This window comes from Marinoscillum furvescens DSM 4134 (assembly GCF_003386095.1).
Classification (GTDB): Bacteria; Bacteroidota; Bacteroidia; order Cytophagales; family Cyclobacteriaceae; genus Marinoscillum; species Marinoscillum furvescens.
In genome coordinates this window covers 137,269-194,939 of sequence record NZ_QREG01000010.1, presented here as the reverse complement: position 1 = coordinate 194,939, position 57,671 = coordinate 137,269, and the positions used below count along the sequence as shown (strand labels likewise).

28 protein-coding genes are annotated in these 57,671 nt (G+C 48.7%); 9 read left to right on the top strand and 19 right to left on the bottom strand.

The window, feature by feature from the left end:
* Window positions 1-402 precede the first annotated feature (402 nt).
* From C7460_RS12195 to C7460_RS12180, 4 genes are all read left to right on the top strand, one after another.
* Window positions 403-1,629 carry a GTP-binding protein gene (locus C7460_RS12195; protein WP_115868383.1) on the top strand — a complete coding sequence of 409 codons (1,227 nt, stop codon included), beginning with the start codon at window positions 403-405 and terminating at the stop codon, window positions 1,627-1,629.
* A gap of 91 nt (window positions 1,630-1,720) precedes the next feature.
* Window positions 1,721-2,101 (top strand): hypothetical protein, encoded by a 381-nt coding sequence (locus C7460_RS12190; RefSeq protein WP_115868382.1) that lies wholly within the window; start codon window positions 1,721-1,723, stop codon window positions 2,099-2,101.
* A gap of 233 nt (window positions 2,102-2,334) precedes the next feature.
* Entirely contained in the window at window positions 2,335-4,641 is a 2,307-nt protein-coding gene (locus C7460_RS12185; protein ID WP_170147993.1) for a TonB-dependent receptor, read from the top strand.
* Window positions 4,641-5,891, top strand: coding sequence for a PepSY-associated TM helix domain-containing protein (locus C7460_RS12180; RefSeq protein ID WP_115868380.1), 1,251 nt, complete (start codon window positions 4,641-4,643; stop codon window positions 5,889-5,891). The genes C7460_RS12185 and C7460_RS12180 overlap by 1 nt, the downstream gene beginning before the upstream one ends.
* An 863-nt stretch (window positions 5,892-6,754) precedes the next feature.
* Here C7460_RS12180 and C7460_RS12175 read toward each other — a convergent pair.
* From C7460_RS12175 to C7460_RS12165, 3 genes are all read right to left on the bottom strand, one after another.
* Entirely contained in the window at window positions 6,755-8,539 is a 1,785-nt protein-coding gene (locus C7460_RS12175) for a DUF5060 domain-containing protein (RefSeq protein WP_115868379.1), read from the bottom strand.
* Window positions 8,540-8,812: 273 nt separating this feature from the next.
* Window positions 8,813-10,144 carry a sugar porter family MFS transporter gene (locus tag C7460_RS12170; protein WP_115868378.1) on the bottom strand — a complete coding sequence of 444 codons (1,332 nt, stop codon included), beginning with the start codon at window positions 10,142-10,144 and terminating at the stop codon, window positions 8,813-8,815.
* A gap of 2 nt (window positions 10,145-10,146) precedes the next feature.
* Window positions 10,147-11,418: a glycoside hydrolase family 88 protein gene (locus C7460_RS12165; RefSeq protein ID WP_245986335.1), complete on the bottom strand. Its 1,272-nt coding sequence runs from the start codon at window positions 11,416-11,418 to the stop codon at window positions 10,147-10,149.
* A gap of 197 nt (window positions 11,419-11,615) precedes the next feature.
* On the opposite strand from C7460_RS12165, the gene C7460_RS12160 reads away from it, so the two are divergent.
* Window positions 11,616-12,782 carry a LacI family DNA-binding transcriptional regulator gene (locus tag C7460_RS12160; protein ID WP_221409510.1) on the top strand — a complete coding sequence of 389 codons (1,167 nt, stop codon included), beginning with the start codon at window positions 11,616-11,618 and terminating at the stop codon, window positions 12,780-12,782.
* Between the two features lie 32 nt (window positions 12,783-12,814).
* Here the strand turns inward: C7460_RS12160 and C7460_RS12155 are convergent, their stop codons facing one another.
* The 4 genes from C7460_RS12155 to C7460_RS12140 all read right to left on the bottom strand — a co-directional run bounded on the left by C7460_RS12155 (window position 12,815) and on the right by C7460_RS12140 (window position 21,697).
* Window positions 12,815-15,166, bottom strand: a complete 2,352-nt coding sequence (locus C7460_RS12155) for an outer membrane beta-barrel protein (RefSeq protein WP_115868377.1) — start codon at window positions 15,164-15,166, stop codon at window positions 12,815-12,817.
* Window positions 15,167-15,239: 73 nt separating this feature from the next.
* Complete coding sequence (locus C7460_RS12150) at window positions 15,240-16,154, bottom strand: ROK family protein (RefSeq protein ID WP_115868376.1); 915 nt, start codon at window positions 16,152-16,154, stop codon at window positions 15,240-15,242.
* Between the two features lie 236 nt (window positions 16,155-16,390).
* A complete protein-coding gene (locus C7460_RS12145; RefSeq protein WP_221409509.1) occupies window positions 16,391-18,865 on the bottom strand; it encodes a galactose-binding domain-containing protein in 2,475 nt (824 codons plus the stop codon).
* A gap of 462 nt (window positions 18,866-19,327) precedes the next feature.
* Window positions 19,328-21,697, bottom strand: a complete 2,370-nt coding sequence (locus C7460_RS12140) for a PDZ domain-containing protein (protein WP_245986334.1) — start codon at window positions 21,695-21,697, stop codon at window positions 19,328-19,330.
* A 424-nt stretch (window positions 21,698-22,121) separates the two neighbouring features.
* On the opposite strand from C7460_RS12140, the gene C7460_RS12135 reads away from it, so the two are divergent.
* The 4 genes from C7460_RS12135 (at window position 22,122) to C7460_RS12125 (ending at window position 33,004) form a co-directional block, all read left to right on the top strand.
* Window positions 22,122-25,223 (top strand): hypothetical protein, encoded by a 3,102-nt coding sequence (locus C7460_RS12135; RefSeq protein WP_147302934.1) that lies wholly within the window; start codon window positions 22,122-22,124, stop codon window positions 25,221-25,223.
* A 30-nt stretch (window positions 25,224-25,253) separates the two neighbouring features.
* On the top strand, window positions 25,254-25,424 hold the full coding sequence (locus C7460_RS23770) for a PID-CTERM protein-sorting domain-containing protein (protein WP_170147992.1): 171 nt from the start codon (window positions 25,254-25,256) through the stop codon (window positions 25,422-25,424).
* Between the two features lie 220 nt (window positions 25,425-25,644).
* Window positions 25,645-28,755: a T9SS type A sorting domain-containing protein gene (locus tag C7460_RS12130; protein ID WP_221409508.1), complete on the top strand. Its 3,111-nt coding sequence runs from the start codon at window positions 25,645-25,647 to the stop codon at window positions 28,753-28,755.
* 235 nt (window positions 28,756-28,990) lie between these two features.
* Entirely contained in the window at window positions 28,991-33,004 is a 4,014-nt protein-coding gene (locus tag C7460_RS12125; RefSeq protein ID WP_115868372.1) for an FG-GAP-like repeat-containing protein, read from the top strand.
* A gap of 416 nt (window positions 33,005-33,420) precedes the next feature.
* On the opposite strand, the gene C7460_RS12120 is transcribed toward C7460_RS12125, so the two are convergent.
* The 12 genes from C7460_RS12120 to C7460_RS12065 all read right to left on the bottom strand — a co-directional run bounded on the left by C7460_RS12120 (window position 33,421) and on the right by C7460_RS12065 (window position 57,435).
* The gene (locus C7460_RS12120) at window positions 33,421-34,110 is read right to left on the bottom strand and encodes a DUF4998 domain-containing protein (RefSeq protein ID WP_170147991.1); all 690 of its coding nucleotides are present in this window, start codon (window positions 34,108-34,110) and stop codon (window positions 33,421-33,423) included.
* Window positions 34,111-34,137: 27 nt separating this feature from the next.
* Window positions 34,138-35,358, bottom strand: a complete 1,221-nt coding sequence (locus tag C7460_RS12115) for a DUF5000 domain-containing lipoprotein (RefSeq protein ID WP_170147990.1) — start codon at window positions 35,356-35,358, stop codon at window positions 34,138-34,140.
* A gap of 20 nt (window positions 35,359-35,378) precedes the next feature.
* On the bottom strand, window positions 35,379-37,307 hold the full coding sequence (locus C7460_RS12110; RefSeq protein WP_115868369.1) for a RagB/SusD family nutrient uptake outer membrane protein: 1,929 nt from the start codon (window positions 37,305-37,307) through the stop codon (window positions 35,379-35,381).
* 9 nt (window positions 37,308-37,316) lie between these two features.
* Window positions 37,317-40,529, bottom strand: a complete 3,213-nt coding sequence (locus C7460_RS12105; RefSeq protein WP_245986331.1) for a SusC/RagA family TonB-linked outer membrane protein — start codon at window positions 40,527-40,529, stop codon at window positions 37,317-37,319.
* 1,020 nt (window positions 40,530-41,549) lie between these two features.
* A complete protein-coding gene (locus tag C7460_RS12100; protein WP_115868367.1) occupies window positions 41,550-42,914 on the bottom strand; it encodes an alpha-L-fucosidase in 1,365 nt (454 codons plus the stop codon).
* A gap of 336 nt (window positions 42,915-43,250) precedes the next feature.
* Entirely contained in the window at window positions 43,251-45,710 is a 2,460-nt protein-coding gene (locus tag C7460_RS12095) for a COG1470 family protein (RefSeq protein ID WP_115868366.1), read from the bottom strand.
* 19 nt (window positions 45,711-45,729) lie between these two features.
* Window positions 45,730-47,325 (bottom strand): sialate O-acetylesterase, encoded by a 1,596-nt coding sequence (locus tag C7460_RS12090; protein WP_115868365.1) that lies wholly within the window; start codon window positions 47,323-47,325, stop codon window positions 45,730-45,732.
* 142 nt (window positions 47,326-47,467) lie between these two features.
* The gene (gene lepB / locus C7460_RS12085; protein ID WP_115868364.1) at window positions 47,468-48,607 is read right to left on the bottom strand and encodes a signal peptidase I; all 1,140 of its coding nucleotides are present in this window, start codon (window positions 48,605-48,607) and stop codon (window positions 47,468-47,470) included.
* On the bottom strand, window positions 48,594-51,653 hold the full coding sequence (locus C7460_RS12080; RefSeq protein WP_115868363.1) for an efflux RND transporter permease subunit: 3,060 nt from the start codon (window positions 51,651-51,653) through the stop codon (window positions 48,594-48,596). Before C7460_RS12080 ends, lepB begins: the two co-directional genes overlap by 14 nt.
* On the bottom strand, window positions 51,646-53,133 hold the full coding sequence (locus tag C7460_RS12075; protein WP_115868362.1) for a TolC family protein: 1,488 nt from the start codon (window positions 53,131-53,133) through the stop codon (window positions 51,646-51,648). The genes C7460_RS12080 and C7460_RS12075 overlap by 8 nt, the downstream gene beginning before the upstream one ends.
* Window positions 53,134-53,136: 3 nt before the next feature.
* A complete protein-coding gene (locus tag C7460_RS12070; RefSeq protein ID WP_115868361.1) occupies window positions 53,137-54,240 on the bottom strand; it encodes an efflux RND transporter periplasmic adaptor subunit in 1,104 nt (367 codons plus the stop codon).
* 15 nt (window positions 54,241-54,255) lie between these two features.
* Window positions 54,256-57,435 carry an efflux RND transporter permease subunit gene (locus tag C7460_RS12065; protein WP_115868360.1) on the bottom strand — a complete coding sequence of 1,060 codons (3,180 nt, stop codon included), beginning with the start codon at window positions 57,433-57,435 and terminating at the stop codon, window positions 54,256-54,258.
* Window positions 57,436-57,671 lie beyond the last annotated feature (236 nt).

Here is a 57,671-nt window from a genome sequence, read left to right as displayed (position 1 = left end):
CCAGTTCGATGCTGCACAAGGTTTTGTCTAATGCTTCGACGGGCTCACCATGACAAAACCGACGGGCTCACTATGACAAAACCGCCATTTCACCATGACAAAACTTTCGAACTCACCATAACAAAACCCACCACCTCCCAAAAACCCTGGAGGTTTTCAAAACCTCCAGGGTTTCTTCACATCCCACTCTTTTTCTCAAATAGTACCTGCTACAGGCCCCTGTAAGACACCTCCTACACCAATACCCTGGCTTTTTCATTCATCAGGCAATCTTTTCCGCAACTTTATTGCATTTACACGAAATGAATAATTTAATTTGCAACATAATTGCATTTAAAGGAAGTACCCAAAGGCACAGGAGACCATAGTAGCCTCTTTAATACCCAAACGACTACATACAGGATGATTGATTTTTTAAAAAGAAAGAAAAAACTACCCGTCACCGTACTGAGTGGCTTTCTTGGAGCAGGAAAAACCACCCTGCTCAACCATGTACTCAACAACCGACAAGGCCTCAAAGTAGCCGTGATTGTCAACGACATGAGCGAGATCAACATCGACGAAAAGCTCATCGCAAACGGGGCCCAGCTCTCCCGAACGGATGAAAAACTCGTGGAAATGAGCAACGGATGCATCTGCTGTACCCTCCGCGAAGACCTCATGATCGAAGTGGAAAAGCTAGCCAAGATGAACAAGTTTGACTACCTCCTCATTGAGAGTACCGGCATCTCGGAACCCATCCCTGTAGCTCAGACGTTTTCTTTTGCCACTGGCGACGAGCTGTACGACCTCACCCAAATCAGTCAGCTCGACACCATGGTCACAGTAGTAGATGCCTTCAACTTCTTTAAGGATTTTGGCAGTGCCGACTCTATACTGGACCGAAAAATGACCGATGACCCAGAAGACGAGCGCTCCATTGTAAACTTGCTCACCGATCAGGTGGAATTTGCCAATGTAATCCTGCTCAACAAAACGGACCTGGTAAGCCCGGAACAGCTCGGACTGCTAGAAAAAACCCTCCATAAGCTCAACCCGAAAGCCAAAATTCTGCGATCGCAGCACAGCCAGATAGACCCAAAAGAGATACTCAACACTGGTTTGTTTGACTATGACGAAGCAGAGCAGTCGGCTGGCTGGCAAAAGGAACTGGAGCTGGCACAAAAAGGTATCAGTCACAGCCCCGAAACGGAAGAATACGGCATCAGCTCATTTGTCTACCGCAACGCCCGGCCCTTTCACCCGGCCCGTTTTTTGGACTATGTCAGCAAATCCTTCCCCACCACCATCATTCGCAGCAAAGGCATCTTTTGGATCGCCTCACGTGAAGACAAAGCCATCCTGTGGAGCCAGGCAGGCGGTTCGCTCAAAGCAGAAGTGTATGGCCGCTGGTGGGCAAGTGTACCGCTAAAGCAGCGCGCCATGAGCCCCTCGTATCTGGAAAACCAACGGGAGATCCAAATGAAATGGGACTCGCAATGGGGCGACCGAATGAATGAACTCGTTTTCATCGGGCAGGACATGGATAAGGAGCGCATCACCAAAGAGCTGGACAGCTGCCTCGTTACAGACTATGAAGCCATCGGAATGCAGTCTGGCAACACCTTTCAGGATGATTGGCCCATATGACAGTTGCTCCCCAACTGCTCTACTTGAATGGTGGTAAAATATTCACCTCCTTTTGCTTTGATTTAAAACAGTTGCAACAGAGTTTTGCGGCATGACATGGATACGGTCATCGGTAATTGCACTTATAGCACTGTCCAACCTGGGCAGCGTACTGGTCACGCCACTCATCTATTTGGATTTTGAGCTGCGCCGTGACTACCTGGCCGAGGTGCTTTGTATCAACCGCGACCAGCCCATCACCGTCTGTAGAGCCCAGTGCTATCTGGACGATCAGCTATCCAGAGCTGCAGAGCAGCAAGAGCAGGAAGACCAATCCACACAGGAATTCCAGCAAATCCAGTTTTTTCAGTCGGATAGTCACCCCATTGATTTAAACACTACTTTCCGCTGGTCGGCACAAAAGCTCCACCCAGAATCTCACGCTACCCCCATTCACAGGGTGATAGGAATCTTCCGACCACCACAAGGCTAGCCCCGCACCTTCTGAGCATCCATCACAACCGGTAGCGTGCATTCGCAGACCGGGACGGGATCGTCATGCCGTACACCGACTGCCGGGATCAGGGCTCTGCCTTTCCTCTAGTCGGCAATCGGCACCGGCTACTTTCGTCACATTTGGTGCTCACCCACTTCTTTTCCATTTCATACACCGGACAAATGCGCAGGTGCCAGCCACCTGCATGTCCCCATATTTTGTACATACACATGAAAAACATACAGCAAGGAATCATTGCCTTATTGGCGCTATGCTATTCTCTAGGGGCATACGCCCAAAATACATTCACAGGATCCATCACCGACAAAAGCACAGGTGAACCGCTCATTGGAGCAGAAATTCTCATAGTAAACACCACTCAGGGCACAATTACCAACACCCTGGGCGCTTTTTCTCTTTCCTCTGCAGAGGAAAACCCTACCCTACAAATCAGCTATGTGGGCTACAAGCCGCTACAGCTTACAGCTAAAGAGCTCCTTACCTCCCCGGCTATTGGGCTGGAGCCCGCCACCAATGCTCTGGAGCAGGTGGTCGTGTCCGCCAACCGTGAGCGCGAGCTGCGTTCAGAGGTGCCTGCAGCCATTTCTACACTTTCACTCACCACCATAGAGGAAACCGCGCCCAACACCCTGGATCAGGTGCTCAACAAAGTACCTGGAGTCTTTGTGGCCGACCTGGCCAACGAGCAGCACATGACAGCCATCAGGCAGCCTATTTCCTCCAAGGGACTATTCCTCTACCTCGAAGATGGCCTCCCCACGCGTCCTACGGGCGTATTCAATCACAATGCCATGAATGAGCTGAATCAGGCAGCTATCAGCAGCATAGAAGTCATCCGCGGACCGGCATCCTCCACTTACGGTGCAGAAGCCATCGGAGGTGTCATCAACGTGATTACCAAAAAACCAACACTGGCCCCCACTGCACAGGCAGCTATTCGCACCAACTCCAACGGACTGTACCGCGCGGATGCCTCTGCCAGTACCACACAGGGTAACACCGGTTTTCTGGTAGCAGGATACAGCGCCATACGGCGAAATGGGTATTTTGAGCATAGCGACATGAACAAGTACGGCGCTACCCTCAAAGTGACGCAGGTACTGTCGCCAAAAACTGACCTCAATGCCTCACTCACCTATGCCTACCTCCTCACCGATATGACCGGGAGCCTCGACAGTGCAGCCTTTTACGGAGGAGATGTCACCAGCCAGCAGACGTTTACCAACCGCGAGGTGAGTGCCCTGCGTGCGCAGGCTACGCTCCATCACGACTGGACACCAAATGCCAATACTACTGCGCGTATCTTTGGCAGAGTCAACCGCCTGGGGCAAATCCCCTCCTACCGCATCCGCACAGATCGCACCACAGGGTCTTCTTCAGGCACCATCAACGAGCGCTCCTTCGAAAGCATAGGCACCCTGCTACAGCATGCACAAAAGCTACCACAGCTCAATGCGCAGCTCATCGCCGGCTTATCAATAGACCATAGCCCTACGGACTATTTCGAAGAGTACATCTCCGTAGACCGGGACGAAAACGGCACCTACACCAGCTACGAGCAGCCAGACTCATTGCTCACCAACAACAGCATCGTCCTCACCAACCTGGGAAGCTATGCCACACTCAAGCTCTCTCCCCTGGAAAAGCTGCAGCTCTCAGCATCCCTGCGCTATGACCGGTTCCAATACCTGCATACCAACCACCTGGAACCATCAGCATTTTCAGGATCACCAGATGCCCGCAGTACTTTTCAGGCCATCACTCCCAAAATAGGCGTTACACTTACCCTCTCGCCCAGCAAGGGCATGTATGCCAACTATGCACAGGGCTTTGTGCCTCCGCAAGTGGGCGAGCTTTACAATGGGGTAAAAGTCCCTACTTTGGACCCATCCATCTATCATAGCTATGAGGTAGGCGGCTGGTATGCCGCACAGCTCTCTGACCAACTTAGAGCAAACCTCAGCCTCTCGCTCTACCAGATGAGCGCTACCAACCAAATCATCTCCGTACAGCTAGATGATGGCACCTATCAAAATCGAAATGCCGGCGAGACCTCCAGCCGTGGTATCGAATATCAGCTCCAGGCATCGCATAAGGCAGGGGTATCATTTCGCTGGAGTGGCGCTTTTGCACGCCATGAGTTTGTCACATTCGTGGAAAATGGCAACGACTACAGTGGCAACGAAATGCCTCATGGAGCCAATGTGCAGTACAATTGGGAGGTGAGTTACAAACCTTCATTCGTACCTAATCTCGGTGTGTCATTAGAAAACCAACACCTGGGCCCCTACTGGATGAATAGCGACAACACCCGCCAGTATGATGGTTTTAGTTTGTGGAATGTGCGGGCACGCTATCAGCTTGGAGGCTTTCAGCTTTCGGCTGCCATACTCAACCTCTCCGACGAACTTTGGTCTCCACGCGCCAGTGCTTCCAGCTGGGGCACCACCTACACACTGGGAATCCCCCGTACCTGGCAGCTTAGTATCGGTTACCAATTTAAAAGCACCAACTAATGCGAACGAAATCAGCCCACAACTGGATCTGGAAATGGCACCTCATCGGAGGTGTCTTTTGCCTGCCCTTTATTCTATTGCTCTCCATCACTGGTATCATCTACCTGTTTAAGGACACCTACGAAGCAGAAGACCTGCGTGCTCTGCGTCAGGTCCAAAAAGGCGAGCAGCGTCTCAGTTATGATGAACAATACCGTATAGCATCAGAAAAATGGGAAAAGCCCATCAATAGCATCCTCTTACCAACCGGAGAAAATGAAGCCATAGCTTTTGTATCCGGGCGCTTTGGCGCCAAGTCTACCTGGTATCTGGACCCCTATACCGGCAAAGCAAAGGGTGTTTGGTCGGCTACCAGCTCTGACATGTACCAGGTACGCAAGCTCCATGGCGAACTCCTTGCTGGCAAACCCGGCACTTTGCTCATAGAGCTGGTGGGAAGCTGGCTGGTAGTGCTTATCATCACAGGGATATACCTGTTTTTACCGCTCAGGCGCAAAGACCTGATCAAACTGGTACGCATCCGATTTGCAGCCCCCAGGGCAGTGTTTTTCAGAGACCTGCACATGGTAAGCGGCTTTTGGTTTTCGGTAGTACTACTGCTCATACTGGCTGGCGGCCTCCCCTGGACCGACGTATGGGGTGGTGGCTTCAAATGGGTACAAGACCAAACACGTACAGGCTTTCCCATGGAGTGGTCTGGACGCGGTATCCAATCCACCCCGTCTGACACACCACTATCACTTGATGAGGTAATAACCCTCGCCGAGAGCTATCAGCTCCCCGGAGAAGTAGCCATCTCCATTCCAAAAGGCCCCACAGGTGTTTACAGCATCCACAACACCCACTACGCCAACCTTTCGGATCAGGTAGCCATTCATCTGGACCAGTACACGGGACAGGAGCTGGATAGACTGCAGTGGAGCGATGTAGGTATGCTGATGCGTGCCCGCATGTGGGCCATGGCCTTCCATCAGGGGCAGTTTGGTAGTTGGAACTGGACACTGGTACTTATCACCGCTCTATTTCTGGTGATCATCAGCAGCTCTGGATTACTTGCATTTGCATTTCGGCACAAGCGCAACAACTATGGGATCCCCGAGCGGCATTCCTATCAGGTAAAACCTACCTATTTGATAAGCCTTGCCGCGCTTTGTATGCTGCTACCCATGTTTGGAGCTAGTGTAGTGTGTATTGCCTTAGGCGAATTTATTCGCCACCGGAAGCGTAAACTCCAGCTACAGGCCACTTAGAGCAAATATTCGTAGACATTTATGGACTTGTAATTTACATGGAGAAAAGCTTCGTTTCATAGCCGCAGGTGACAACCCCTGCAGCGGCAAAGAAAAGCCACGTTTCATGCCTGCAGGTGACAACACCTGCAGTGGCAAAGGCGGACCTGCCGTTGGCATGGTCGAGTCATCTTGAGCTGGGGAGGCACCCTGAGCCTGCCTGCCTGCCGAAGGCATGGTCGAAGGATAAGACTCGACTGCAAGTCAAAACCTCACAAAAGGATAAGACTCGACGGGTAAGCCCCCAACTCAATAGTGCAAAATGTTTTGTCTGATAGTTCGAGACTGGCCGTCCGCGACTGGGCGTCCCCCAAGCTAACTATGACAAAACCAACGGGCCTGCCGTAGACATGGTCGAGTCGCCAGGAACTGGTGGTCACGCTGAGTCGGGTCATCTTGAGCCTGCCTGCCGTAGGCATGGTCGAAAGATAGAACCGACTCATCATACCACATCCCAAATGGTTTTGCCTAATGTTTCGAGACTGGCCGTCCGCGACCAGCCGTCCGCGACTAGCCGTCCACGACTAGCCGCCCGCCAACTCAACATGACAAAACCGGGGGCCTGCCACGCTGTAGGCGGGTTTACCTTGCCGCAGGTGGGTTTACCTCGCCGCAGGCGGGACTGTCACGCTGTAGGCTGGCTGAACCCACCAACTCACAAAAAAACCCTGGAGGTTCTCTAAACCTCCAGGGTTTCTACATGCCAGATGAAGTTAACTACATTTAAAACAAAGTGCTTCTGATAGCCGCAGGTGACAACACCTGCAGCGGCATATACACTTCAAAGCCGCAGGTCACAACACCACAACACAATCACATGTCCTTTATCGCTTGATCAATGCAGCCCAGTCGTCATCGCCCTTTTTAGGCGCCTCAAGGGTTACTTTTCCTGCGGTTAGCTTTTTAGGCTTTTTCAAATATTCACCGGTTCGGGGGTTAAACCACTGAATGGTAAAATCTCCTTCAGTCTGCATGTCCAGTACGGTACTTCCACCTGTTCGCAGGTACACCACATACACCTCGCCTGGTTGAGCAAAGCAATAATCTTTTGTACTCAGTAGCTCGTCATGGTTCTCCATCTGCCAAAAGGGCAATGCATTGAAAAAGTCAAGGGCAATCTTGCACTGATCCCAAAACAGGTCACGCGAGCGCCAGTCCTGACAGGTGAGGTCACTGTGGTCATGCTTGTAGCCAAAATACCACTCAAGCCCCCACGCACCAGCCGTAAGGGCTCCCCAGAGTGCATTTTGTCGGGCCAGGTTGTGCTCAGGGTCATCTTTATCGGGCACCAGTGAGTGCTGTGCATCGCCTGGCTCGTCCACAGCCACAGCCCACTGTTTCCCTGCTTCCTTAGAGGCCTTGAGCCATTTCAGCGTGTGAGGATGCACGAGATCAAAATTTTTGTGGTGAGTCTGCAGTGATGCACCTGTATATTTTGATTCTGTCCCCAGCACATCATAAAAAGGGGCTCCATTGTGAATCACTACATGGTGGCGATAGGGGTCATGGTCATAAAAGTATTGAGCCATGGCCAGTTTTTGATACTTAAACTGTGGCGCTGTGCGATTATTTTTCACCCAGTCACCCACCTCTTCACACATGTTCCAGTTGAGGGCCAGGTGATGACCAAAACGTGCGATCAGCTCCCGGTAGTACAGCTTGCGGTGTGCACCAACACCGCCATTGTCCAGCAGTCCCTGATTTTCCACTTCCTGAGTTTTGAAATGCAAAAACAGCCCCAACTGCTGCGCATGATCCATCACAATCTCCCACTGATCCAGCTTAGACACATCATAGCGGTCATAAGTATCATAGTCTGTGAAAGGGAATACATTCTGATCATCGCCTTTGATATTGAGCGTAAGAAACGACACAGCATTCATGCCTTCAGATGCCAGGTAATTGAGTGCTCCGATTAGTGCTTTTCCTTTGCCATCCTGCCAGGTAGGGTCTCCACCACGATAGTCCCGCAGGTGTGCTTCATAGGTCTTTACCAGCTGATCTTTGTGGCCATCATCGTGAAATGTGCCATCAAAATCTGCATACGCAAACAGGTTTTCTGGTGCATCTGCACCACTTTTCAGGAAATACTCACCACTTTCGGTAAAGCGTAAATACCGCTCACCTACATACTGAAGCCTTCCTTTGGCTCTAAAATCCCTTCCGGATTTGTCGCTAGCGCCTATTTGGAAGCTTCCGGTAGCACCGTCCATGTATTCGCCGCTTACCCCGGTATCCTTTCGGTCGCTTACCGCTACATAATTGCCTTTACGAAACTGAACCACATAAGTCCATGCGCCTTCTTCGTCAGGTGCAAAATGTACCTTCCATTTATTCCCAGAAGTAGCAGAGGAATTGCCAGCATCGCCATCTGCAGCAAAATATCCCGGAACGAGGTATTCTTTACCTGTGGCGGCATGCTTAAATGTGACATTGAGTCGATAGTTCATAAAAGGGTTAAACTCGTCGGACTCGGAAGCTTCAGGCCCTTCAAAGGTTAGGGTTACTTTGTGCCATTTTTTGAGTTCACCCGATAGTTGTTGAGCATGAACCAACGGAGATAGCACTGCCAATATCAATAGGCAGCACCAATGGTTGAGATTTTTCATCAAGATTGGAATTCTTAAGTTATGAAATAAAAAAAACGAATGACACACCTATGTACCAGATGTGCGAAGGGGGGACGGCTAATATAGCCGATCATACCGTCAATTAATAATGAATTGGCATTTTAACGTGCTACAAATACAAATCTACAGTCACGTCTTACCGCACCCATACCATTTATCTCAAACTCACTTGCACATGCATCAGCAATTGTCTCAACAAAAAAGGCCACCAATTGGTGGCCTTTTCACATTTCTGCTTGACATATTCTGGGATTATCCCATCAATTCTTTTTCCAGGTCTTCCAGCGATCGACCTTTGGTCTCGGGCATCATAAAATGCACAAACACCAGCTGGAGGCACATCAGCCCACCAAAGATGGCAAAGGCCACCCAGGGCTCCAGGCTATTGATCAGCAATGATCCTGTAAGGGTGATCAGCGCCGCAAATACCCAGTGCGTACCACTACCCCATGCCTGACCATAGGCCCGCACCTGATTGGGGAATATCTCAGAAATAAATATCCAAATAACTGCCCCCTGCCCTATGGCATGTGAGGCGATAAACATCAAGATAAATACAAGCTTAAACTCTGCCGCTGCGCCTGTATAGAAGCCATAGGCCACCATGAGCAAACTCACAATGTAACCAAACGACCCAATGTACATGAGCTGTTTTCTACCGGCCTTGTCGATCAGCGCCATACCCAGGAGTGTGAAGATCAGGTTGATCAGCCCGATAACTATGGAGCTAAACAGAGAGCCTGAAGTACCAAAACCTGCTTTTTCGAGAATTTCTGGTGCGTAATACAGGATAAAGTTGATCCCACTGGCCTGGTTGAAGAAGGCAATCAAAAAAGCCAAAAGCAATGGCTTGGAATACTTTGCCGTAAAAAGCGATGCCTTTTTGGCGGAAGCCTCCTCTGGCGACACAGTACCTGCTGCTACCATCTCCTGAGCGGCGGCAGCATTGCTGGTGAGCCGTGTAGCGGCGGCCAGGGCCGCTTCATGATCTCTTCTGTGGCGTAGCAGCCATCGTGGACTTTGCGGCACACGCATCACCAAAACGGTGTAAACCAACGCTGGCAAAGCTTCTATCCCCAGCATGTAACGCCAGTCGGCCTCACCCCCCACTCCTTCGAGCAGGTAGTTGGACACATAGGCGATCAAAATTCCAAATACGATATTGAACTGGTACAAGATTCCCAACCGTCCACGGTTATGAGCTGCGGAGATTTCAGAGATATAAGTAGGTGCCGCTATAGACGAAACTCCTACTCCTAAACCACCGATAAAGCGAAACAGAGAAAACGAGTAAGGGTCTGGTGCCAATGCCGAACCCAGTGCTGACACGAAGTAAAACACCCCGATCCATACCAGCGTAGTTTTGCGACCAAGCTTATTGGTAGGAATACCGGCCAGCAGTGCTCCTACTACTGTACCCCACAGCGCCATGGACATGATAAACGTACCGTGAAACCAGTCAGAGGTTTGCCAAAGTTCTTTAATGGGGAGATTGGCGCCGGAGATGACTACCGTATCAAACCCAAACAAAAACCCAGAGAGTGCTGCAGCTATTGAAGCCAGCACAGATTTATTTGAACTCATAGCTATGATTCTGATTCGTTTAATGCCAGTACAGACGTGATAGCTTCTTCGTTGTTGTAGTAAGCTTTCAGTCTTAGCAGCGCCTCAATATAGTAATAGTCCGCATATATAATGGAATAGTCAATCTCACTGCGGTTGGGCTTATGCCCTGTAGAGTGCAACAAAAACGCCGAATTGCGCTCACGACTCTGGTAAGCAGCTGTAGAGAGCTCTTCCAGCATAGCCTGCGCACTGGTAATGTACCTGCGGCTAAGCTCAGGATCTTTGGTATGGCCAGCCAGCTCTATCAGCGCAGAAGCTACCACAGCCGCTGCAGAGGCATCACGAGGTTCATCCGGAATATTGGGCGCATTGAAGTCCCAGTATGTGATCATGTCTTCTGGCAAGCGATCGAGGTACACGTTGGTTACCTTCTGCGCAAAGTCGAGGTACTTCTCGTCACCGGTCTCACGATAGACCATAGTATAGCCATAGATGGCCCACGCCTGTCCGCGAGCCCACATGCTTTCGTCGCTATAGCCCTGGTGGGTCACTCCTTTGATCTTTTCACCCGTGAGGGTATCATATACGACCACATGGTATGAAGTATAGTCGTCACGAAAATGGTTAGCCATTGTCTTATCGGCATGGCTTACCGCCAGGTCGTAGAGGCCTTTGTTATCCCCGTTTTTAGCAGCCCAGAAAAGCATTTCGAGGTTGATCATGTTATCCATGATGGTGTTGTGCTGTGGCCATTCCATATTGGGCACTGGTCGTGGCCAGGATAGGATGGTACCCACATTCGGATTGTAAAGTGTCTCCAGCGTGTCTGAAGTCATCAGCACCACTTTTTTGTAATCCTCATTGCCCGTGAGGCGGTAGCCGTGCCCAAAGCTGTTGTGTACTTGGAAACCCAGGTCGTGATCATTGGCAGGGCTCACCGAAAGAGGTCTGAGGTATTCGCTAAACTGCTGAGCGCGGGCTTTCCACTCTGGCTCCTGCGTATGCTCATATACGTACCACAGTACTCCCGGCCAAAAGCCGCTGGTCCAATCCTGATACTCCACAAAACGCCACTTGGTGCTATTTGGAGCAATATTGCGTGGTATGGATTTGCCATCATCTGGTGTGAGGGCTATGGTGCGCTCAGCTTGTGCTGCACAGTAATCGAGCTGGTCGTCTATATTGAAAACCTCTTTTTGCTTGAGTTGGCAAGAGGCTACAGCCAATGCAAAAAACAGGACACTCATACTCGGTCCAAATTGCTCAAGTCTGGCGCGGAAAATTCCTTTCATTTGGTTGTTCATTGTCATTTTAGATCGTCGAATTCTTAGATATAAAACAAAGGGTGTTGTCCGAATAGGCCAGGCATTGTGCCCGTGGCACCCGCTTTGTTTCACAACTCAATGATCGTAAGAACACCTCCGCACAACTATCAACTATGATTCAAAGCAGATAACAAAATGACCAAAAGTGCTTCAGACAGACTTCTATGCTAGTTTTAAGTGCAAATTACCTGGCAATGGTAGGCAGTACATCTAATGGTGAATCTAAGCAAACGCTTTTAAAAATGATCGTACATTTACCAGGCTATCCAAAAAATGAACAGGTTCTAATGAAGAAAAAAGGCGAGATAACTATTTATGATATTGCGAGCCACCTGAAGGTATCTCCTTCTACCGTATCTAGAGCGCTAAAGGATCACCCGAGTATTGGCAAAAAAACAAAAAAAGCCATTCAAAACTATGCTGCAAAATACGGATATCAACCCAACACCATAGCTGCTAGTCTTCGCAATAACAAAACCAACACCATAGGTATAATTATCTCCTGGATCAACAGGCCCTTCATTGCATCATTAATAAGCGGGATAGAACAAGCGGCTAACGATGCGGGTTATAATGTCATCATCACCCAGTCTCAGGACAGCTACGAGAAGGAAGTGGCCAACGCACAGGCACTTTTCGCAGGGCGTGTGGAAGGCGTAGTAATTTCGCTAGCTATGGAAACCGAAAAGTTTGATCACTTTGAGCAGTTTATCAACAAGGACATCCCGCTGGTTTTTGTAGACCGTGTAACTGACCAACTCAACTCAGACCTGGTCGCCATTGACAATTTTGATGCAGGTTTCAAAGCCACAGAACACCTGATCACTCAGGGTTGCAAACGCATCGCGCATCTAGGAGGCTCTCAGATACGCAACGTGTACAGCGAGCGGCAAAAAGGCTACATAGCAGCACTCTCCAAACACAACCTCCCCCTCGACGAAAGCCTCATTCTACACAGTTCATTAAGCGCAGAAGATGGACATCACTGTGCCGAACAACTTTTCGGTTTGAATGAGCGCCCAGACGGGGTATTTAGCGCAAATGATACAGCTGCGGTCTCGCTCATTCAATCGGCCAAAAGTAAAGGGATCAAGATTCCTGAAGAACTTGCCGTCATTGGCTTCAACAATGACCCTATATCTTCAATTATTGAACCTCAGCTCTCCACTATTTATCATCCGGCCACAGATATGGGGGTAATTGCCGCTACCCAGGTCTTGAAACACAGAAAAAATAAGGAAATAGTGAAATCAGAATCCATCGTCCTCAATACCGAACTAATGGTACGTGCATCGTCAGACCGCTCCATTCATAAGCAATTAGTCGGATAAGCTGCCTCTTCCTAACCTGACAAGAACACTACTCAAGAAGACTTAACAAACTTATAAGCAATGGTCAAATAGTATCTGGAAGTATTTCTTGTATATATGCTCTCAGAAACAAATGTTTCAGACTGATCCACATCAACTGAGCGTTTCCATGTGTGAAAAACATCTGCCATACGAAGGTTAAGGTTCACAGACTTATCAAAAAGCTGGTGACGTAAGTACACATCTGCGAAATAGTATCCTTCCATGGAACCCTGTGCCGTGAGCACATCTGAGAAACAATTGAATTGCACTTTAGCCGAAGTGCCTTTGGGCAAGGTATATTCCACACTGGTTTTGCTAGTGAGGCTTGTAGCTCTACGGCGTATTTCTTCCTGATCTGCGTTATAGGTGGTATACCCTGCATTGTAAACATTCAAGCTATTCTGAACCTTAAGCTTCTTGACCAGCTTCAGTTGGGTAATAGACTCCAACCCTACAGCGCCCATAGAAGGCACATTAGCAAAGGTGTTGTTGATCACCTCCTGATCATCTTCAAACCGGTGCCTTACAGTGGCATTGGATACATTTCGGTAATAAATGCTATTGCTGGCAAAGACTTTGTTGTCTTTCCATGATTTATCGTACTCGAGCTCCACAGTTTGGATCACCTCAGGCTCTAGAAGTGGATTTCCATAACTCATGAAACTGGGACTATAAATCGTGCGAAAGGGATTAAGAAAACGATAATTCGGCGCTTTGTTTTTATGCGTATAGCTCAAAGCCACTCCAGAAGTTTCGCTTAGCCGGTAGGATAACTGTAAACTAGGCTGAAGACTCCAGTAATTATTGGTGGTCAGGCTATCCACACCATCTGCTTCAGGTCTTATGGAGGTATAAGTCAGCCGTCCTCCTACGGTAAACGTAAAGGTTTCGTGAGCTGGATGCTGACCATTGAGCAAAACATAGCCGCCATACTCCTCATCCAGATAGTGATAGCGGTTGCTACGTATACTATCCAGCTCCCAGCTGTCTTTCAGCCGGTAGTATTGGTAGTGGCGACTGGTAATTCGCCTTTTGGCAAAAGCTCCATAGTCCAACTGAAAACTGCCTGGCAATGTGTGCTCATAATCACCAAGTAACTCCAACTGCCAATCTGGAATCAAATCATCCTGAATGCTGTCGGTTCTCGCTATTCGCTGAAAGCCCTGCTCACCCACAAACAAACTATCTACAAAAGCAAACGCATATTTCCTGCTGCTATACCCCGCCTTGGCTGTAATTTTGAGAGCGTTTTCTCCTATAGGCTTACGAAATACCAGGCTGCTCCTATTCCAGGCACGGCTATCCTGCCCCTGGCGGTCACGAAGCGTAACCCTTTCGTCGGTATCAGCCCTCGTTCTGGATATGGCATACTCCCGGTCATTTCTGTAGTCAGCAAAGCCCAACGCCATACTTCCCTGAACCAACGCCCCACCATCAAATTTTTGACTAAGCGACAACCGATAATTATGAGCTATTTCGTTGATGTTTCCTGTGTATAGCTGGCGGGTATGGATTGGGTTATCGTAGTATGCTGTACGCAGGCTTGTTTGGCGGTCAAGCCGCTCGTCCCAGCGCATATTGCCATACATCCCTATTTTGAGTTTATTTTGACTGAAGTTTGCTCCCGCTGCCAGCTTTTTGTAATGGTCCCCGCCGAGCGTTGCAGCGATATTTCCATTTATTCCAATCGTGCTATTCTTTTTGAGTATAATATTGATCACACTCTCTCCATTGCGTGCATCATACTTGGCAGAGGGATTGCTGATTACCTCTATGGAGGCAATCTGACTGGCAGGTATTTGCTCTAAAATATTCTCAACATCGGTAGCTACACCATCTATCAGAATTGCCACCTTTCTTCCTCTGTAGGTGACTTCATCATCCATGCCCACGGCAGTAGAAGGTATGTTTTGCATGAGATCCATAGCGCTGCTCGCCTCCAACCCCGTAGTATTGCTCAGGTTATAGGTTGTCATGCCTGGCTTCACCTCTACATTCACCTTTTTAGCCTCTACCACTACCTCTTGCATCTGCTGGGTGTTGGGCTGGAGCCTAATAGCACTTAACAAGGTATCTGTCTGCAGCAGAAACGGCGCTGTATAGGTCTTTCGATAACCAATGTACGAAACATGAATAAGGTAGTACCCCTGTGCTAACTGAGCCTGAAACCGCCCATCCACCGCTGCCACCACGCCCGATACAAAAGAGGAGTCTGTGGCTTGTAAAAACACCACATTTGCAAATGGTACCGCCTCTTCATTTTCGTTTTCTATTGCCCCACTAATTTGGTACTGCGACTGACCAATGGCCGAAAACGCTCCTATGAGTGCTAAAAGTGTACAGGATTTGGTGAAAAATTGCATGAGTCAGGATTTGCTGGCCTTCGCACAAAAACCCCACCAGAGTCTTGCGCAAAGGTTTGTTCATTTCTCAAAACTACAAAAATGCTGCACCAAAAACGCCAGCGCTATCCCCTAGCTTCGGTTTCACTACAGCCCCTTCAAAAGTGCCGTCAAACACATTCGGTGCAATGGCCTCTACTCCTTTCGTATAAAGCTCTGAAATGTTCCCTACGCCTCCTCCGATCACTATTACATCCGGATCGAGGATATTCACCACCACGCTGATGGCCATCCCAAAGCCGGCAATCAAACGATCGAGGGTAGCTACAGCCACTGCGTCTTTTCCTTCGCGCGCAAGCGTTACTATTTCCTTTAGCGGCTTTTGCTGTCCCGACTGCTGCGCATAGTACCACTCCAGAGAAGGACCAGAAAGCACACTTTCATTATCTCCTTTTTTACCACAAAAACAGTCACGACCTTCAAAGCCCGGCAGGTAATTGTGTCCCCACTCACCACCGATGGCATGTCGGCCGTTGATAAGCTGGCCGTTTACTACCACACCTCCTCCTACTCCTGTGCCGAGTATTACGCCAAACACCACCTTGGCGTCTGGAAAATCTTGCTTTACAGCACCCATGGTGGCTTCAGCCAGTGCAAAGCAATTGGCATCATTGGCCATGCGTACTTCAATGCCCAAAAGCTTCTCCAGATCAGCTTTCATAGGCTTTCCGTTGAGAGCGGTAGCGTTACAGTTTTTCATCAAGCCTGTAGAAGGCATACAGATTCCTGGCGTCCCTATCCCTATTCGTTGAGGGCTTTCTCCTGTTTCGTTTTGCAGTACATTGACGAGCTTTTGCACCTGTCCCAGTACGTGCTCGTAGCCCTGATTAGCTTCGGTGGGCACCCGATGGCGACACAATACTTCTGGATTTTCCGCACTTGCCAATACTACACCTTCTATTTTTGTTCCGCCCAGGTCTATACCCCACAGCTTGTCACTTCCGTTCATTCTCTTTTTGAAAAAGTTTACGATTTAGACTCCCGACAGCACAGTCGGTTTTGAGGGCGCAATATCGTAATTTTTTACATTGAGGTGCTTTGAATTTCGTCTCGAATACTTTCAATTAATGCTCTTTTTCTAAAAAGGCATAAAAAAGCAGACCCCAATCCATAAGCTTCGGATCAGGGTCTGCATTTCTTCATTCCCAGTCAGGGAAGTGCTTTACAGAACACTTGATTTTTAAGTTATTTCACAACTACTTTCATCATTTGGGTCTTTGTAGCTGCTCCGCTCAGTTTTAGCATGTAAAGACCGCCAGTGAGGCCACTTACATCTATTTTCTGCTGATCGGCCGTCAGCACTCCGTGGCGCAGCTGCTGGCCACCCAACGAAAAGATAGCATAATGCTTAAACTGCTGCTCAGGCGCATCGATATAGAGCACGTCAGTAGCAGGGTTCGGGTATACGCTCAGTGCCACTTTTGGCTGAGTGTCCGCCTTGCGGGCACCAGAAGTACAGCTAGAGGCTGCCACATTGGGGCCTGTCACCTCCATATAGTCAATATTGGCCAGACCACTGGAAGTCACCCCTTCCAATCTTACCGTTTTCACGCCGGCAGCCAGGTTTACGGTCACGGCTGCAGTATTGGCCCATGAAGTCCATGCTCCTGTCAGGTCAAAGGCAATATTGCTCGCCACTGTGGAACTGTTTACAATGAGGTCCGCCGGACGGTCAGAAGTACTGGCATAGCGCCAAACCAAGGTATAGTCACCTGCATCACCGTCTATCTCATAGTCGATACCAGTCCCAAGACTATTGGTAGTATTGGCAAAGCCTGTTCCGGTATGTCCGGCATGGTTGCTGTCGATGGTGCCCTCTACTCCGCAAAAGCCGGTTTCATTTTCCTGAACAGTGATGGTGTTGACACTTTCAAAAACCTGCACTTCAGCAAGAGAAAGCGGGTTGGTATCGTCTAGCTGTACACGTACTACATCACCAATAGCTCCTCCCGCATCTACTGTAATGGAAGGATCCGGATAAGAGGTGTAAGACTGTGAGAAGGTAGTGCTGCCGCCATTGATCACCGATACAGTGAAGTTGGTAAGCCTGGCCTTGCAGCAGCCATCCGTACGGTTAAAAATATTGATATCGCCAATGCTATAGACCGTATCCAGTGCTACTTCCCACCACGGATTGGCCTCATTGTTGGTATGCGTTACAGAATTTCCAGACCATTTCCCGTTGGTGTCTCCATCGATGGCACGGTTGGCCACCCCACCATATCCTGTAGAGGACTGTGAAGCCATTCCGAATAAAGCAATATTGCTATTGCACGCAGTAGACTGTGACAGGGTATTGGAGGTGCCATTGTCAGTAATAGTACCGCACGACTGACCGCTAATGTTTGAACTACCTGATGTCAGTAATACAGGAAATCCAGTAAAATTATTCAGCGTTACATTATCCGGTGTATGGTTGTTTTGCGAGGCATTGGCTCCGTTTAGGAAACGGATACCGGGCAGATCTCCGCCAAACATCACCTGAATGCCTTGATTGGGATTTGGGTCAGAACTACGAAGTGTAATGTTATGGTTGTATCCTCCAATATAAGCCAGCACCCCAGAGCCATTGTAGTAAGGCGCACTTGGTGGCAAAACAGTAATGTCAGCATTCACACCATTGTTGGAGTCATAAGCATCTTTATACACCCATCCGTAAGCGGCATCTGCGCTACAGTTGACCAGATCACCATTAGATCCCAGGCTAAAGCCTGTCTCACAACCGATGGCTGAGCAGCCTTCTACATATTTGGTGCCTGAGGCATGCGCCAGCACCACGCCTGTACGCATATTTTTAATGGTACAGTTGAGCACTGTAGGGTTGGAAGTACCTCGCTGATACTCCACTCCATCGATTCGGGTAGTTCCGGCGTTGTATGCTCTAATACCGCCTTCACCCAGGCTAAGCATATATCCCGGGGGCAGTCGATAGCCCCACACTGTTTGGAAATCAATGTCATAAGCCGGGCCAGATGTCTCCGCGAGCATGTCGTCAGTAGAGCGCATCTCTCCTTCTATGTAGCAGCCCTCGATGATCGGATTACTAGCTGCCTGCATAAACAAACAGTGTCCGTAAGAGCGCTGAATAAAGGTAGAGTTTTTCAGATGATTGGACTCCCCTCTAATGAGACAGCCACTGTGCTTGTAATGCTTGATGGTCCAGCTGCCACCTTTGCCAAAAGCATCTCCATAACCATAGGGATAAGACCCTTTTACAGTGACATGAAAGCCTTCAATACGATTGCCTGAGCCATCCATCACGATGTTTTGAGCGCGCTTGGTAGGGCGATCGTCTACAGATCCCAAATCTACCAACGTGAGGTTTTTCAGCACATTGTTGTTACCAAGGATTTGGATCTCATTGACATCATAATTGCCCAGAGAAGAAAACACCGAGGTTTCCACATTGATGGTAACACCTGTGAAATCGTAGGTGCTATTGTTACCTTTAAAAAGGAAGAGCACCTTATTGGTCTTACCGTTCATAATCACCGTATCCGGATAATCTCCATTCAATGCTTCAGCTCCAGTGACGGTATACGTACCCGGGCTCAGTATTACGTGTACATTGTCATCATCGAGATAAGGTTTAAGATCATCCAGTGAATACACTGTAGTTTGCGCAGAAAGTGCATAGGCACTTAGCAAAGAAAAAGTCATCAGACAAAGGCGCTGAGCCAACTGTCTTGAGCACTTGAATAGGTAGCTGTGTTTTAACATATCAATTGGTTTAGGTTGTACATTTCATGGCCTTTATAGACCACTCACCGGAGCTGGTAATCCTCCGATTCTTTTATCAAGATGAACAACTCTTCCCTAAACCGAAATCACACACTTCCCAAAACCTATAAATTATTACCCATTAATATTTTGATACTTTTCACAGGTGCTAAAACAGCTAAATTACTGATTTAGCAAATATTTTGACTCTAATTAAAATATTACCAATAAATAGTAGAACGTCCCATTTTCTGAATTTGGCACCTCCACTGTGTGTTTTGGTGCACAAAAAAAGAGGTTACCTTCACACGAAAGCAACCTCTAAACAACTAATCTAAGAACTACTATTGAATCGACTTAACTAAATACATTGCCTAACCATATCATGTGTTCTTTTAATACTTATTTCAAACGAATCTGAAGTTCTTCAGGACTTTGATTTCGCATCACCACGACTTGCATCTCCCCTTGTTCCTGATATTTTTTGGTTTGCGTCAAAAAGTCTAAGGTGTTCTTTATCTTTTCTCCTCCTGCGGACAGGATCACATCTCCTTTGCGCAAGCCATTGCCCTGCACTGCCGGACTGGGCTTCCAAATTCTCAATACGATTACACCCTCTGCTGTAGGCAGGCCATAGGCAGATTGTTCTTGCTCAGATTCCACACTTTTGAGCTGATTGCGCAACCATGCCACCACTGGAGTGGCTTTACGGCTACTTTTAGCTTTACTCATGTCGGGCACTTCTGGTGTTTTAGCCATGGCCTTGAGCGCTGGTATCTGCACACCAAACTGATCCATCGGAAAGTTCTCAAAGCCTATTTCGAAGGCAGGTGACCCTTCCTTTACTGAAAAGTCAAGATTAGCAGGATCTTTAAACTTCGGGTCTCCATAGGTACTGTTGAGATCACGATCATAAATCTGCGATTTCATCAGAGCTTCTTTTGTTGGGAAGAGGTTGTGATCCAACTCCTTGCCCCAGCCCAGGAGCCTCACGTCCTGGTAAGCATCACCTACAATATTGTTAGTGAAGACATCCCGACTGTTGGCAAACCACACGTGCGGGTGGAGCGAGTTGTTTACCAGTATATTGTTTTCTACCACCCGTTCAAATCCTTCGCGTAGCTTGATACCACTATTCAAACACAGGTTGTTGTAAATGTGGTAATTAGAAGAGCCATCATCCAGGTCTATGTCCCATCCATGGTCACACCGGAATCGGTTGTTACGAATAGTCGTGGTATAAACGGCATCCAGCTTATACAGGTCTGGATGTGCAGTAGTGATGCTGTCCATTTTCTTACGATTTGGCAGCCAAAAGCGATCCCGCCCCCAGGAGTTGAAAGAACCATGATCGCTGGTTTCCAATACCGTATTGAATACATCATTGAACTCCAGCACGTGCCCTCCCCAGGTACCATCGCCTATATTAATACCTGCTCGGGGCACGTCATAGATGGAGTTATGGCTTATAGTGATGCCCTTCGCCATGGAGACTTGCACTCCAGCCGTTTGTTTTTCTACCCTACCTATCCGATAGATCAAGTTATTTTCTACCAGGCATTCTCGTGGATACAACTCATTTTTAGGTCCGGGCTGCATGTCCATATCTGCCAGGTCTACGTATTCTCTGTAATTGAACGAGGGTGACCGTACCGCCGAAGGATCTCCAATAAACGACACCGCACTGGCTCCACAATCATGAATGTGATTTCCTGAAATGGTCAGACCAGTATTATAGCTGCTAGCCATCAGCACATTGCCACCCAAATGCACAAATTCACTATCAGTAACCTTACAATCCTCGGTACCTTCAAAAAACAAAGCACTTCCTCTATAGATCATCCAGTCGCTACGCAGCAATGGTTCATAATCTTCCATGAGGGTACGTCGGGTGTGCTCAAACCGGATACCACTTATCGTCACATGGTGCACCGGGTTGTCTAAAGTACCTACTACTTGCACGAGGCTTTTAAGGCTGGACACCTCTACAGTGGCGTTTTTCAAAGACACCTCCTTTTGTGGCCAGAAATAGAGTTTGTTTTCTTTTCGGTCCAAATACCATTCACCAGGGCTATCTAGCTCTTCGAACACATTTTCAACCATGCGGTACTCCTCATGTGGACGAGAGCCTCTGTTGTTTTGATGGCCTCCTTCCAGTATAGCCTCCCCGCTGGCATCCACACCAGTCACTTGCCAGTGAAAACCGCCCCATCTACCGCCATGCAAAGCATGAAAAAACGCACCCTTTGGATCTTCCCAGGTAGCGATTCGCTCTTTGGATAAAGCATCGGCCGCATATCCCTGCCAGTATTTAGCAGACTCGTCATAGTTTGGATAGCGCGCCAGTATCTGAGGATGTCCGTTGATTACCAACTGATCAAAGCTGATGTCTTTGGGCACTTTAGCAACCATGATGTCTCCATCGTATTCAGACCATTTTAGTTTTAACAAGCGTGACCCTTTGATACGAACGCTTTCAGGCCCCTCACCTTTGAGGGTAAGATTGCTGAGCTCTGGAGTGATCTCTAATGGAGACTCCAGGTAATATGCCCCCTCTTTTATATGTATAACAACGTGTAAACCCGTGTCCTCTGATTTTAGCTTACGAGCCTCTTCCAGGGCATCCGGTATCGATTTGAATATGGATGATTTGGGGACACCTGATATTTTTTCACCATCCGCTACTACGTATAGTTGCACTTCTTCAGAATACCCGCCATAAGCCAAAAACGACAAACTCATGGCTAACCACAGTATAATCTTAGTGTTCATATTGCTCGTTTCTAAGTGTTAATTATTGCCTTTACCCAACCTATCTTCCCTCTTAATCTATCGTTTGATTTTACATGAGCAAGCTAGGCTCAAATTCAAATAACAAATTTTTATTATTACTCAAAAGGCATAAAACATGGTTCATTTACAACTACAGCTCTCCTAAAAAGAGCCCTTATTTCAAACAATGGTGACATATTGCTAGACCCTTGTCTTTTAGATGCCAAAAAGCCATTTTCCTGCAGGATTTGACACCTCTTCACCTCAGTAATGGACCATAACCTACAGGTAATGCACCATAAGTGATAGCCTTGAAGCCCCACTCAGACATAGCTTTGAAAAATCTGATGAAAATCTGAAGTCACAAACCAGCGTACTACCCGGTTTGCCAGTCACTCATCACCAAACTAAAACCTAATGATTTATGAAAAAACAGAGACTCCATGTGTTTAAAGCAGCAGTTTTCATCTGTATGCTAGGGCTGGGATTTTTTTCTCAGGCACAAACCAATTTCATTCATACCTTTTCATCGAACACCAATGGGCATTATACTAGCTCAGCCGCTGCAGGAGGAGAAGTTCGATTGAGAGACCCCTGGGGAGGGAGCAACTTCACACTCAATACCATGACAGATCGTTATTTCGCCGTAAAGTTCATCGGTGCTGCTCCCCTTGGCCCCAACGATCAGGACTACATAGATAATGGCGGTTCAGTAGACGGAGAAGTTCACACCGTTTGTGAAGTTTATTTTGCACCTCTACCTGCCCAGGCCACAGCTAAAAACTCGGTAGACTTAAAAATCGAGCATAAAACCTACGGGTATTATACTACGGCAGCAGGAAATGAGGTCTACTACGTAAAATTAGATACGCTAGACGATGGCAGCCCACAATTCGGAATAGAAGGCTGGCGCCAACTGATGGAAGCAGAATACGGAGACGTTACGTTGAGCAATTTTCAGTTTAAGTATAAAGGTGGAAGCCAGGCTGTAAACCTTGCAGTAGATTGGATGGGTTTTTTCGAAACCGTAGCTGATATAGAGGCTTATGCTGCTACTGCTGATGATGGCACAGGTGATAACGACGAAGTTATTGGCACTGATGCTAAGCTTTCTAACCTTACGATGGATGGCACCACTATCCCAGGGTTTTCTGAAAACGTATTCTCATACGACATTGTATTACCGGAAGGCACCACCACACCTCCGACCATTGCCGGTACCCTTTCAGACCAAAACGCTACGATAACAGCTACTACTCAAGCGAGTAATTTGCCAGGTACAGCCACCATTGAGGTAACTGCTGCTGACGGCAATACGACCCAAACACATACTGTGAATTTCACCGCTTATGATCGCACACACGATCAGCTGCTAATCACCTTCTCAGATGCAGACCAAAATGCGAAATTGGATTTGGAATCTGGTAGTTTTGAAACGATCGATGGTCACTTCATGGCAGCAGGCTATGAGGAAAGCACAGGAAACTTCCGCCAGGATTTTCAATATGGATTTATCGATGGAACTAACGAAACCCTGACGCTAAACCCAATTAGAGACAAATACCTTGCTGTTAAATTCATTGGAGCTTTGCAAGGTGGATTTACATTGGACCAAACTCCTTTTGATGTTTATGTTGACTTAAAGCATACAGCTGTTTCTTCAGACGTAAGTTTTGCAGGCTCAATAGACGCCAATGATTACCCACTTACAGACTACAACTATACTACAGCCAATGGCAATGTAGTCATTTACGTACCGATAGACTCCTTAGGAAACACCAGCTGGGCTGATTTTAGTCTAGATGCCCAAAATGGTGTGAATGGTGGAGATCCAGAGTCAAGTTATGATGTATGGGTAAACAGAATAGAATTCAAATTCCGCCACGCCTCTGAGGCATTCGATTGGAACATCGACTTTGTAGGCTTTTTCACCACTGTGGCCGACATAGAAGCCGCTGCTAATGGCATGGATGATGGCCATGGAGATTTTGATGAGGCGGTAACCTGGGACGGAGCCAACTGGTCAGCATCAGTAACTGAGGATGTACCAGCTACCCTCAATGCCAACTATACAGGTGCAGGGTTTACCTGTGCAGCTCTCAATGTAGGCACCAGCGACCTGTCGATCACATCAGGTACACTGGACGTAAAAGGTGACCTGGCCGGATCCGGAGCGGTGAACATTGCTTCTGGTGCATCACTACTTACTTACGAAGGCATGAATGTGGCCAATGTCACACTCAATAGAAATACCAACGGTTCTGCACTTGGTTACAGCTTTGTAGGCTCGCCTGTAGTGTCAGACCCTGCCATCACTGGCGCAAACCTTGGCTCAACTGTATACAGCTATGACGAAACGCAGGCGTACAGTGCTGAGGGCGGTGCACGATGGGCAAATGCGGCAGCTACTCAGCTACAGGCTGGGGTAGGCTATGCACAGGCTGGCCAGAGCAGCATTTCGCTTACTGGAACACCTAACAGTGGAAACGTAACCGTAGCAGGACTCACCTACTCTGCTGGTACTGCCAGTGAACAGGGTTGGAACTTACTCAGCAACCCCTATGCTGCAGCCATTAGCACGCAGGCTTTTATAGATGCCAATACCAACCTGGATGCGGCCATCTACCTATGGGATGACAAAAATGATGGTAGCCAGGGCACCAACAGTGATTACCTCACGGTAACCAACCTTGGAGCTGTAGCCGCTGGCCCGAACGGAGGTTCTTACAATGGCAACATCGGTGCCATGCAGGGCTTCTTTGTAAAAGTAGCTGCTCAGGGTACTGCTGATGTCACATTTACTGAAGCAATGCGCGTATCTGGCCATAATGATGACGCTAGCTTTTTCCGCAAAGCCGACGCGCATGAGCTAAACTTAAAACTGGCGCTCACTTCTGCAGATGGTAGTCTTTACAATGAAACGCTTATCGGATTGCGTGAAGACGCTACACTGGCCAATGACCGTGGCTATGATGCTGCTAAGCTTTTTGGAAACAGCGACATAGCGCTATACAGCCTCATGGACGATCAGCCTATGGCTATCCAGGGACTGCCAGTAGTGGAGGGCACCAGCACAGAGCTTGCTTTTAACCTGTCAGTAGATACTGAGCTTACCCTCAGTGTGGCAGCACTTACAGGCCTCACAGATGATTTTACCTTCACCCTTACCGACCTGCAAACAGGTAAAAACTACAACCTCAGCGAGGTGCAAAACATCACTTTCCAGGCCACTAAGGGCAACAACCAAAACCGATTTAGACTGACCTATGGTACTAAGTCTATTTTGGCAGCTGACAAAGCGCTACACACGGTTTTCAAAACACTGGAAGACCGCATTGAGCTTTCATTTGGCAAAGAAGTAAGCGTACAGGGCTATGTACTGTATGATCTTTCTGGAAGTGTGCTGTCGCAAAACGAACTCACACTGCAAACGAAGCAACTGATCATCCCGGTGCAAAATGAAGGTATCAAAATCCTGAAAGTATTCACTGCAGACGGGCAGATCACTCGCAAGTTTTTATTCTAAATCCAACGTCCATTTAACCTAAGTAATAAGATGAAAAAGATACATATCCTACTAACACTCGGTTTACTGATCAGCGCACTGGTGCCAGCTCTGGCACAGGGTGCGCCCCCAGCCACTCCTATAGATGGAGGGCTCTCGATCTTGCTCGCTGCAGGTGGTGCCTATGGCATCAAGAAGCTGCGCGACAGCCGAAAAGGCTAATTCATACGGTTTGTTTTTAATCAAAAGTCCCTAAGCCCCTGGCTTGGGGACTTTTCCCCTACTGCCCGGCATAAATGGGCATTAGTGACAAGCCTTAGCACCATGGTTGATAGTGCCAGCTAACACATGCCAGTACTTTTATCAACATCAAAATGGTCACTATTTCATAAACTAACCCTTTCTTTAAATGAGACACTCTTACTTAAACAAGAAAATGTTGATGCTTACATTACTTCTTTGTGTAAGCTTCGCTGGATGGTCCCAAATCACGGGGAACTTCTTCGTCAATTTTACCGATAGCATACATAATGCTGCTTCTAAAATTGCGGGAAAAACCCCCGAATTTACAAATGGGCATTTGTTATACACCACAGAAGCAGTGCGACATGATTACGAATATGGCTTCTCTGATGCTGCCGGTGACTCCAGCTTTATGCTCAATGCTAGCACAGATGTTTACTTTGCAGTAAAAGCTTTCGGGGCCTTTTCACCTAATATCGATCTAGATACAGCTGAGGGCGAACAACATGCCCTTCAATTTTATTTTAACAACATTTCAGCCTCACCTTCTGAATATGGTGGCAATAGTACAATCACTGAGGTTTCATTTAGCAATACGTTCAAGCTAAGCAAATTCAAAACTGATGCAGGGAATGAAGTCATCTATTTTAAGATCACTGATGGTGGAAATGAAGTATGGAACGAATGGGACTCTTTGGCACAAAATGGGACAGCCGTTGATTTATATGCACACCGCATTGAGCTTAAATTCATAGGAAACGAACCATTTGGATTGAACCTGGACTGGGTGGGCACTTTTTCATCGGTAGCTGAAATAGAAGCGATGGCCATTGGAAAAGATGACGGTGAAAATGATCCAGATGAAGATTTGGACTCAAATGCCAGACTATCTGAGCTAACCTATGATGGGGTATCGGTCCCAGATTTCAATGAGAATAAGTATAGTTATGACGTGCGTCTACCTGAAGGTACTTCTACTCCCCCCACAGTGGCAGCGGTAGCTTCAAATGCCAGTGCAACCATTAACATCACTCAATCAGGTAGTCTACCTGGAACTGCCGAAGTAGTGGTAACATCACCTAATCAGGCGATAACGCTTACCTATTTCGTTAACTTTTCTGTCAATGAAAAATCTCCTCAATTTTTCGATTCCTTTACAACAGGCGAAGGAGACCTGGCGAGAATCGAAAGAGGTAAAGGAACCTATGAAAATGGCCATTTCAACTGGACTGGAGCAGAGGATACAAGACATGATTTTGAGTATGGATTTGAGGATGGTTCTACCGAGTCATTCGTAATCAACCCTTATACCGACAATTACTTTGCGGTAAAGTTTGCTGGAGACTTTCCTACCACATTTGACATAGATACTGCTGGCGGTGGCCATGACATTCAGTTTTACATGGAATTTGCAGCTCCTGGAAATGCAGCTGGTGCTGGCAATGGAGCAAGTACGGATATGAAAACCGGAAAAACCGATGAGTTTATCATACACACGTTCATTACCGAAAAGGGCAACCGCGTAATGTACTGGAAAATAGTAGATACAGATGCTGCCGAGCCATGGGCTACCTGGAAGGCTCAAGCTACTGAAGGTGTAGGAAATGGAGACGAAATTTCCGCATATGATATTGCGAGTAATCGACTAGAATTTAAACTAGTAGCTGCAGAGGCATGGACCGGCATACACCTGGATTGGATCGGGACGTTTACCACTGAAGAAGACATTCAGCTTGCAGCTGTTACCCGAGACGATGGCAATGACGACCGTGATGACTACACACCGAATACACTTTCGGACTTGACAGTAGACGGAACAACCGTCGAAGGGTTTGATTCTACGGTAGTGAACTACGATTTGGTTCTACCATTTGGAACCACTACAATTCCAACAGTGGCGGGCACTGCCCTGGCATCTGAATCTACAGTAGAAATCAACCAGGCAACAGAACTTCCTGGTACAGCTACGGTTGTAGTATCCGGATACGATTTAGGCGCAGCGACTTCAAACACCTACTCGGTAAACTTTACTGTGGCAGCTCCTTCTGATGATGCTACCTTGGCCTCTATGACCATTGATGGGGCAGCTTATGCGGGATTTGATGCAGCGGTATTGGAGTATGACACCACATTGGCATTTGGCACTACTACAGTACCTACCATAGCTGCAAATGCGGCTCACGAGGGTGCTACTGTGGTAGTAACTGAGGCTCAGTCATTGCCAGGCACCACCACTGTGGAGGTTACGGCAGAAGACGGCCAAACCAAAAAAACGTATTCTGTGAATTTCAAAGTGGCTGAAAAAGCGTCAGACGATGCTACACTAGCTAGTTTGAGTATAGACGGTAACGCTTACCCGGGATTTGCGGCAGCTACCTTGACTTATGATACTACCCTTGCTTATGGTACCACAGTAGTACCTACCATTACAGCAGCGGCGAATCATGTAAAGGCATCCATAGAAGTAAACGCAGCTACAGAACTACCGGGATCTACTACTGTAGTAGTGACCGCACAAGATGGTAGCACACAGACGTATACCGTAAACTTTAAAATTGCAGATCCTTCTACTGATGCTACACTAGCAAGCCTTACTGTAGACGGTGAAGCTGTGGCGGGATTTGATGCTGCTACGCTCTCCTATGAAGTGACGCTGGCTTATGGCACTACTGTGGTACCTACGGTAGCAGCTACTGCCAACGACGCGAACGCTACTGTAGAAATCACTGCTGCTACCTCCCTACCGGGCGCTACTACAGTGGTGGTGACTGCTCAGGATGGAAGTACTGCGAGCACGTATACGGTAGACTTCAAGGTAGAAGCTCCTGCAACGGACGCTACGCTGGCTGACCTTACTGTGGATGGTACCACCATCACGGGATTTGATGCTGCCACGCTCTCTTATGAGCTGGAACTGGCTACTGGCACCACTACTGTACCTACTGTGGCTGCTACAGCTACTGACGCCAATGCTACTGTAGAAATCACTGCAGCTACTTCCCTGCCGGGAGCTACGACTATAGTAGTCACTGCTCAGGATGGAAGCACTACACAGACCTACGCTGTAAACTTCACACTTGAGCCACTAAGCACTCCTCATGTGGAACTGGCCGTATACCCTAACCCTACGGTGGGTATCGTCACGCTGACTGGCGTACAAAACGTAAACGAAGTGCGTATCATCAACCTCGGTGGACTGGAAATCACCAAGCCGGTGATCAACCAGCAAATCGATGTGACGGATCTGGAAGCTGGCGTGTACTTCATCAACATAGAAAATCTTGCAGCTATTCGCTTGGTGAAGCACTAAGAATACTAAGGCGGACAATTACCAGGTAATTGTCAAAATCGCTCCGGGTCCCAGGGACCTGGAGCTTTCTTTACAAAACTGACTAGCTGTGAAAGCTAAAATGTAAGTAGTTTGGTTAAGATCGCCCGGTATTCACATCGAATACCGGGCTTTTTTGCTTTAAATACCACATATTGCCCTACCCATGTAAGCTGGCGCCTATACCCCACTCAACCTCCGTACCAATACGATTAAGATGAAACATTTACTGGCTCTTACGTTCATCCTACACGGCATCACCTTGTTTAGCCAGGGATTCAGACCCATAGAGCGGCAAGCCGGGCTGGATCAGGTAAAAGACATCAATGGCATAGCTCTGGCTGACATAGACGGAGACTTTGACCTGGACTTATTTGCAGTAGTGAGGCAGGACATGGAGCAATCCGCACAGGGCATGGAAAGCCGCCTGTATCTCAACAACAATGACGGCACCTTTACAGACATTACCGAGGCATCGGGCATCTACAGCGCCTTTGACTATGGTGAGCTACCCTTTGGGCAATACCCGGGTATGAAAGGCGGCGCCTCCTGGGGTGACTTTAACAATGACGGGCTGCCCGACCTGCTGCTCACTAGCGTATACCATGTGCAGCTCTACCAAAACATGGGAAACCTTCAGTTTTTTGACATCACTGCACAAAGCAACCTGCCGGAAACCAACAACTGCTGGAATGTAGGGGCTACCTGGTTTGACTACAACAACGACGGTTTTTTGGACCTGTACATCTCCAAGTGGGGTGGCTGCGCCAGTAATATGCTCTACCGCAATAATCAGGACGGCACATTTACGGAAGTCACCAGAGCGGAAGGCCTACACGAGTCGCAGTATTATCCTGCAAACGAACAATCCAACTTTGATCCCTCCTGGATGAGCTACCCTCTGGATGCCAACGAGGACGGCCTCATGGACCTGATGGTGGCCAATGATTTTGGGCTGGTCAATCGGCTGTATATCAACACCGGCGAAGCGGGCTTTGTAGACAGGGCTGCTGAATATCAGGTGGCTGGCGACAATGACGACATGGGCATAGCCTATGGTGATCCAAACAACGATGGGCAGTTTGACATGTACATCAGCGACATCATCAGCAGTGCGTTTTACCTAAACAACGGGGATGGCACCTATACCGATGCTGCCGAGGCGCTGGATATATGGGAAACCGGATGGGCCTGGGGAACGGAGTTTTTTGATTTTGACCATGACGCGGATGAAGACCTCTTTGTAGTGAATGGCTTTGTATCTGCAGCAGAAAACTACCTGTACGAAAACCACCTGGATAGCGACACCCTGAGGTTTTCTAATGCTACTACCACCTGGGGCCTGGAAAGGGAAGGCAATGCCAATGGCCTGGCGGTGTTTGACTATGACAATGATGGCGACCAGGATGTGCTCATCAGCAACAGTGACGACATCATGCATTTTTATGAAAACACCCTACTGCAGGACTCTACCCCGGCTAACAAAGGCTGGCTGCAGCTCTGGCTGGAGGGCTCACAGTCTAACCGTAGTGCTATAGGCACACGGCTGGAGCTCACTACCGACCAGGGCGTACAGCACCGCTATTTTACCGGTGCGGATTTTATGGCCCAAAACTTAAAGCCAGTACACTTTGGGCTGGGTACAGCTACCCAAATCACCCAACTAAAAATCACCTGGCCGCTGGGAGGCGTTCAGGAACTATCGGGCCTGGAAATCAACCAATCCTATCTCCTCCGCGAAGGTGCTGCTCCTGAGCTACTCGATGTGGGCGCTAGCAAGGTGCTGGGCTGCCCAGACCCCAAATCATGCAACTACGACCCCAATGCCACAGGCTACAACAACACCTGCAGCTACCTGCCCTCTCACCCGATCAGCGGTAATCCTCAGCCGGCAAACCTGGCTACCGAATCTTATAGCTATCCCGAAGCATCGCTTACTGACTACCACTGGACGGTGACCGGAGGTACCATCATCGAAGGACAAAGCACGAGCCGCATTCGCGTAAAATGGGGCCTGGGAGCATCGGGGCTTGTGCAACTAACCGCAGCTGACCAAAACTGCCACAGTGAGGGGTCGCATTTGGCCATCAGCCTCCATGCCAGCACCAGTGACACCAGCCATAGTATAGCCAGGCTATGGAATGAAGTGCTGCTGGAAGCCATCCGCAGCGACTATGCCAGACCCACGGTGCATGCCCGCAACCTCTTTCACGCAAGTGTGGCCATGTATGACGCCTGGGCACTCTACCACCCCGAAAAAGCACAACCCTACCTGCTGGGCAATGTGGTAGGCAACTACCAAAGTACCTTTCCCAGCCAAAGGCCTGCAGCTAGTGAGGAAAACCTACGCCAAACCATGAGCTATGCGGTATATCGGCTGCTCAAACACCGCTTTGCCCACTCACCGGGAAGGCATGAGACCTATCGGCTCATGGACCAGCTGATGCAAAACCTCGGCTATGACCCGAACTATACAGCCACCAACCCTGATGATGGTCCTGCCGCACTGGGAAACTTCATTGCTCAGGAGCTCATCCAATACGGCCAAACGGATGGCGCCAGAGAAAGTACGGGGTATGACAATGCCTTTTATGAGCCTGCAAATGCTCCATTGGTGCCACACAACCCGGGCAATGCCAGCATGAGCGCCCCCAACCGATGGCAGCCACTGCAGCTTCGCACCTTTATAGACCAGGCTGGCAACCCTGTAGCTGGCAACACGCCGGAGTTTTTAAGCCCGGAATGGGGCACCGTGCAGGGCTTTGCTCTGGCAGACCATCAGGCGGCAGTGCATACCCGCAATGACGGTGAATACCGGGTGCACTTTGATCCGGGAGCACCTCCCCTGCTAGACACCATGCAGGAGACTGTATCCTCCGAGCTGTTTCAGTGGAACTTCGCCCTGGTAGCCCTATGGAGCTCACACCTGGACCCTACGGATGGGGTGCTGTGGGACATCTCACCTCGCAGTATGGGCAATATAGCGCTGGAAGACCTCCCTACGGCTTTTGATCAATACAATCAGTTTTACCAGTATACCGCTGGTGGAGACGTGAGCAAAGGCTACGCAAAAAACCCACACACCAACCTACCCTATGAAGAGCAGCTGGTCCCCAGGGGCGACTACACACGTGTACTGGCGGAGTTTTGGGCAGATGGCCCCGACTCTGAAACCCCTCCAGGCCACTGGTTTACACTACTCAACTACGTAAGTGACCATCCGGCGCTTGTAAAAAAACTACAAGGCAAGGGCCCTGAACTGGGAAACCTGGAGTGGGATGTGAAATCCTACTTTCTGCTGGGTGGAGCCATGCATGATGCCGCCATCACCGCATGGAGCATCAAGGGCTGGTACGACTATGTGCGCCCCATATCGGCGATCAGGTATATGGCAGCAAGAGGCCAAAGTACTGACCCCAGCCTACCCAGCTATGATGCTGGTGGCATACCGCTGGTGCCGGGCTTTATAGAGCTGGTAGGTACTGACGACCCACTGGCGGGTGAAGACCGGTCCCATGTGGGAAAAATCAAACTCAAAAGCTGGAAAGGCCACTCTGCCATCAAAGACACCCGCTATGATCAGGCTGGTGTGGGCTGGATCCTGGCCGAAAACTGGTGGCCCTACCAACGCCCCTCTTTCGTGACGCCACCATTTGCAGGCTATGTGTCTGGGCACTCTACCTTTTCGCGTGCTGCAGCAGAGATGCTCACCCTGATCACCGGAGACGCTTATTTCCCCGGAGGTATGGGAGAGTTTGTAGCACGAAAAAATGAATTTCTTGTCTTTGAAGAAGGCCCCAGCCAGAATGTGGTACTGCAGTGGGCTACCTACCGCGATGCTTCCGACCAGTGCAGCCTGTCGCGTATATGGGGAGGTATACACCCGCCTGTAGATGATATCCCCGGCCGCCTGATCGGCGAAAAAATCGGTGTTCAGGCGTTTGAGCATGGTACATCTTACTTTGTCCCTACTGTGCTGGGCGCCACATCTGGCGGTCAGGTGAGCCTATACCCCAACCCTGCATCAAGCGGTGAAACACTGACCCTCACCAACTGCACAGCAGCGGCCATCAGTGACCTCACGCTGGTAGACATGCAGGGCAAATGCTACCGACTACAGCAGGTGCAGCCTACTGGTGCAGGAGCATGGAGCGTAGCCTTGCCCAGACTCAGCCCTGGCCTATACCTGCTAAAGACCCGCCACCATACAGTGAAAGTACTGATCCAATAAGCCATGTGCATACCGCAGGCTGTCGGATAGCCCACACCCTGACGCCTACGCCGTAGCTGCGGTTTTTTGGCCGTAGCTGCCACTTTTCAGCCCGTAGCTGTGATTTTTACGTGGTAGCTGTCGTTTTTCAGCCCGTAGCTGCCGTTTATAGGTGGTAGCTGTCACTTGTGGGTCGGTAGCTGTGATTGCTGAGCCGTAGCTGTGACCTGCGGCCTGGTAGGTCTCATGGATAGCTGGTAGCTATCAATATCCGCCCGGTAGCGGTGCTATTGGGAGTGGTAGCTAGCCGGAGAGCACGTAGCTCTGTGGAGCAAGGCCTTGGAATGCCAAAGGGCAAAAGCGCCAGAAGGCAGCTGATAGGACAAAAAAAGGGCTACCTCCCGATAGCCCTTTCTGGTAAACTGCAATTTTATTAACTATTCAGGTATAGCGTGCTCATCTACTTCGCTAGGGAAGTCATAGTAAGCGCTTTCTGTAGGATGGTAGAAGCTCTGTACTTCGAGCGTACGTCCAGCCTGAAAATCACCTATTTTGGTTTCTGTTTCGTCATTAGGCACTACTACGGTCACAGTGCTGCCACTAGCATCCGGGTAAGTGATCTGAGAAGACACTATACCAGAAACAGGGTCAGCTGTAGCCCATTTCACACTCAATGAATCCGAAGCTATGCTTACAGAGTTTACCTTTCTGGCAAGCAGTACACTTTGATAGTTGGGGCCATAAGAGATGGCCGCCACTTCCTTAGACACTGACTTATTGCCGTCATCATCTAGCATGTATACAGCCAGCGAGTATTGCCCTTCAGGTATCGCAAACTTGTGATACGCGGTATCCACGCCATCATTTTTGCGGGTTATCTCAAACTTCGAAGAATCTGTACCATCTATCAGCACCATTCCTGCTGTGATTTTGGGGTCCGAATTGAACCGTATGCCCAACTCCAACTCTTCGTATCCATGAGATACCATCACAGAATCGGCTTTACCGATGTAAATCACCTCAGGTATGGTCGAAAACTCAGCGAACGTCTCGCTGGTAGTTTCGCAGGATATCAAGGCGGTTGCACATAAGGCAACCACCATTGATTTTATATTCTTGAATTTCATTTCAATCATGTTTAGTTCAGGTTTTGATTAATCGCTACCGCCCCAGGCATTGAGCTCCATTAAGTGGAAAAACTTACCACCTGACCAGCTTTCGAAACATACAAATCGTACATATCTCACTGGTGTACGGTCTACCACAGCCAGCTCATGGCCTGCAGCTGCAGCAGCTACATCCTCGGCAGAGTTGGTCCCTGGAGGCAGCCCTGAAGGCTTGATGGTCTTACCATCTGGCACCAGTAGTACCCAGCCATTGTTCTCCATAGAGGCACCATTGTCAGCAGGCAGCTCATCCACACCCCAGATTTCAAAGGATTTAGGGTTACCATGGTTGTAAGCCCATCTGGAGCCCTGACGCTGCCAAAACTTAAACCTACTGAGCACACGAGGCTTTTTGAGGTCTAGCGTAAACATATGGTAGGGCTCTACATATGGTGGCACGATATGGCCCGGCTCCGATTGTCCGGTGTGGTAGCCCTTGCCACCTACACTTGCGTCGTAGAGATAAAACAGCTCCCACGTAAAAGCAGCGATTTGATCACCTTCGAGCACAATATCCGCATAACTGGAAAGCGGTATTTGTTCCTCTTTTAGTGGTTTCACCATTGCCGTTTTTAGTTCGGTCACGTTGTCCCATCGGTCAATAATCTGCACACCTACTTCCATAGAGTCTGTAGACTCAAACGGTCTGAAGACATGGAAATCGAACTGATCATTGCTGATAAACACAGACTGATTGTAAGTCATGAGGCCAGACACAGAATCCCTCACATGCAGCTGGATTTCAGCGTTTAGGAGGTTGCTGTTGTCATAGTTCATACGCACTCCACCAAAGTCTCCCAACAGCTCGATGGTCTCAAAGAGTATATCGATAGGAGCAGTTTCGGGACTGATGTCTACCGTAACAGGCTCAGACATGTTGCCACTGCGATCCACAGCCTGCAGCTTCACTTCCTTAGAAGTCTCTGCTTCGCGCAGCCCTTCCACTATCACGTAGTTTTTGAAAATAGAAGACTTACGTACTTCTATTTCGCCAGAAGCAAGCTCATACTGCGCCTGTACATAGAGCAAGTCATCATCCTTAGGGATTTTGTACTCAATTTTCGCCCCTCCGGGTCGGTTGGTCACCACCGGATTACTAATGGGTGAAGGAGCCTCGCTATCCGACCGATTGATTCCTCTTGTGTCTTCCTCGGCACAAGAAGAAAAAACCAGCCCAACACATAATATTATATAGCTTAAGTTTTTCATTTTTTTCAGGTTTTTAATCATCACCAGCCTGGGCTTTGGATCAGGTTCGAATTCGTGATCAGATCGTGCTCAGAGATTGGCCATAGATAGTATCTATTCAAAAACTGGAAGTTTCCGGTGGTCACTACTTTGTAGTAGTCCTCCGTTTCTTCACCGAAGATGTTCCATCCTCTAATCGGAGTGTTTAGGTACTCAGAAGCCAGTTTCCATCTTCTCAAATCCCAGAAGCGCTGCCCTTCGAACACCAACTCAATCATGCGCTCACGCTGAATGATTTCTCTGAGTCCTTCGGCAGAGAGCGGCTTGCTGGGGTTGTTGGAGTGATTGGCCCATGACTGTACCACACCGTCTAGTCCTGCACGCTCGCGCACAGCATCTATCCACTCATAAGCGGCACCCGTTTGGCCAGACTCGTTGAGGGCCTCAGCATACATGAGGTAGAGATCAGCCAGACGCACCACAGGGAATGGGTATGGTCTGCTCGTGTATCCACGACCACCAGACACGGTCTGGAAGTTGGTATACCATACCAGCTTCTTAGGCCAGTAGCCTGTACGTGAGTAGCGCACCCCGCCAAAGTATCCGGCGAGTTCTTTGTTTTTGGCATTTACGACATAGGCATCTTCTGGATTGATAATACCATGGCCAAACCACTTGCCCTGGTCAAAACCAAGCGATGCATAGAATCTAGGCTCTCTAAACTGGTGCAGAATGGCAGTTTCTTCGCCGGTTTTTAGGTACAGGTCTGCATTGTCAGCCTCTGTAACTGCGCGCAGTGAAAACCTATTGGTATAGTCATAAGACGGGTCTTCTTCGATAGGTACTCCATTCTGAGAGTAAAACATCTCAGCTATACGCATGGTAGGAGCCCAGTTGCTACCTACACTTTCTATGTACTCTGAAGTAAGGTCTGGGTGGATCCGTGCCTGGCAGTTGCCCTGCATACCTCCACTCACCGTACGTCCTGAGGCACCCCAGATGAGCTCTTCGTTCCATCTGTCGGTCACACTACCACGAATGGACAACTCCAAAATGGTGGTATCTGACCAGGTGTCTAGTCCTTCCTTGAACGTGTAGAGCGAATGCCCTGCAGAGTGCGCCAGCATAATGGCTGAATCACAAGCGGCAGCCGCTTTAGACCACTTTTGTGGATCATAAGAAGTGTTGATAAGCTCACGACCTTCAGCATCTACAAATCCGCTGTAGTCAGAGTTTCCGTTGAACAACGGACTGGCAGCAAGCATCAGCACTCTGGCTTTGATAGCTGCTGCAGCTGGCGCTGTAGCTCTTCCCATCTCCTCAGGGTTGCTGATGGTCAGCGGCAGGTAAGGAATGGCTTCATCCAAAAGCTGTACGATGTAGTCAGTCACCACATCTACTGGCTCACGTGATACACGCACTGCATCTACTCCTTCACTCACCTCTATGTTTTCACGCACAATAGGAATGGGACCGTACATGCGCATGAGGTAAAAGTGGTAGTATGCCTTTAGAAATTTGGCCTCTGCTGTCCAGCGAATGCGCTCTCCCAGCGTCAGGTCAAATGGTAAATCCACATTTTCCAGGAAGATGTTACAGTTTCGAAGAGGGATGTACAGGTTAGATACCGAGTTGGCCTTGCTTTGATCTGTACTGCCCATATAAGCTAAAACCGGACGGGGATATCCCTGACCACCTCTTTGCATGGTATAATAACCTCTACCGAATGCCTGGTCGTCATTTACAGCGATCTCATCTCCAGCCAATAGTGCGGGGTTAACTTCACTTGCAAAGCTCGGTAAGTCGCCATACAGTGATGCCAGGAAGTTCTCCGCCTGATCCCGTGTTTTGAAGGCATCTTCTATCACGGCAATATTATCAGGTACTACGTCTACAAAATCAGCACAGGAAACGCTTGAAAACACAAGCATTGCCAGGCCAATAATCCGAATATTTATTTTCGTTTTCATAATGTCTCTTTAAAAATCTGCTAGCAATCCGATATTAAACACACGCTGAAGCGGGTAATTCAGTCCATTACCTCTCAACTCCGGATCCCACAAGTCAAAAGCACTCATAACCAACAGGTTGGTGCCAGACACATAGCCTCTCAAGCCTCTCAGACCTTTTGTGTCTTTCTTGTTTTTCAAGAAATCATAGCCGATTTCTACTTGCTTCAGTCTTAGGAAAGAAGCATCTCTCAGCCACCAGGTGCTCAGCTCGTTGTTGTTCAGTACAGGTCGGGTAGATAGTCTTGGCCAGGTAGCATATACATCGCCATTTTCTTCTGACCAGTGGCTGTCCGCAAACGCCTGGATCAGGCCATTCTCAATCAAAATACCGTTACTCCATCCGTTGCCATTGTTTTCTACATCTATGATGTCGTCATCATAGTAGGTAAGGAATGGACCGGTCTCCTCAGGGTTGATGAAGAAAGAAACACCGTCGAGTCCCTGGAAGAAAGCACTGAAGTCCCAACGCTTGTAGCCTACTGAGAAACCAAAGCCATAAGTCACCTTAGGCATGGTAGGGTTTCCGATAGGTGCTCTGTCCAGATCAGAGATCACACCATCACCATTGAGGTCTTTGTATTTGATATCACCTCCTCCATAGTCTATACCTGGTACTCTACCCATCTGAATCGGCGAGTTGAGGGCCTCTTCGTCATCTACAAACAAGCGCTCTGCGATGAGTCCGTGCTTCACATTTACATTTTTGCCCACATTGGATGTCCATGGTGCTCCAAGTGCTCCGTAGTTGGCTTCTTCGTAAACTTTGAATTGGTTGTCTGAGTATACAAATGTACCTCTACCGGTAATCCAAAATTCGTTGTTGAAGTAGTGGTTGACATCAATAGAGGCATCTATACCGTGTGCTGTCACCTCTCCTACGTTGGTTTTGAGATCAGCCTGCAGTCCAAGCGTAGATGGGATATCCGCACGCTCTTGCAGGATGCTGGTTCTCAGCTCGTGGAAGATGTCTGTTCTAAACTGAATCGCATCATCTGCAAAGTTTAGCTCCAAACCGATGTTAGCTTTTCTGGAACGTTCCCAGGTTACTAGTGGGTTTGCGTAGCGGCTGATAGATACACCAGGGATGAAGTTGTTGAGCTCCTGTCCAAACAGGTATCCTTGTCCACCGTGATTGAGGTTAACTTCTGATAAGTAGAAGAAACGATCGTTTCGGTTGTTACCGATTCTGTCGTTACCCACCCATCCAAAAGAAGCTCTCAGCTTCAATCGGCTGATGAAAGGATTGAGTCCACTTAGGAAAGGCTCGTCAGATGCCAACCAGCCCAGACCAAACGATGGGAAGAAACCGAATCGGTTGTTTCGTGCAAATCGCTCAGATCCATTGTAGCCAAAGTTAAACTCCGCAAAGTAGCGGTTGTCAAAATCGTAGTTGTATCTACCTGCCAGCGTCAGGTTTCTGCTAGGCAGTGAGTTCTGCACAGAGTTTGCGTTACCGTCCAGGTATTCACGAGCAGTAAACACGAGCAATCCAGACACATTGTGCTTTTCGGCAAACGTCTGGTAGTAGTTGAGCGCAGACTCCATGTAGAATACGGAGTTATTTTTTCGCTCACCAGTACCCAAAAGCTCTAGAGACTCACCCCCTCCGCCTTGTGCAGTACGGAGCAGCTTGTACTCTTCTGTAGCCGGATCGTAAGTCTGCAAGCGGTAGAAAAACGGAGCGTACGAACGTCTGTTCTCGAAGAAAGAGGTAGAGTTAGCGTTTACTAGCGCTCTGGCGCTCAGTCCCGGGATCAGGAAATCTAACTTTTGCTTTAACTCAAACTGTACGAGTGAGAGGGTATTTCGGTAATCTCTATAACCACGCTGCAATTCTGCGTAAGGGTTAAACCACACAGGCAGTGACCCTTCATCATCGTATACGATGTTGCTACCAGCTGGAGGCAGGGCATTTCCAAACGGAATATGCGGAAGCCCCTGAAGCTCTGGAGGCAAGTCGTAAGTAGCCGGGAATCTTGTAGGGCTAGTTCTTACTGCTGCTTTGTAGAATGCGTTACCACCGGGTAGAGGTCCTCTATAATCGTCGATAGTAGAATGCAAACGTACGATCATTTCTGTATTCTCATGAAGATCTACGTTTACGTTTGATCTGAGCAGGTATCGCTTCAGGTCTATGCCATTGGTAAAATTGTTTCTGTCGTCTACCTTCAGCAGGCCATTATCCTGAGTAAATGATCCTGCCACATAGTATCTTACCCGGCTACCTCCACCACGTACGTTGAGGTTTACTCTGCGGGTAGATGCATAGTCTTTGAAAAGTGCATCGTACCAGTCAGTGGCCGGATAGATGTTAGGGTTGCCACCGTTTTCTACACCTGCTATGTTTTGCAGGGTGTATACGTTGAAGCCATCACGTGTTCTGCTGGCCTCATTGTGGAGGTTCATATAAGTAACCGGGTCTGCCAGGTCTATCACTGACACAGGCTCACTTACAGACTGCTCCATACGCAAGCTCACTCTGGCAGGTCCTTCTTCACCAGATTTGGTAGTTACCAGGATTACTCCGTTGGCACCTTTGGCACCATAAATCGCCGTAGTGGTAGGATCCTTTAGTACTGCAAAGCTTTCGATATCATCTGGCTGAAGACGTGCCAAATCACTTGAAGTCAGCTGCACCCCATCAATCAGGATCAAAGGATCGTTTTGATCATTGAAAGATGCCACACCTCTTACGAAGAACTGAGCATTGTCTTCTCCAGGCTCCCCACTGTTTTGATATGCTACCACACCAGACACACGTCCGGCCAATGCTGTAGTCAGGTTACTGGAGGGTACCTTTAGTTCGGATGGTTTCACAGAGGACATAGCCCCTACTACTGCTTCTTTCTTTTGAGTACCAAATCCTACAACTACTACTTCTTCCAAAGCATCCGTATCCAACTCTAAGGACACATCTATAGTTGTAGATCCTTTTACTGCAATCTCCTGAGTGGAATACCCCACAAAAGAGTAAGCGATAACTGCATCGGACTCTACTTTAAGAGAGTACTCTCCAGTGATATCAGTAACTGTACCGTTTGTCGTTCCTTTCTCCAGGACCGTAGCCCCAGGTAAGCCTTCTCCATTTTCATCAGTCACCTTTCCCTTTACTGTAACAGACTGTGCCGCTGCGATACTCACAGAAACAGCAAATACAACAAAAGTCAAAGCGAGTCTCATAGAAAGTTTATTATTCAACCAATTCAATTGAGCTTCCATAGTTAGATCGCATTTAAGGTGATTGATTTCACGAATGAAACAGCCAGATGCCTGCCTCCATGAAAAAGGTGATTCCGTAATTGTAACAGTGTTGTCATCATACGTTTTTTAGTTTTAGAGTTAGAGTTTCAAAGTGACTAATCGGTATGGCCAGATTGGACGGTCACACCTCGAAATCATATCTGTAAGATTAGCTCACAACCCAAATTTTGAGTTTAAATCATGTCCCAAAACACATGACTCATGGCTCTAAAATCGCTTTAAAATGGCTACAATTGAACATTTAGAGGTATCTGTACACCTTTTGCAGAAAACATTTATAGCAATACCCTTAGAATGGTTAAAAGGTGCGGGTAAAGCCCTGTGAAAAAGGCGGATATCAGTGATTTAGCATGGCGACACAGGCAGTAAAACCTGGCAGCCTCACCTAAGCAGTTATAAATCCGTGCAGATCAGACCAGGGAAGTCACTTACCCAATGTTATATAATGCTATGTATAGGGCATTTTACTACTCCTGGCTCCTGACATGGCGTCTGCCTGCATTTCTGATAATGTATCGAGACCCAACAGCGCTGACCAGTTTAAAGCCCACAGAGACAGTGCAAGGCAGTCTAAGCCTGGATAGAGACTCACTACTATTTGAGCTTAATAGGTACCCATTGCAAATCGGTGGCTTTCATTTAATAGGTCTTTGCCGGGATGTTGCGTGTGGCGCTTTTGTAGGCAAATAAAAAAGCACAGCCGGATGAGAGCTGTGCTTCGGTAAAAGATATGAGTAGATTAACTAAATAAACCAACACTCAGCAGCAGGTCGTTAATCAATCTCCAAACTGCTGATATCTATGAACTACTAGAAACAAATACACTTTAAAAAAGGGGCTGACTTAAGTGCAATTACTTGTGTGAAAGTCATTTTACCTCTGAGTCAGCCCCTTGCGATACAACTAACTAAAAAGAAAGAATAATATCATTTTGTGCGTTTATAATGCGTTTTTAAGTTCTATTTTAATCACGGACACAGCATCATCTGGTGCCTGCTCAGGCAGCTCTACTGTTGCATTAGCTCCGTCAAACTTCAAGGTAGCGCTCTCGTCTGCCAGCAAGCTTACACGTCCGGGGTTTACCTCTGGGTGCAAGGCTAACTTTCCGTCTGCTGGCCAGTCAAACACGTGCGCATACAATACATTGTCTTTGATCGTGTAGCGTCCCCACTCTGGTTTTTCGAATGGACTAGCTTCGGCACCGTAGATGGATTCTCCGTTTACCTCTACCCAGTCACCCATAGCAGCAAGGCGCTCCACACTAGCCTGAGGTATTTCACCCTCAGCAGTAGGCCCTACATTGAGCAGCAGGTTACCACCTTTAGAGACAATCTCTACCAGGTTATGAATCAGTGTTTTTTCACTTTTCCAGTTGTGGTCTGTAGACTTAAAGCCCCAGCTTCCGTTCATGGTAAGGCAAGACTCCCAGTCTACACCATCCATGCCCGTATCGGGTATTTCTTTTTCGGGTGTACCGAAATCACCCGCGTAAACGCCTTCTTTGTTCATACCACTCATCCCTGCACGACCTTTGTCTACACGGTTGTTGACGATCGTTTGTGGCTGTAAGTCACGGATAAAGCTGTACAATTCTTTTCCCATTTCGGTGGTATAATCTGGGATCCAGTCACCGTCAAACCATACCACGCCAATATCTCCGTATTCGGTGAGGAGCTCCTTTACCTGTGGTTTCAGGTAGTTTTCATAGTACTTGGGAAAGTCCGGGTTGAATACCGTGGAGTCACGCTGACCAGCATTGTAGTTTGGAAACAATGGCGCCTGTGCCTGCGGGTGGTGCCAGTCTACTATAGAGTAGTACACACAAAACTTGATGCCTTCCCGGCGGCAAGCCTCGGCCAGTTCTTTGATGATATCACGGTTGAAAGGTGATGCCTCCATTACGTCATAATCTGTGGTTTTGGAATCCCAAAGGCAAAACCCTTCGTGGTGCTTGGAAGTAATGACAATGTATTTCATGCCCGCATCTTTAGCTATTGACACCCACTTTTCGGCATCAAACTTCACGGGGTTAAACTGACTGGCAAATTGCTCATATTCCTTCACCGGAATATCCAGCTTATCCATGATCCATTCCGCATTGCCACGTACGGTATCTCCTTTATATACTCCCGCAGGTATGGCATAGAGTCCCCAGTGAATGAACATGCCAAAACCGGCATCACGCCACCATTCCATCCGTTGGTCTTCAGATATACTTAATTGGGGCTTCTTAGGAGGAGTAGACTTACAGGCCGCTCCGATTAGCAGAACAGCTACCAGTAAGTAGTTCGTCAGTTTTCTCATTTTACATTCAATCTTTAGCAAAAAATTTTTAAAATCCCGGATTTAACCGAGCGGGTTACATATGCCTGAAGCCAAGCGTTCTTCTATGAGTTTTATGACTGCTGTCAGATCCCTCGAACATTAGTAGCTGATCATACGACTATCAGACTCTTTTGCAAGATCGGAGCTAGCCCAAATGAAGTGTATAACTGATGGTTCTGATGTGATAACTCATGATTCATTCGTTCGTTTTACGCTTATTGAGGGCATTTTTTTATCTTTTTTGAATTATTTCACCCCCCTTGCCCAGCCCGTTTCATCAGGATTGTTTGCGTTTAGATGTACTGTTACCACTCACTATCTGGTGCTTTCACTTCTCTGCAGTTCGCCATCTTGCCATTCCCGGATGGAAACTTTCGGGTCATCCATGCCTAACCCCTCGATCCGTACCTCCTGCTTTCTCCCGTCTGCCAGCGTAACGATCACTTCACCTTGATTGGGTGCGCTAACGCTGCGAAGAGCTGATGTCCCTTTGTAAGGCTCCAAGATGGTTAAGAACACGGTTTCCTTTGCATTGACACTCACTCCGAAGGTGCTGCGGTCCGGATTGTTACGAATGCCCTGATGACGGCCCGCATTTGGGTATTCGGCTATGAACACATCAGCCTTTTGTGGCCATAGTGTATGCACATCCAGTTTCATAGCTTTTTCCTGAAAACTCACTACCGTACCTCCTTTCATGCGATACCACTGCGCATTGTTGAAATACTTGTAGGGTGAGTCAAAGGCGGTTTCCAACTGGGGTTGCAATGGTCCTTTTTTGGATGCATTGGTCATTCCCTGAAAGCCTACGGGATGTATCAGCCAGTCGTATTGGTGGCGCTGTGAAGCGTTTACATAGTCTGCCAGTACCACATAGTCATCCGTCACTACGGTGATTCTGCGCTGCTGTACATGTTCAAAACCTTCGGCATAACCCTTATCATCCCAGGGCGGAAACTTATCGATGTTCCAGGTAGGGATTTTTCGCCAGCGGGCGACCGTCTCCACTGCACTGACCTGCATCAGATCACCTGCATAAAAGAGCAGCTGCTCTGAGGGCAAGGCTTCTTGCTGCAGGCCATCCACCACTACCATGTTGTGCGTAGCAGAGGTCTGCACACATTCTTTATAGCCAGGATTGCCATAGCCGTACCAGGTCATTTCCGTCCCAAAGTACTTATGTCCATAACGATCCAGAGCCAACATTCCCGTCCGATCAAAATGACCATGCCAGCCGCCATGCGTTCCGTACTTTACATAAGCCTGGATCTGATCGGCAGCACTTCTACCCGGTTTTTGTGAACGCAATGCCGTGATTCCTACATTGGGCACGTAGGTAGATTTACTTCTCGGGTCCTGTACATCAGGCAGCTCAGGCACCCCGTAGAGCAGTGCCTCCCACCCCATTCGCTCTGAATGGTGCAGCACCCACGCTATTTCGTCTTTAGGAAAATGTCGGTAAGCCAGTTCATAAAAAGGGTGTGGGCCTGTGGCTTTGGAGTCATTGCTGGAAACTACATAGGCTTTTTCGTCCATCAAGGGGATGTGGCCTGTGTACATCTCTTCGAAACCTATGGTGTTTTGGTTCATAGGTCCCCACACATCGAACTTCATGCCTGTAAAGCCCTCTTTGGCATTGTCATAGTCTTTGCTTTTGTAGCGAATAGGAAATCGCCGATCAAAGAAGTTCCAGCCATAGTTTTCAAAAGCCTGTGCCAGCAGGGTAAAGCGCTCCACCACCACATAGCTATAGTTTACGGTACTTTCAAACCACCATCCATCAGGCATGGTGCCCTTGGCCAGCTGATCGATCAGGCCGCCTTCCGTTTCCATTAGATGATCTAGTGTGGCCATGTCTTCCATAAAAAGCGCCGCAAATACTGCTCCTGTCAGTGCGCTGGCTTCATGGTTCATGATGGCTTCCCCTGTCAGGTCTTCGCCCTGTAGGCTGATGTAGTGACGAAAGGTAGCTGCTATATTGGCCTTGTCAGTATCAGACAAAAGCCCCTCACCATACAGCACGTCACAGATGGCAGCCAGGTAAAGAAAGAAATTGCCTTCATGAACCTGCACCCCGGTAGTAGCGGCGCCCACAGCGACATAGCCTTCTTTAGGATCACAAACGGCTCTAACAAAACCCAAAACCTCATCGCGCAAGGCTTCACTACCCGCAAATTTCCATACCAGCACTTTTTTAAAAACCTCTTCCGTGGTATTGGCTTTGTAATTAAAACTCGACCATTCCAGCGTATTTCGTGCTTTGGTGATGACCTTTCGCTCAGGTATGCGATAGCTTAGGGCTTCTTTTTTCACCTGCTCAAATGCCGCCGATGCCCAGGCATGGTTGGCCATTTTTGCTTTTGCTTCGGCGATTAGCTCGTCCGTCACGAGTAAATACGGGTGAGGTTTGGCGCGGACCGTGATGAACTGAAATGTACCTGTTAACATACCTTCACTCGATATCCGCAAAGTAGCCTCCTCAAAGGCTCCCGGAGGGATTCGATCACTAACTGTTACTGCCAACTCTCCTTTATAACTCGCTCCAGGTGATAGAGTCACTTCATCACGAGCCAGCTCATAGGTACAAGCTAGCAATCGTGGATTGGAGATGACCAGTGAATAAGTTTTGGGCTGCTCACTATCGTTAGTAAAAGAAAACGGATACCTAATTACCGCTCCGGCCTGCCCAGAACGGGATACCTTTTGGCTGACTTCAGCTTGTAGACCAACCAGCACAATCAACTGCAAGGCAATCGCTGCAAAAATTCTAAACATAACTATTAAGGTTGAAGGATTATGGCGTAGTGAAAGTGGCTGCAGGCAACCCCTCACGGTTGTAAAGGTTGATGCCTTCAGGGTTGGACGACCAGGCAAACCGTACTGCTACCGGCTCCTGTACCTGATCGCTGCTGACCATTACTTTGTCTTTGCCAGCAATCGTAGCCTCTGCCGGGTACCACACGCCATCACTACCTGCTATTTCAAAACCCACCAGGGGCTCATCTACTTCTTTTGTTGGCTCCATCAGGTGCTTCTGTCCCACCATGAGCCCTGAGCCTACCTGCTCAAACTTCACGATAGACCTGCCTTTTTTGTGCTTTACAGCAGAAAATAGCGGGCCACTTACCGCTTCCACGTCTACTCCATAATTTTTGGCCAGTGCCCAGCGAGCGAGGCGATCGCCTACATCCATTTTGTTGTGCGGGTGTACATCTTTGGCCTCACCTATGTCTGTGAGTACTGCCATCCCTGTATTGGGTAGCTCCAGCCCGCGGCGCATCGCGTCATTCACCATGGCCCAGCCTCCATCCGATCGTTTGTCTCGTGCTTCATAGTTGGCCAGCTGCACATAGTAAAAAGGAAATGCTCCCTGATTCCAGGCAGCGCGCCAGCTGCTGATGAGTGTTTTGAAATACAGCTCATGCTCCTCCTCCTTGAAGTGGGAGTTGCTTTCTCCCTGATACCACAGGGCTCCAGCGATGCGGTAAGGAACCACCGCTGCCAGCATCCCATTGTAGAGCGTGGCAGGCACCTGCTTATCGTTTTGCGGATGCACGCGGGGCCATGGCCGACTGTCTGAGCGATCGCTCGCCTGCCATGCGGCAAATCGTGCTTCGAACTCCACGTCCTTAAAATCCTCCACACTCACACTGTCAATGATTCGGCGAATGTGTTTGCGGTTGTTTTCAAAATAAGTGCGTAAATCAGGATGTTGCCGATACGCCTCCACTGGAATCCACGGCTGTATACGCGTGCCACCCCACGAGCATTCTACCAGTCCCACGGGCACATTTAATGCCTTGCGCAGCTTTCGCGCAAAAAAATAGGCCGTAGCAGAGATTTTACCCGTCTGCTCCGGCCCCACACTGCGCCAGTCTGCCGAAAAATCTTTTTCCTCTTTCGCTATGGAAGTTCGGCGTGGCACTTCGATATGGCGAATCAGAGTATCTGAAGCCGTAGCTATTTCCTTTCTTATATAGTCCACCAAAGGCTGATATTTAGGCTCTCGAGCATCTTTGGTGAGCTGACTCATCGTAAAATCCATATTGGACTGACCGGTGCACAGCCACACTTCCCCCGTCCACACATCGCTGATGGTCAGGGTATTCTGACCAGCAATAGTTAGCTCAAAGGGTCCACCTGCTTCTGGAGTAGCCAGCTGTACCTGCCAGCTGCTATCTGCACTAGCCACTGTTTCAGCGCGTGCTCCCCAGCTAGCGGTGACTATCACCTGTTCGCCAGGTGCAGCCCAGCCCCACACGGGCGCCTGGGAATTGCGCTGCAATACCATGCCATCGCTGAAAAGACCGTGCACGCGTACTTCAGCGCTGACCAGATGACCTAATGCCACTCCGAACAGGAGAAAAACAAGGGACAATGTATTTTTCATAGTTGCTCGTTTCAAGGTACAGCACCTTTCGATGCTACTACACAATATTCGAACATCACCGCAGCAAACTGTATCAGCTATGATTCTGAGGATATCAATTATCGTGCATTTCTTTGTTTGTGGGCTTTTTTACGGCCACAGCTCAAAGTTTCTTAAAGGTTCTGCGCGTTCCATATGGCTGGTATTTTGCGGTAGAAAACAGTACCAGTGGCACTACTCCATGGATGTGATCTGCTGGTAAAAAACCCCAATACCTGGAATCTTTGGAGTTGTAACGGTTATCGCCAAACACCAGAAAATAATCTTGCTTAAAAGTGTACATGTCTGTAAATGCTCCATTGATATAGTAGAACCCTGTATGCTGTGAGCGCTCGAAACTTGCACCTTCCTGTAATATGATAAGCGGCAGGTACCACTCCAGGTTATCTTCTGTTAGAGTCACGGTAAGTCCTTTTTGTGGAATGGTTGGAGGGGTCCAGTCGTCCAAAGTGCTTTGCACGTTTTTGCTTTTGGGATACATCCCTTTACCAACCTGCTTATGCTCAGGCCTCAGCTCCACGGATAAGCTATCCATCATATCAAGTGCCTCTTGCCAGGTAAGTCTCAAGGCACCACCATAGTACCTGCTTCTTCCGCCTACATTTGTTGACAAAGTATCATCTTCAATATGCCATTTTATGCGAGTGCCGCCTACTGGGTCCGATGGGACTCCACTGATGGTGACCGTACCGTGCACCAGCGCCAGGGTATCTCCTGGCAATCCTACTACACGTTTGATCATCACAATATCGCTCTGAGGGTGATCAAATACGACTATATCACCCCGGTCTATTGAGCCTATACCTGCCAACCGCTTTGGAGGAAGGGTGTGCTGGGAAAACCAACGGTGTAACTCTGGAACAAGCGCCAGCAAATTTCCCAGATTTGGAACTTCTGCGAGCGAGGCTGGTCGCCGGGGTCCGAAGGTCCACCTTTCCATCAGCACCACGTCACCGGGCTTGATAGCTGACTCCATAGAGCCACTGGGAATGGCATAGATACCAAGTAAAAACACACGTACAGCCAGTGCAGCAAATACCGTAAGTATGACCAATTTGACATATCTGTAGCCACGATAAATGATTCCATGTTGCAGAGATTGATACGGTTGCCAGCGAGCCAGTGTTATTGATACTAGCGCGAGACCTGCCCATATTAGTCCCCACCATATGCCGGTCCAATACGCAAGAAAGGCCCATAAACAGCTCATGAAAAGTTTACGAGTGACCTTAGTGTGCTTCATTTTGCTTAGATGCTTTGAGACTACTATAAATCAGCTTATAGGCCACTGGTATAAAATAAAGGCTCACGAAAGTCCCGATGAGCATGCCCCCAATCACGGCTACTGCCAGTGGGCGTTGGAGAACGGCTCCCATGTCCTGCCCCCATAAGAAAGGTACCATGGCCAGTATAGTGGTGGCACTTGTCATGATGATCGCCTTTAACCGGCGCTTTCCGGCCATTTGTATAGCCGTATCTACGGAATGTCCCGCTTTTCTAAGTCTGTTGATGGTGTCGATCTTTAAGATGGAATCGTTGATAATGATGCCAGACATCACGATGATGCCAATCAGTGACATCAGGTTGATGCTTTGGCCAAACCCCCACAAGGCTACCAGGGCGCTGGCCACCCCAATGGGCAGCTCCAAAAACACGATCAAAGGCTGAAGGAGCGATTCAAACTGAGAAGCCAGAATGAAATACAGCAACAGCAACGCCACTAAAAATGTCACCCATAGTTCCGAAATGAGTAGTCGGCTATCGAGTACGCTGCCCGCAAACGAGGCCTTTAGCTGGCCATCGGCTGCTATCAACCGTTTTACCGAGGCTATGAAATGATCTGCACCCTTTTCAGAAACCTGATAGTCCAGCGGAACATAAGCCCCAGACTTATCGCCCGTGTATCCTTTATAATCTACCGCAATATGTACTTCCACCAGCTCACTAGCAGGAATTTGCGCACCCTTACGAGAAGGCACCAGGGTTTGGGACAGTATGCTATGTAGGTCTTTGGTGCGCTCGGTAATCACTACAGGCACTTCGTACTGCCCTTGCTTGAGCTGAAAGGCCGGAAACCTCCCCAGCGCAACCTGCAGCACTCCCATCAGCCGGTCTACGCCTACTTCATAGAGCAACAGCTTTTCAAAGTGAGGTCTGAGCTCATAAACCTGCTGCAATGCCTGCTTGCTTTCAGAAGGCATTCCAGTCTGACGCTTAATCAGACTTTCGACGCTTCGGACTTTTTCCGGATCAGGCAGCCCTGTGCTGTTTTCGGCGGTTAGGCGCACCTCTACTGGTGCCTGGCCATTACCAAACACCCGATCGAAGATGCTTTCAGGCGCTTTCAACTCCAGAGCGGCCTCCGGATAATTTTGCGCTACCCAGGGAACTACCTGCTCGCGGAGCGTACGTACTCCATCTGCAGACTGGCACTCCAGGAAAATACTGGCCTGAGTGCCAGAAAGGTTGGCGGTATGGTCTAGCAAAAACCACTGCTCTCCCACCATAGCCGACACAGATAGCAAAAGGCTGTCTACCTCCTGCACCAGCTGAGTCACGCGTTTTCCATTTTCAGCTTTGGTAATGCTTTCGTTCCAATCGATTGCGATCAATAGCTCCGACTTTTCCATAGCCGGAAAGCGCTCTTTGGGCAACACCCTATAAGCCAGCATACCTACCAGTAACAGGATGATGGTAGCACCTACAAACACCTTTTGATGACCCATCACCCACTGATAGCCAAGCTCGTAAGTATTTGCCAATCGACTTCCTTCTCGTCTGGACCATTTTCGCGAAAGCACCTTTTGCTGCCCCAGCACCACATACAGCACCGGAATAAGCGCAACAGACACCACCAGCGATGATGCCAGCCCTATGGTGATGGACAATGCCTGATCGTAAAAAAGTGCCCCAGCGATGCCTCCCAGAAATATGAGTGGCACAAAAACCGCGCAGGTGGTCATTGCCGAACTGAGCAGCGGCGCAATGACCTCAGTGGTAGCAGACGCACTGGCCTGGTGTACAGCCGACTCTCTGCGGGCGATATGCTGCCCGATGTTGTCAATTACGATAATGGAATTATCGATCATCAGACCGATCCCCACTATGAGTCCGGAAAGTGAAATTACATTGATGGAAATGCCGAGTAAGTAGAAAAACAAAAGGCTGATCACCAAGCTCACAGGTATAGAGATACCAATGAGTAGCGGTGAGCGAAAATCATTGAGAAACACCAGCAGTACCAGAAAGGCTAACGTGCCTCCTATCCACAAACTACTTTTCAAACTGGAGATGGCGTAGGCTAATAGTTGTGTTTGATTACGGTTTTGCTCTATAGTGATTCGAGGATAATCTGTACGGATGGCTTCCAACAGTTCATCTGTACGCTCCCTCAGCTGCTCCATGCGGGCATTAGATTTTTTGATAACGGCCATGGATATGGCTTTGCCTGTCTTATCCAGCACAAAACCCTTGGAGGATCGTGGAACAACCGTAATCGTTGCTATTTCCGAAAGTTTAAAGACCCTGCCTCCACTACGTAGCATCAGGTTTTCTATGTCGTGTCTGTTGGTGAGCAGGCTACTGTATTTGACATTGAACTCATACAGCCCGTTTCGCACTTTGATGTTGCTAGAGCTAAGGTTGTTTTCTTCCATGGTTTTCTTTAGCACCCAGGGATCCATCCCCAGTGCCCCCAACTTTTGCAGGTCTACTTCCACATGGATTTCGGGATATTCCATCCCGCTGATGTCCACCATGGCCACTTCATCGAGCTGCTCTATCCTCCTCTTGATGACTTGCTCTGCAAATTCGCTGAGTTCCATAAACCGGTTGCCCAGGCCGTCGGTATTTTGATCTTTGAGCGCCAGGGTGAGGTAAAAAACCGGGATATCCGTTGCAGAAGCTTTGATAACCCTGGGACGTTCAAATCCCTCGGGCATGCGTTGCATCAGTGCATCTATCTTTTCATTTACTTCTATAAAAGCATAATGCAGCCGGGTACCATAGTCAAATTTGAGGCGGATATAGCCATACTCATTGTAAGCATAACTTTCCATATCAGCCAGATGTCCTACTTGCAGCAGCTGCCTGCGTATCAGGTGGATGTAGTTTTCCTCCACCTGGTGGGCTGATTGCTCAGGAGCAGCTACCTGTATGGTGATCTCGGGGATTTCTACATCCGGCATGAGTGAAACAGGTATTTGCTGAAACGATACTGCCCCCAATACCACAATGGCTATAAACACCATGATTACCGATACTGGCCGGTCTACCAAAAACCTAATCATCGGACCGCTGGTTTATAAGGGTTACCAAATCTTGCTGAGTGATAAAGTCATACAGGCATAGCTGACGGATGACATAGTATTGCGTCCAGAAGCTTTGCAGCTGGCTCAGGTAGCTGAGCCGAGCTGCTTGCCTGCGCTCCTCTGCATTGATCATGTCTACGATAGAAGCCTTGCCCAGCACAAAGCGCTCTCTGGTGGCTTCATAGACTACCTGGCCCAGGGTATCGGACTTGGCATAGCTCTCGATCTGTGAAGCCGAAACCTCAAAATTGTTCACCTGCTGAAGGATTTCGTTTTCGAGCTCCAGGCGTGTTTGACGTAGCGACTTTTGCTGGTACTCCTGGCTGACTCGTGCGCGTTGGACATTGCGCGACAGCCGGCCACCATCATAGATGGGAATGCTGACACTCAGCGATACGCCTTGCTGGTCGAGCAGATCGCGATAGGCTGCGTCGATTTGGTTTCGGTTTTGATTGTAACCAACATTGGCCTGTAGGCTTACATTGTATGGCTGCCGCCGTGCAGCTTCCAGCGAACGTTCTGCTTCCAGAATGGCACGCCGGATGCGGAGCAGTTCGGGGTTATTGGCGTGCACTTTATCCAGTGCGTCCAGCGCACTGATGCTGATAACAGGGACCTTATCCGGCACCTGGCACACCAGCTCAACATCGCGTGAAAGGCCTAGAAAAGTGGTAAACGCATTGCGTAAGTTGACCAGTCGGATCCGGGCCTTTTGATACGCAATCTCCGAATTGGACTGCTGCAGTTCCAGATTGAGGTAATCGGCTCTGGAGATAGCAAAAATGGCATTTTTTTGTTCGGCCATCCACTGCAGCGAGTCGGCATTGAGTTTACTCAGCCTGGCAATCTCCACCTGGTTTTGGGCGATGAGCACATCGAAAAACATGCTGACAGCCCGCACCCTTACGGCTTCCTGGCTTCTGGCCAAATCTCCCTGCGCCTGTTCAAACTGCAGGTTGCCAATGGTCCGATTCCATTTATAATAGTTGGGCTGATTGAAGTTTTGGCGGTAGCTCACCCCCACAGGCGCCGAGATATAGTTTAGCGTATTGCCATTTTCGGCAAAGGTCTGGTTGCGCCTAAGGCTCGACGATATATTTAACGAGCCTCCGGTAAACCAAACCGGTTGGTTGAGCGTGATGCTGCCCGAGTTGATCAGTCGCTGGACGTCATAGGGCAAAAACTGCTGCTGATCGGAGTTCCACTGCTCCTGGATCGCACGGGTATAGTTTACCGCTGTAGCGGAAAAGCGAATCTCCGGATGCAAAAGCTTTCGAGTATCCAGGTAATTGAACTTGCTGAGCTGAAACTGGTACTGGCTACTGTAAGCATCGAACGACTGCTCTACAGCCATAGCCACCGCTTCCTGCATGGTAAGGTGTATCTGCTGAGCCTGTAAGCCCGTAAACCTGCCAACTACCAGCAGTAGGATGGTCATCCAAATTGGCTTCAAAGTCATGGCTTACTGTTTTTGGTCTATGACTTCCACTGTGGCAAGGTGCGCCAGGTTAAAGTGCCCTTCTATCACGACTTCATCTCCCGGGCTAACCCCTTTTTTGATGACCGTATAGCGGGAATTGGTCGGCCCTACTTTTACGTAGTTCCAATAGGCCGTATCACTGCGGTGGGTAAACACCACATGCCGCTCCTGCCTCAGAGTCACAGCTTCTTTTGGCACATACGTCCTACGGCCCACCAGTTTGCGCACCAGCACTTTTACGTTCATTCCTTCGGCCAGTCGGCCATCGGTATTGGGCACGGTGGCAGTTACCTTCATCATGCCATTATCTTCTACCTTTGGGTTGATCGTACTCAGCGTACCAGCTATCATGTAATCCTCCACAGCAAATGGTCGCACTTCTACGGCCATGCCTTTTTCCATTTCTAACAGCTCAGCTTCCAATATGGAAAACTCCACCTGGAAGTAGCGGTCATCGATGAGCAAGCAAAAGAATTTGTACTGGTCGGACTGGTTGTGCAAGCGTACCTGCAGGTCTGCTACTATACCGTCAAATGGTGCAGTGATGCGGGTGTTGGCCAGACGCAGGGCTGCTAGCTGCTGTTCGTTGATTGCATCCAGACAGCCGGACTTGATCAGTGCACGCTGCCATACCTGCTCAGGTACATTGGCCGAATCTGCCAATGTGTACCCCTGCTCTATGAGCAGTGTGGCCAGCTCCAGACGAGCCTTTTGCAAGTTGCGCGTGGCACGCTCGAGGGCATACCTTTGCTGATCATTGGCTATTTCCGCAAGTAGCTGCCCTTTTTGTACCCGGTCGCCATTGCTGACATGCAGTGCCTCAATCATCCCTGCCTCTTTCATGACCACCGTAGCTTTGTGCCGGGCTTCCAGCACGCCATTGTTTTCATATTCTTTAAAAAAGTCTCCTTCTTTTACCTGGCTCGTGACTACCACGGTGCGGTCTTCCTCATAGCTGGGTCTGGCCATGGCCAGTGACGATTTGGCCTCTCCCTGACAACTGGCAATACACAGCCCCAGCAAGCACAGGCCGATGAATGTAGGCCCTGCGGCCTTTTGATGAGTTTTCTTTCCTAGATTGGTCATAGAATAGTCATTTCTTTAGCGGTTATTTCTTTTTGCGACACTTCGCTTTACAAATACAGGCAACACCCCCCAGATTCCGAGCATAGAGGCGATCAGGCCACCTATGGTACCTGCGGATAATGATGTCCAAAACACTCCGGCTGACCCTTCAATGAGAAAGGGTACCAGCCCCAGCGCTGTAGACAGGATCGTGAGCACGATAGGAATGATCTTCTGGTGATAGGCCTTTAAATAGAGCTGCTCCTGTGTGCGTCTGGGGTATTGTTTTCTTAAAGAATTGAGGTCATTGAGAATGTAGATCACCGAATTGACCGTGAGGCCACTTAGGAGAATGAGTGCGGCAAACCCGCCTTCATCAAAAGGTAAATCGAACAGGTAAAAGGTAAGAAATGCCCCCATGAAGCTCACCGGAATAAGTAAAATCACCATCAGAGGTTGGATCAAAGAGCCAAACACTACAGCACTGACAAAATAGATGATGACCACCACCAGCAGTACAAGCCACAGCCGCTTATTGCTTTCATCCTCCTTGCCCCAGCGCCCACCTGAGTAGTTGAGTGTTTTTACGGAATACCCGATGGGCAGCTGCTGCTCCAGCCGATCCATCACCTGCCCCAGAAAATACTTTTGCTGCCCCCAGCTGCCAATAAAGTCAAATTCGACCACCATGGTATACTGCATATTTTCTTTGTTGATCAGCTCTTGTCGTCGTTTTTTCACAAAATCACCATAGTGATGTAGTTTGGTAAACCGCTCCTCTGTAAGGTGTAGTGGGCGATGGTAAAACCCCCACAAATCGGGCACTGTGGCATGGGCCTCTGTAAGGTATACCTGCTCATGGCTGCCTCCATGGCTGACGGCCATCACCCTGTCACGGTCGGCAGACATTTGCTGCAGCCGACTCAAGACTCCTCCTGCTGAGATGCCCGTGCGCCGCATGTAGTCCAGGTCAAAGTCCAGCTCATATTCACGGCGAATCTTGGCCTCATAGGTAGCCCGTCCATTGATAAAAATGGATTCATCGTCTACACGCTGAATTTCTTTCAGGTAGTCACTCAGTTTTGCAGCATACCCCTTGAGCTGGTCCAGGTTATAGCCATAAAGCACCATGCGGTTGTTACGCCTGGCTTCATTGAGCGAATTGTCAAAGGCCCTGCCTACACCACTTATTTTCCAGTCGGCGCTGCCCAGATCGATGCAGAAGCGCTCTACCTCGCTTTTTAGCTGATGCGGAAAACCGGATGCCTCTGCCTCCTGGGTAAACTGCACACTGATGCGGGCTGCGGATGGGCTGCGGATGGAAGTATTAAACTGCTCAATTTCTTCATACTGCAACAAGAAATTTTCAATCCGCCCGAATACGGCATTGGTTTGCTCCAGTGTAGTGCCATCGTCCATGACCCCTGCCACGTGCAGCACGGTACGGTCATTGGACCTATTGAATTTTTTGCCTTTGGTGTTGTCTAAAAACAGCCGTAACACACCGCCTACCGCCACATCGCTTACCGGCCGAATGTGCTCGGTATACATCGCCGAGCCAAAGACCTCATTGTACCAGCGGACATAGAAGGCTTCCCCTTTGAGGTGGTTGGGCATCAGGAATGTCGGCAATCCAAACCCGAGGATCAGGATCAGCCATAAGAGCCAGCGCTTGCCTTTCAGCCAATAGATCAATCTGGCATACAGGTGGCTAAAACGTACTATGCGTCGGCTTTTTCGGAATCTTTTGGCCATCGGCCGCTTACGCAGCGGCACCTGCTGCATGAGTGCGGGAATAAAAAAGAATGTGATCACCAATGAGACCGATAGGTTTATGACCATGGCCAGGGTAAAGTCTACGAGTTTTAGTTGTGTTTGCGCATCTAGAAAAAACACCACCACCAGCGACCCTATGGTGGTCAGAGTGGCCGCTACAATAGCTCGAATCACACTGATTCCTTTTCCATGTCGAAGCTGATCCGTCATCACAATGGTATTGTCCATGATAATGCCCAGCGAAATGGCTATACCCGCCAGCGAATAGATGTGTATGGTGAGCCCCAGGTAGTAGTATGCAATAAAAGCCACCACGATATTGATAAGAATGGACAATCCGATCACGGCCAGATATCTCCAACTGCGGCTAACCAGGAAAACAAATACCAACAATATGCCTACTGCTGCTGCTATTCTCCACAGGATGTTTTGGAGCTCCTTGCTGATAAACTCAGAGGCATCATAGGTCATCTGTAGGCTATAACCGTCTGGCAAAGAGGTGGCAAGTCGCAGGGCCTCCTGCTTCAGGGCATTGGCACTGGAGATAAAATTAGCTGACCCCCGTGCGGTGACCAGGATGTTGATAGCATGCAGTCCATTGATGCGCTCATAGTGTGATGGAGCAGCTTCCTGCCGCTTGACTTCTACCAGGTCGGTCAACCGAAACAGCCTGCCCTTGTGACTAATCTGGAGGTCGCTGGCAGCAAACGTATGGCTGCTCATTCCCTGAAATTTTACAGGAATGTAACTTAACACGTCACTTCCTGTGGACTCCTCATATATGCCTCCAAGATCGCGCGTCTGATAATACTGGCGGATTTGTTTGCGTATGTCTGAGGGCTTCAAGCCTAGCTTGTCTAGCACGGACCGCCTATAGGTGAGCTCCCACTCATAGGGAAACGCTCCATACACCGCCACTTCGTGTACTCCTGCTACTTCTGAAAAGGCAGGTACCAGGTGCTCTTCTGCCCACTGTCCTACTACTGGGTTGGGGTCTTTGCCGGTGAGTGTAAAGCTCATCAGCCGCTCAGGGCGGTCTTCGTCCTCCTGGCTACTCATCCCGATGTACGGATAGCTCACCCCCTCTGGAAGCTGAGGATACAACTGGCGTACGATGGTGGCCACCTCAAACCTCACCGCATCCATGTCTGCATCTTCGTGGAAGCGCAGCACCAGGCTGCCCCCACCAGCACGGGTGCGTGATTCCAACTTTTTTAGGGCAGGTATCCTCGAGAAGGCTCCTTCCAGCTTGCTGGTCACCTCATTGTCCACCACGATGGCACTGGCATCCCGCATACCAAAGTACACGTATACCGACGGCTCATAGCGGCTGGGCAGCAGCCTAAGCTGCAGCTTAGGTACCAGCGCCAGGCCGATGATCACCAATACGGTAAACAACGTGAGGATGGAAAAGGCAGATGTGAATGAAGGCTGGTTCAAGTTTTATAGTGAGTGATAGTGTTAGCTCATAACAAATAACGCTCAAAACTTGACTCCTGAGGCTAAATTATGATCCATAATAGATAAGCCATGGCACATTACGGTGTTAAGTGTAGTACTTTTTAAGTTTTGACGTGATGAATTACAAATACCTTTATGAATAATGAGATTGTAATTGAGATAACACTCAAAATCTAGTAGGTTACATATTACAATTTGGACTTTAGTCTCAAAAA

Coding starts and splice junctions, on each gene's coding strand:
- C7460_RS12195 (WP_115868383.1), top strand. CDS start 403: ATGATTGATTTTTTAAAAAGAAAGAAAAAACTACCCGTCACCGTACTG.
- C7460_RS12190 (WP_115868382.1), top strand. CDS start 1,721: ATGACATGGATACGGTCATCGGTAATTGCACTTATAGCACTGTCCAAC.
- C7460_RS12185 (WP_170147993.1), top strand. CDS start 2,335: ATGAAAAACATACAGCAAGGAATCATTGCCTTATTGGCGCTATGCTAT.
- C7460_RS12180 (WP_115868380.1), top strand. CDS start 4,641: ATGCGAACGAAATCAGCCCACAACTGGATCTGGAAATGGCACCTCATC.
- C7460_RS12175 (WP_115868379.1), bottom strand. CDS start 8,539: ATGAAAAATCTCAACCATTGGTGCTGCCTATTGATATTGGCAGTGCTA.
- C7460_RS12170 (WP_115868378.1), bottom strand. CDS start 10,144: ATGAGTTCAAATAAATCTGTGCTGGCTTCAATAGCTGCAGCACTCTCT.
- C7460_RS12165 (WP_245986335.1), bottom strand. CDS start 11,418: ATGAAAGGAATTTTCCGCGCCAGACTTGAGCAATTTGGACCGAGTATG.
- C7460_RS12160 (WP_221409510.1), top strand. CDS start 11,616: ATGCTAGTTTTAAGTGCAAATTACCTGGCAATGGTAGGCAGTACATCT.
- C7460_RS12155 (WP_115868377.1), bottom strand. CDS start 15,166: ATGCAATTTTTCACCAAATCCTGTACACTTTTAGCACTCATAGGAGCG.
- C7460_RS12150 (WP_115868376.1), bottom strand. CDS start 16,154: ATGAACGGAAGTGACAAGCTGTGGGGTATAGACCTGGGCGGAACAAAA.
- C7460_RS12145 (WP_221409509.1), bottom strand. CDS start 18,865: ATGACTTTTTCTTTGCTAAGTGCCTATGCACTTTCTGCGCAAACTACA.
- C7460_RS12140 (WP_245986334.1), bottom strand. CDS start 21,697: ATGAACACTAAGATTATACTGTGGTTAGCCATGAGTTTGTCGTTTTTG.
- C7460_RS12135 (WP_147302934.1), top strand. CDS start 22,122: ATGAAAAAACAGAGACTCCATGTGTTTAAAGCAGCAGTTTTCATCTGT.
- C7460_RS23770 (WP_170147992.1), top strand. CDS start 25,254: ATGAAAAAGATACATATCCTACTAACACTCGGTTTACTGATCAGCGCA.
- C7460_RS12130 (WP_221409508.1), top strand. CDS start 25,645: ATGCTTACATTACTTCTTTGTGTAAGCTTCGCTGGATGGTCCCAAATC.
- C7460_RS12125 (WP_115868372.1), top strand. CDS start 28,991: ATGAAACATTTACTGGCTCTTACGTTCATCCTACACGGCATCACCTTG.
- C7460_RS12120 (WP_170147991.1), bottom strand. CDS start 34,110: ATGAAATTCAAGAATATAAAATCAATGGTGGTTGCCTTATGTGCAACC.
- C7460_RS12115 (WP_170147990.1), bottom strand. CDS start 35,358: ATGAAAAACTTAAGCTATATAATATTATGTGTTGGGCTGGTTTTTTCT.
- C7460_RS12110 (WP_115868369.1), bottom strand. CDS start 37,307: ATGAAAACGAAAATAAATATTCGGATTATTGGCCTGGCAATGCTTGTG.
- C7460_RS12105 (WP_245986331.1), bottom strand. CDS start 40,529: ATGAGACTCGCTTTGACTTTTGTTGTATTTGCTGTTTCTGTGAGTATC.
- C7460_RS12100 (WP_115868367.1), bottom strand. CDS start 42,914: ATGAGAAAACTGACGAACTACTTACTGGTAGCTGTTCTGCTAATCGGA.
- C7460_RS12095 (WP_115868366.1), bottom strand. CDS start 45,710: ATGTTTAGAATTTTTGCAGCGATTGCCTTGCAGTTGATTGTGCTGGTT.
- C7460_RS12090 (WP_115868365.1), bottom strand. CDS start 47,325: ATGAAAAATACATTGTCCCTTGTTTTTCTCCTGTTCGGAGTGGCATTA.
- lepB (WP_115868364.1), bottom strand. CDS start 48,607: ATGAAGCACACTAAGGTCACTCGTAAACTTTTCATGAGCTGTTTATGG.
- C7460_RS12080 (WP_115868363.1), bottom strand. CDS start 51,653: ATGATTAGGTTTTTGGTAGACCGGCCAGTATCGGTAATCATGGTGTTT.
- C7460_RS12075 (WP_115868362.1), bottom strand. CDS start 53,133: ATGACTTTGAAGCCAATTTGGATGACCATCCTACTGCTGGTAGTTGGC.
- C7460_RS12070 (WP_115868361.1), bottom strand. CDS start 54,240: ATGACCAATCTAGGAAAGAAAACTCATCAAAAGGCCGCAGGGCCTACA.